The sequence below is a fragment of the Streptomyces mesophilus genome, assembly GCF_040300965.1.
In the GTDB taxonomy this organism is placed as follows: Bacteria; Actinomycetota; Actinomycetes; order Streptomycetales; family Streptomycetaceae; genus Streptomyces; species Streptomyces mesophilus_A.
Map to the genome: position 1 here is coordinate 1 of NZ_JBEPEW010000027.1, position 57,671 is coordinate 57,671.

Below are 57,671 nucleotides of genomic sequence, written 5' to 3' on the forward strand. Positions count from 1 at the left end.
CCGGCGATCCGGCCGCGCTCGCGGCCTTCGACCGCGCGGGCAAGGCGCTCGCGGCGGGCATCGCGGGTACGGCCACGCTCGTCGAGATCGACATCTGCGTGATCGGCGGCGGGGTGGCCGCGGCGGGCGACCTGTTGTTCGGACCGCTGCGACGGCACTTGAAGACCTATGCCGCCCTGTCCTTCGTCGGCCACCTGGAGATCACGGCGGCGGCTCTGGGGACGGAGGCCGGTCTTGTGGGCGCGGCTGCCGCTGCGGGACAGCTGCTGGAGGTGTGAGTCCCCTCTGCGGGCAGCTGCTGGAGGTGTTGAGGCCGCCCCACTGCCGTACGGCGAAGGCGCCGCCCTCACGGCTCAGCCCAGCGCGAGCAGCACTGTGGCCACCAGCGCTCCCCAAAGTCCCACCACCTGACGGCGGTTGACCCGCTCGTGCAGGAGCGCGAGGCCCAGGATCACGGGGATCGCCGGGTACAGCGAGGCGAGCACCACGGCCACCGCGAGCATCTGCTGCTGTGTGGCCAGCAGGTACAGGCTCAGGCCGAGCGCGGCGCCCGCGCCGATCGCGAAGGCCTGGACGCCCTGCACCGCCGGCACGCGGAGCCGGCGTACCGCCGTGGGAAGGAGCACCACGACGGCGACGAGGCGGCCCGCTGCCACGGCCCACAGGCCGCTCGACGCGTCCGCCTGCGCAAGGGCCAGGTACTGCAACGCGACGCCCGCACTCGCGAGCAGTCCGTCCGTGACGCCTCGCCCAGGGGCCGCCTGCCGGGAGCCGCCGGAGACCAGCCACAGGGCGGGCGCCGTGACCGCGATGCCCGCCCAGGCGAGCGGGGTCGGGCGGTCGTGCAGGACCACGACGCCGGCGAGTACGGACAGGACCACCGAGGTCACGGCGCTCACCGGGACCACCACGCTCATGTCGCCCCGGCTCAGCCCGCGGTTGAGGAACCACATGGCGAACGCGCTGCCCACACCGGACAGCGCGCCCCACCCCAGGTCGCCCTGGGACACGGACGGTGCGGGCACCACGAGGGCCGCCGCGACGGCGAACACCAGACCGCCGACCTGGCCGAGGAGCGTGACCGTCGCGAAGGGGACCCGGCGCGACAGGACCCCGCCGGCGTAGTCGACGAGACCGTAGAGGACGGCGGAGGCCAGTGCGAGGAGAGCGCCCATCCGATCAGGTGTGCCCGGCAAGCCGGGGACGAAGCCCGGAGCCGGCGATCAGTTGATCCGGCGCGACCGCCCCTCCCAGTAGGGCTCCCGCAGCTTGAACTTCTGGATCTTTCCCGTGGCCGTACGCGGGATCGTCTCCCGGAACTCCACCGAGGTGGGCGCCTTGTAGCCCGCGATGCGCTCCTTGCAGTGGGCGATCAGCTCGGCCGCCGTGACCGTGGCGCCGTCCTCCAGGACGACCAGGGCCTTGATGGTCTCGCCCCACTTCTGGTGCGGTACGCCGATCACCGCGACCTCGGCGACCGCGGGGTGGCCGAAGAGGGTGTCCTCGACCTCGATCGACGAGACGTTCTCGCCGCCCGTGATGATGACGTCCTTCTTGCGGTCGGAGATGGTCAGATGGCCGTCGCTCTCGTCGATCACCCCGCCGTCCCCCGTGTGGAACCAGCCGCCCTCCAGGGCCGCCTCGGTCTCCTCGGGCTTGTCCCAGTAGCCGTCGAGGACCACGTTCGACCGGGCGAGCACCTCGCCGGAATCGGCGACTTCGAGACGTACACCCAGAGCGGGAAGGCCCGCGCGGGACAGCTTGCGGGCGCGTTCCTCGGCGGGCAGGGCGTCGTCCCCGGGCCGGGTGCGGTTGAAGGTGAGCAGCGGGGAGGTCTCGGTGAGTCCGTAGATCTGGGTGAACTCCCAGCCCAGTTCCTCCTCGACACGCTGGATGGTGCGGCTCGGCGGCGGCGCGCCCGCGCATACGAGCCGCACCTTGTCGCGGCCCGGGATCTCGCCCTGCCAGTCGGCCGCCGCGCCGAGCACCGCGTTCCACACGGCGGGCGCCCCGCACATCAGCGTCACCCCGTGCTGTTCGACCCGGCGCAGGATCTCGGCGCCGTCGACCTTGCGCAGCACGACCTGCTTGGCGCCGAGCCCGGCCATCACGAACGGCATGCCCCAGCCGTTGCAGTGGAACATCGGCAGGGTGTGCAGGTAGACGTCCCGCTCCCAGGCGCGGGTGTGCAGGCCGAAGGTGAGGCCGTTGACCCAGATGTTGCGGTGGGTGAGCTGAACTCCCTTGGGGCGTGCGGTGGTTCCCGAGGTGTAGTTGATGGTGGCGGTCGCGTCCTCGTCGGGCCGCGACCAGGGCCGCGACTCGACGCCGAAGCGCATCAGCTCGCTCTCCGTCTGCTCGCCGAGGACGAATCGGTGCCGTGCCTTCACGGACGACAGCGCGTCGTCGAGCTCCGGGTCGACGAGGACGGCCGACGCACCGCTCTGCCGCACGATGTACTCGGTCTCCTCCGGCTTCAGGCGGAAGTTGACGGGCACGCAGATCCGCCCGCTCATCGGGACCGCGAACAGCAGCTCCAGCATGCGTGCGGAGTTGTGGCTGACGACGGCGATCCGCTCGCCCTCCCCGATCCCGAGCGCGTCGAAGCCCGCCTGCCAGGCGCGCACCCGCTCCCCCAGGCGACCGTAGGTCGACTCCGGTACGACGGGCGCCGGCTGGTCCGGCTCGTCGATCACACCGGGACTGCTCGCGAAGCCCGCCTCCGCCCGGTGGAGAAAGTCCGCGACGGTCATCGGTGTCCGCATGATGTGTCTCCTGTGATCCGGTATCCGGTGCATTCGGCCCATCCCTACGTAGCATCCTGTTCTCAGAGGCCTCGGTAAAACCACCCCTCAGCAGGGTCGGAGCCGGAGCCTCAACGGGGCGAGCACGGAAGGCGGGCAGCAGTGACGGGGTACGAGGGACGGGGAGCCGAGGCGTACGAGCTGCGGTCGGCGCTGGTGCGGCTGCGCCGGGACACCGGGCTTCCGGTGGCGCTCGGCGGACTGGTCCACGACCGGCTCGGATCGCCGCCCGGGCCCTCGCGGCAGCGCGGGCGGCTGCGCATCGACGAGGTGAGCGGCACGGTCTCGGGCGCCCTCAAGGGCGTGGCGGTCAGCACGGGTTCGGGACTCGGCGGCAAGGCCGTCGCGCTGTCCCGGCCCTGCGCGGTGGTCGACTATCAGGAGGCTCGGCACATCAGCCATGAGTACGACGCGCTGGTCGCCGCCGAAGGGCTGCGCTCGGTGCTCGCGGTGCCGGTGATCGTCCGCCGCAAGGTGCGCGGAGTCCTGTACGGGGCGCTGCGCTCGCCGCAGCCGCTCGGCGAGCGGATCCTGACGGCGGCGGTCGCAGCGGCCCGCGATGTGGAACAGGCCCTGGTCGTACGGGACGAGGCCCATGACCTCCTGGTGGCCGCCCGCGAACCCGCCGTCGGGGCGGACGCCTGGGAACGGGTGCGGGAGGCGCACAGTGCGCTGCGTGCGCTGGCGCCCAGGATCGAGGACCCGCGGCTGCGTGCCGAACTCACCGAGGCCTACGGCACGTTGGCGGCCGCGTCGGAACCCGTCGTACGCCCGTCGCCCGAAGTGCGCCTGGCACCGCGCGAGGTGGATGTGCTCGCCTGTGTCGCGCTCGGTGCGACCAACGCGGCGGCGGCCGAGCGCCTGGGGCTCGGGGCGGAGACCGTCAAGGGCTATCTGCGCTCGGCGATGCGCAAGCTGGGGGCGCATTCGCGGTGGGAGGCGGTGGTGGCCGCGCGCCGTGCGGGATTGCTGCCGTGAGGTCCGGGCTCGCGCCGGGGCCGGGGCGCGTCCACTCTGCAAGACCCTCTCGTCAGGCCCTGACATTCGCGTACGCACGTCACCTAGCATCGCGGCGGGGGTGAGGACATGGTGTCCATGGACCGTTTGCTCGCGTTCGCCGCGATGTCGCTGCTTGTGATCGTGATCCCGGGACCGAGCGTGCTGTTCGTGATCGGTCGGGCGCTCGCGCACGGCCGCCGCACCGCCCTCGCGACGGTGCTCGGCAATGTCGTCGGCTCGTATCTCCTCGTCGTCGCGGTCGCGTTGGGCGTCGGCACGCTGGTGGAGCGCTCGGTCACGGTGTTCTTCACGGTGAAGCTCGCGGGCGCCGCGTATCTGATGTACCTGGGGGTGCAGGCGTACCGGCACCGCAAGGACATGAAGGCGTCGGCGATCGGAGCCTCGGCCGACGGCGGTGCACGGCGCGGGGATCTTCGGACCGTGACCGACGGGGTGATCGTGGGGATCACCAACCCCAAGGGGATCGTCTTCTTCGCCGCCGTACTGCCGCAGTTCGTGGACCACTCCGCGGGCGGTCTTCCGGGCCAGATGCTGATCCTCGGGCTCGTGCCGATCTGCATCGGCCTCGTCACCGACACGGCCTGGGGCCTCACCGCCTCCGCCGCCCGCAGCTGGTTCGCCCGCTCCGACCGCCGCCTGTCGATGATCGGCGGCGCGGGCGGTTTCGCGATGATCGGGCTCGGCGTGACGGTGGCGGCGACGGGGCGGGCCGAGTGAGCGCCCGCCTCCGTCAGGCGCCCACCACCTTCCCGTACCGGATGTCGTAGGGCAGCCCCGTCCCCAGCGGCCCTTCGAGCAACCGGACCGCCTCGGCGTCGAGTTCGGCCCGCTGCGCCTTGGTGAGCTTGCCGAAGGTCTCGAAGGTGATCGTCGAGGACTCCTTGTCCTCCACCAGCTTCCATACGCCCGCGAGGAAGCCGTCGACCAGGAAGACACTCCAGGCGAAGTTGCCCAGCCAGGTACGGCCCTTGTACTCGGGCGGTACGACCCGGCTGCGGTCGGCGTGCGAGAGCAGCAGGTTGTCGAACTCGGGGAGCAGCCGGGCCGGCGCGGGGGTGTCCTCGTCCGGGCGGGGCGCGTCCGGGAGGTCGAAGAGCTCGACGCCGTTCTCGTCGCGGAAGGTCAGCAGTCCGGGGCGCAGCCTCTCGAAGACCTCGCGCATACGGGTCAGACCCGCCCAGGTCTGGAAGTCCTTGACGGACGCGGGGCCGAAGGCGGCGAGGTAGCGCAGCACCGTGTCGTCCGGCGGAGCGGGCGCGACGTCGTCCCGGCCCAGCCAGTGCACCAGGGAAGTCAGCGCCACCTGACCGCTGCGCCGCCACAGTCCGCGCGGGGTGACCTGGACCTGGGGCAGCATGCAGCGCGCCGCGACACCCAGCGCCTGCGGATCGGCGTCCGGCCACACCTTGATCAGCTCCTCACGGAGCTGCTTGAGGGTGCGGGGCTCCGACTCGACCAGTTCCTTCGCCCGCACCGCGAGTTCCTCGAGGTCCACACCGACGAGGCCCTGACGGAACTGCCCGAGCTCCCGGGCCCGGGCCGGCTGGACGAGCCCGCGCAGGGCCAGCGCGTCATCGGCGGTGTGCGCGTGGATGGTCGAGCGCATCGTGACGATCCGCACCAGCTCGCGGTCCTGCATCAGCCGGGAGTACACCTCGGGATCGAAGCCTTCGAGGCGTGCGGCCAGTGCGTAATAGGGCGGCTTGACGTTCTGCGCCTGCAGACCGAGCAGATGCGCGACCGCGGCGGCGGGCTTCATGGTGTGCCGCCGCAGCAGCAACTGCCGTTCCAGAGTGGCGCGGTTGAGTGCGCGCGTGGTGAGGACCGGGCCTTGGGCCTTCTTCGCTGCCGTCATGTCCAGCACGTTAGCGAGGGATGCGGACAGCCGCCGTCCTCAATGGCGCACTGCGGAAAATCGGTGGACGAGGCGGCGTGGGCCGAGGTTGGCTTGGTCCGCGAGCAACTCCGTTCGCCCCTTGTCATGGAAGAGGTGTCTTGATGACCCGCCTTGCGCCGAGCGCGCCTCGCGACGCCGCGTAACTGCCCGCAGTTCACGTCACCGTCCACGCTTCTCCGAGGCCGCTCGGCCTGCTCTTGCTGTCATCGCACATTCCTCAGCAAGGAGCATCCGGGTGTCCAGCGATCATCTCGCACACCAGCACCACACCACCGGCGCCTTCGGCGTCGACACCTTCGCCTGCGTACGGTGCGGCCTGACCGTATCGGCGCAGGCTGCCGACGGGACGCGGCGCAACCACTGCCCGTCCTGTCTGCACTCCCGGCATGTCCTCGACCAGGTCGAGGGCGGTCCGTCGGAGTGCGGCTCGCGGATGAGTCCCATCGCCATCGCGGTCCTGCGCACCGGCGACTGGACCCTCGTCCACCGCTGCCTGCGCTGCGGTGAGCTCACGTCGAACCCCGTCTGCGGGGACGACAACCAGCTCATCCTGATGCGGATGGCCGTGCGGCCGCTGGCCGATCCTCCGTTCCCGCTCGAAGCGTTCGGCACGCTCTGAACGCCCGTAGCGATCACCGGAACATCTCGGAGGACCAGCCATGCCACGCCGCACCCGGCGCACCGACCGCACACAGCGCGGCCGGCCGCAGCGCCACAAGGACGTCCTGCACACAGCGGGGCGTCATCGGGCCCATGACTTCCGGTGCGTGGGCTGCCGGCTCGACGTCTCCCTCGTCGCGCCCGGCACCGCACACCGCAACCATTGCCCGAACTGTCTGACCAGCCTCCATGTCGACCACCGCATCCCCGGCGACCGCGCCGCGGACTGCCGGGGACGGATGGAGCCGCTGGGCCTGACCGTACGGACGGACGGCGAATGGATGCTCATCCATCAATGTCTGACGTGCGCCCGGCTCAGCTCGAACCGCATCGCCGGCGACGACAACGCGCTGGCCCTGGTACGTCTGGCTCTCAGACCGCTCCAGGACCGCCGCGTCGCCACCAGCGCACTGCTGTCGATGCCCTGAGCCGGGCCCCGGCCGGGGGCGGATGCCGTCTGTCCGCCTCCGGCCGCTTCTTGTCAGTGCCCGCCCCTGGCATCGGCCGCATGAGAGCTTCGGGAACGTTCACCGTGAAGTCCTTCGTGCCCGCCGATGTGGCCGTGCCGCAGGAGGTGACCACGGCCGTGCCGGTGGGAGTGGCCACGATCGACAAGCACTTCGAGGGCGAGATCAGCGGCCGCTCGACGACCCTGTTCACCGCCGCATACGACCAGGACCGGAGCATCGGCACCTATGTGGCGATGGAGTCCTTCGAAGGCACGGTCGGCGGCCGCTCGGGCACCTTCAACTTCGCCCATGCGGCCACCACTACGGGCGACACCTCCCGCCTCGGCGAGTACTTCGTCATCGTCCCGGCCGGCAGCACCGGGGAGCTGACGGGGATCACCGGCACCGGCGGCATCGCGGTCGACGAGGACGGCACGCACCGGATCTGGTTCGAGTACGAGATCCCGCAGGCCTGATCCTCCGGGTGGGCCCTGGGCGCGCCCTGCGGTGACGCTCGCGTGGCGCGCCCCCGGTCCGCGTCCGAGGATCGGGGGTATGCCCGCCCCGGTCGACCCCCTCCAGCCGGTGAGCGCCCTGCGCCGGCGCTACCGGCTGGCGCGGCGGGCGGCGGGCGAGCTGCCCTGGCGGCGGCTCCTCACCGGGGCGGCGGCGCTGTGCGTGATGTTCGCGCTCGGAGTCGCCATGTACCTGCAGGAGCGGTCCGTACGCACCCGGACCCTGACCGTGGGCGCCGCCGAAGCCCCCGACCGTATCGACGTGGGCGCGACCGTCCACCGCACCGACCCCGATGCGCGCACGCTCGCGGTACGGATCACGGCGGACCCGCGCGGTGCGTACGCGGACGCGGCGGGCGGGCCCCGGACGGATCTCACCCTGATCAGCAATTCGCCGGGTCAGGAGCATCTGACCTTCAAGGCGCACAGCCTCTCGCGCGTGCGCGATCTGACGTTGGCGCTGCGCGAGGGCACCTCCTCCGACTACCCCTTCGACCGCTACCGCACCTCGCTGGTCCTGCGCGCCACCGTGAACGGCGAGCAGGTGCCGCTCACCTTGCGGCTGCGGGACCAGGACCCCGATTTCACGCTGCACTCCCAAGCCGCCCGCTACGCGTTCGACGTGGCCGCGGTCGACAGCCAGGTGCGGCGCTCGCGCAGCACGTTCCTGATGGCGTGGTTCATGGCCGGAGCGTTCTGGGCCATCGGCCTGTCGGTCGTGGTCGCCTGCGGTCTGGTCGTACGGCAGCGGCGCGGCCTGGTGTGGCCGGCGCTCGGCTGGATGGCGGCGAGCCTGTTCGCCCTGGTGGGGCTGAGGGGCGCCGCGCCCGGTTCGCCCCCGAACGGTTCGCTGCTCGACTACGGCGCCTTCTACTGGGCGGAGGCCCTGATCGCGTTCGGTCTGACCCGGCTCGTCTTCCACGGCATCCGTCTGGAGCACCGCAAGGGCGGCCCGATCGACCCCATGCCCGTACCGCGTCCGGCCTGGCTTCGCCATCGCCGGGTACCGCCGGGAACCGCGGCACGCACCCGGGCGGCGGCCCGTGCCAGACGCCGCGCACGACCGTGATCGCACCGGTTACCTGCCAGTAGTCCAGAACGCGCGAAGGATCAACCCCCGCCAGGAGAGGGCAAGGTCACAGCCCTGCCCCCTGCTGCTCCTTTGCTAACGACGGCTAACATCCGAGCATGACGGTCCTGCCTGACGACGGGCTCTCCCTGGCCGCCGAGTTCCCTGATGCGACCCATGAGCAGTGGCAGCGCCTCGTGGAAGGCGTACTGCGCAAGTCGGGCAAGGAAGTCTCGGGTGAAGCCGCCGAGGACGCCCTCTCCACCAAGCTCGAGGACGGGCTCACCACTCGGCCCCTGTACACCTCCGCCGACGCTGCGCCCGGCCTGCCCGGTTTCGCGCCGTACATCCGAGGCGCCCGCCCCGAGGGCAACGCCTCCGGCGGCTGGGACGTACGGCAGCGGCACAGCCACCCCGATCCCGTACGCGCGAACGAAGCCCTGCTCGGTGACCTGGAGAACGGCGTCACCTCGCTGTGGCTGACGGTCGGTGAGGGCGGACTGCCCGTGGACGGGCTCGCGCGGGCGCTCGACGGGGTGTTTCTCGACCTCGCGCCCATCGCGCTCGACTCCGGCGCCCAATTCGCCGGCGCCGCGGCCGAGTTGGTGCGCCTGCACACCGAGCGCGGCACTCCCACGGACGACGTACGGGGCAACCTCGGCGGCGATCCGCTCGGGTACGAGGCGCGCACCGGCCGGACGCAGCAGTTCGCGCCGATCGCCGAGTACGCGATCCGAGCGCAGTTCCCGCACCTGCGGGCCCTCACCGTCGACGCCCTGCCCTACCACGAGGCCGGCGCCTCGGCCGGGCAGGAGCTGGGCGCCTCGATGGCCACCGCGGTGGCGTATCTGCGGGAGCTGACGGAGGCGGGCCTGACCGCCGAACAGGCCGTCGGGCAGCTGGAGTTCCGTTACGCGGCGAGTGCCGACCAGTTCCCGACCATCGCCAAGTTCCGCGCCGCCCGGCGTCTTTGGGCCCGGGTCGCCGAGGTCTGCGGCACCGAGGGTGCGCAGCGGCAGCACGCGGTGACCTCGTCGGTGATGATGAGCCGCCGTGACCCGTGGGTGAACATGCTCCGCACGACGGTCGCGACGCTGGCCGCGGGCGTCGGCGGCGCCGAGTCCGTGACGGTGCTCCCCTTCGACCACGCGCTCGGCCTGCCGGACGCCTTCGCGCGCCGTATCGCCCGCAACACCTCGACCATCCTCCTGGAGGAGTCGCATCTCGCCCGGGTGATCGACCCGGCGGGCGGCTCCTGGTACGTGGAGCAGCTCACCGATCAACTCGCGCACGCGGGCTGGGAGTTCTTCCAGGAGATCGAGCGCGCGGGCGGCCAGGCCGCGGCCCTGCGATCGGGCATGGTCCGGGAACGGATCGCCGAGACCTGGTCCGTACGCAGCCGCAAGCTGGCCACCCGCAAGGAACCCATCACGGGTGTCAGCGAGTTCCCGCACCTGGCCGAGAAGCCCGTCGAGCGCGAGGCGGCGCCCGCCGCACCGGCCGGGGGCCTGCCGCGGGTCAGCCGCGACGAGGCGTACGAGGATCTGCGCGCCCGCTCGGACGCGTATCTGCGGGTCAAGGGCGAGCGTCCGAAGGTCTTTCTCGCGACGCTCGGTCCGGCCGCCGCGCACACCGCACGCGCGACCTTCGCCGCGAACCTCTTCCAGGCGGGCGGCGTCGAGCCGGTCACCGGGGAGTTCGCGTCCTCGGACGCGCGGATCGTCTGTCTGTGCTCCAGCGACGGCGTGTACGAGGAGCAGGCCGCCTCGACCGCGGCGGAACTCAGGGCCGCGGGCGCCGAGTACGTGTTCCTCGCCGGGAAGCCCGCCTCGTACGAAGGTGTCGACTCCTACGTCTTCGCCGGCTGCAACGCCGTGGACGTCCTCACCTCCACCCTCGACCGCCTGGGAGTGTCCTGATGGGAATCCCCGACTTCTCCGGGATCGACCTCGGGAGCCCGGCGCCGCAGTCGTCGACGGACGCGTGGCGCAGGGCTGTCGAGAAGTCGACCGGCAAGGACGACGGCGAGCTGCTCTGGGAGACCCCGGAGGGCATCGCGGTCAAGCCGCTGTACACGGGCGAGGACCTGGAAGGCCTCGACTTCCTCGGTACGCGCCCCGGCATGGCGCCGTATCTGCGCGGCCCGTACCCGACGATGTACGTGAACCAGCCCTGGACGGTCCGGCAGTACGCCGGTTTCTCCACGGCCGAGGAGTCCAACGCCTTCTACCGCCGCAATCTCGCGGCCGGCCAGAAGGGCCTCTCCGTCGCCTTCGACCTGCCCACGCACCGGGGATACGACAGTGATCACCCGCGTGTGACCGGTGATGTCGGCATGGCGGGTGTGGCGATCGACTCGATCCTCGACATGCGTCAGCTCTTCGACGGCATTCCGCTGGACAAGATGACCGTCTCGATGACGATGAACGGCGCGGTGCTTCCGATCCTCGCGCTGTACATCGTGGCGGCCGAGGAGCAGGGCGTACCGCCCGAGAAGCTCGCGGGGACCATTCAGAACGACATCCTCAAAGAGTTCATGGTCCGCAACACCTACATCTATCCGCCGAAGCCGTCGATGCGGATCATCTCCGACATCTTCGCGTACACCTCGCAGCGGATGCCGCGCTACAACTCGATCTCCATCTCGGGCTATCACATCCAAGAGGCGGGCGCGACGGCCGACTTGGAGCTGGCGTACACCCTCGCCGACGGCGTGGAGTACATCCGGGCGGGCCGGGAAGCGGGCCTGGACGTGGACGCGTTCGCCCCTCGTCTGAGCTTCTTCTGGGCGATCGGCATGAACTTCTTCATGGAGGTCGCCAAGCTGCGGGCCGCGCGCCTGCTCTGGGCGAAGCTGGTGAAGCAGTTCGACCCGCAGAACGCCAAGTCCCTCTCCTTGCGCACCCATTCGCAGACGAGTGGCTGGTCGCTGACCGCGCAGGACGTGTTCAACAACGTGACGCGTACGTGCGTGGAGGCGATGGCGGCGACGCAGGGCCACACGCAGTCCCTGCACACGAACGCGCTCGACGAGGCACTCGCGCTGCCCACCGACTTCTCGGCGCGCATCGCCCGCAACACCCAGCTCCTTCTCCAGCAGGAGTCGGGAACGACGCGGACGATCGACCCGTGGGGCGGCAGCGCGTACGTCGAGAAGCTGACGTACGACCTCGCGCGCCGTGCCTGGCAGCACATCCAGGAGGTCGAGGCGGCCGGCGGTATGGCGCAGGCGATCGACGCGGGCATTCCGAAGCTGCGCGTCGAGGAAGCGGCGGCGCGCACCCAGGCCCGTATCGACTCGGGACGCCAGCCCGTCATCGGGGTCAACAAGTACCGCGTCGAGACGGACGAGAAGATCGAGGTGCTCAAGGTCGACAACTCCTCGGTCCGCACCCAGCAGATCGAGAAGCTGCGCCGGCTGCGCGCCGAACGCGACGAGCAGGCCTGCCAGGCCTCTCTGCAGGCGCTCACCCAGGCCGCTGCGGGTACGGGGAACCTTCTGGAGCTGGCCGTGAACGCGGCCCGCGCGAAGGCCACCGTGGGCGAGATCTCCGACGCACTGGAGAAGGTGTACGGGCGGCACGCGGGCCAGATCCGTACGATCTCCGGCGTGTACCGCAACGAAGCAGGGGAGTCGGCGAACGTGGACCGCACGCGGGCGCTCGTCGACGCCTTCGACGAGGCCGAGGGGCGCAGGCCGCGCATCCTGGTCGCCAAGATGGGCCAGGACGGCCATGACCGCGGGCAGAAGGTGATCGCCACCGCGTTCGCCGATCTGGGCTTCGACGTGGATGTCGGCCCGCTGTTCCAGACGCCGGCCGAGGTGGCGCGGCAGGCCGTCGAGGCGGACGTGCACATCGTCGGGGTCTCCTCGCTGGCCGCCGGACACCTCACCCTCGTACCGGCGCTGCGGGAGGCGCTCGCCGAGGAAGGCCGCGAGGACATCATGATCGTGGTGGGTGGAGTCATCCCGCCGCAGGACGTACCGACCCTGCTCGAGATGGGCGCCGCCGCGGTCTTCCCGCCGGGGACGGTCATTCCGGACGCGGCGTACGACCTGGTGGAGCGGCTTTCCGTAGCGCTCGGGCACGAATAGGCCGCCCGGGCACGAGTCAAGAGATCAGGCGGAGGCACGGTCAGTTCATGCCGAGGATCGATCTGGATGCGTACGTCAAGGGTGTGCTCGACGGGAAGCGGGCGTTCGTCGCGCGCGCGATCACGCTCGTCGAGTCCACCCGGCCCCAGCACCGTGCGCTCGCCCAGGAGCTGTTGACCGAGCTCCTTCCGCACAGCGGCAAGGCGCGGCGGATCGGGATCAGCGGGGTGCCCGGGGTCGGCAAGTCGACGTTCATCGACGCGTTCGGGACGATGCTGACGGGACTCGGGCACCGGGTCGCGGTGCTCGCCGTGGACCCCTCGTCGACGCGGACGGGCGGCTCGATCCTCGGCGACAAGACGCGTATGGAACGGCTCTCCGTCGACCCGGCGGCCTTCGTACGCCCCTCGCCTTCGGCCGGAACGCTCGGCGGGGTCGCGAAGGCCACCCGCGAGTCGATGGTCGTGATGGAGGCGGCCGGTTACGACGTCGTGCTCGTCGAGACCGTCGGCGTCGGGCAGTCGGAGACGGCGGTCGCGAACATGGTCGACTCCTTCCTCCTGCTCTCCCTGGCGCGTACCGGTGACCAGTTGCAGGGCATCAAGAAGGGCGTCCTCGAGCTGGCGGACGTCCTCGCCGTCAACAAGGCGGACGGCCCGCACGAGCGCGACGCGAAGGCGGCGGCGCGTGAGCTGGCGGGTGCGCTGCGTCTGATGCACCCGGCCGACGCGGCGTGGACTCCCCCGGTCTTGAGCTGCAGTGCACGTGAGTCGACGGGTCTCGACGCAGTCTGGGACCGCCTCGAACAGCACCGCAAGCTGCTCGAATCGACGGGCCGCCTGGCCGACAAGCGCCGTTCCCAGCAGGTCGACTGGACCTGGACGATGGTCCGCGACGAACTCCTGGGACGACTGCGCTCCCATCCCGCCGTACGGGAACTCGCACCGGACCTCGAACGACAGGTCAGGGAGGGCTCCTTGACACCGACGCTGGCGGCGGAGCACATTCTCGGAGCATTCGAGAACTGAGCCGCAGACGCCCCACCCCGCACCGATGCGACGAACAGCACAGCACCCACCCGGGCCCACCACCTGACCTGCGGGTTACATTGCGCCCGTGACAACGCAGACACCCCCCGGCTGGTACGCCGACCCCCAGGGCACCCCCCAGACCCTCCGCTGGTGGGACGGCCACCAGTGGACCTCCCACACCTCTCCCACCCAGGGACAGGGACAGGTGCCGCCCCAGGCGAGCCCCTACGACCAGCACCAGGTGCAGCGCCAGGTGCAGCAGCAGGCCGGCCTCGCCCCCACGGGCCACAGCGGCGGCGGCACCCTCTTCAGCGAGCCCGTCCTCGTCGTGAACCAGAAGGCCAAGCTGGTCGAGCTCACCAACGAGTACGCGGTCTTCGACCAGCAGGGCAACACCCTCGGCTCGGTCGTCCAGGTCGGCCAGTCCGCGGCCCGCAAGGTGCTGCGTTTCGTCGCCAGCGTCGACCAGTTCATGACGCACAAGCTGGAGATCCGCGACGCGTACGGCCAGCAGGTCATGCGCCTCACGCGCCCGGCCAAGTTCGTGAAGTCGCGGGTGATCGTCGAGGCCGCGAACGGGCAGCCGATCGGCGAGATCATCCAGCAGAACGCCATCGGAAAGATCAACTTCGCGATGGTGGTGAACGGGCAGCAGATCGGCGCCATCAAGGCGGAGAACTGGCGCGCCTGGAACTTCTCGATCGTCGACCACACCGACACCGAGACGGCTCGGATCACCAAGACGTGGGAGGGCCTCGCGAAGACGATGTTCACCACGGCGGACAACTACGTCCTCCAGATCCACCGCCCCCTCCAGGACCCGCTCCTGAGCCTGGTCGTGGCGGCGGCCCTCACGGTGGACACCGCGCTGAAGCAGGACGCCCGCGGGTTCGGCTGAGCATCCCCGGGGCTACGCGTCCAGGACCACATCCGACAAGGGAACGGACTGACAGGTCAGCGCGTCCGAGGCCGGCAGGTCCTCGGACGGTACGACCCGGTGGGCCACGTCTCCCTTGAGGACCGTGCACGCGCAGCTCTCGCACTGGCCGACGCGGCAGCCCGAGGACAGCTTCACACCGGCCCGCTCGCCCGTCTCGAGGAGCGTCCCGGAGCCCGGCGTCCACTCCACCTCGCGCCCGGAGCGGGCGAACCGCACGGTGAAGCGGGCGTCTTCGGGGACGGCGACCTCGCGCCGGGCCGGGCGGAACTTCTCGCTGAAGATCTCGAAGCGCGGCACGCCCCGCTCCCGCAGACCGGCCGTCAGCGTCTCGATCATCGGCTCGGGGCCGCAGAAGTAGAAGCGGGCACGTGCCGAGATCATCGAGGACGGCGCGATGTCGTCCACCCCGATGAAGCCGCGCCGGTCGAAGTCGCGGCCCTCCTTCTCGTACGGGAAGGGGTTCGCGTAGTAGTCGACGACGCGCAACTGCCGTATACGGGACCGCAGTTCGCGCACCCGCTCCCGGAACGGGTGGTCCTCGCCGTGTGCGTTGCCGTAGTGCAGCACCACCTCGGGCACGGTGCCGCCGGTCGCGGCGAGCGTCTCCAGGTAGCTGAGGAACGGGGTGATGCCGATCCCGCCCGCGACCAGGACCACGGGGGTGTCGGTGTGCGTCGGAATGCTGAACACACCGCCGGGCGCGGCGAGTTCGAGCCGGTCGCCGATACGCAGCTCGTCATGGGCGTACGAGGAGAAGGCGCCCTCGGCGATCCGGCGGACGGCGAGGGTGTAGACGGCACGGTCGGCGTCGAGCGCCGGGCCGGTGAGCGAGTAACTGCGGGCGAGGTCGTCCCGCCCCTGCGGGCGTACGGTCAGATGCTGGCCGGGCCGGTAGTCGGGCAGCCGGCCGCCGTCAACCGGGGCAAGCGACAGGGTGCGTACGCCGCGCCCCTCCTGGCCGCAGGCGGTGACGGTGAAGGTACGGCGGCCCGTCCAGGTCTCGTCGCCGGGCAGTGGCCGTACGTCGCAGACCTGGGAGCGCAGCGGTACGGAGCCGCTGAGCGGGTCGGCCGTGGTGTGGTCGACGAGCCGGTTGTAGTTGCTGCCGAGTGCGCTGAGCGGGTCGGCGGCGGGCAGGGCGAGGTCGGTTGCCGCCTGCCACCAGCCGTATTCGCCGACCACGACGGACGGATGGAGTGACGCGTCGAAGCGGGCGCGCAGCCGGATGGAGCCACGGCGGGTGGCGAGTTCGACCCACTGGCCTTCGGCGATCCCGCGGGCAGCGGCCGTGTCGGGGCTGAGGTCCAGACACGGATCGGCGGCGCGGCGGCGCAGGCTGGTGAGGCCGCGCTGCTGGCTGTGCACGAAGTAGCCGTGCTTGGCGTTGGTGAGGACGAGCGGGAACTCCGGGTCGGGAGCGGCGGGTTCGCGGTGCGCGGGCACGGCGGGGTAGCCGTGCCCGCGCAGCCGTTCCGAGTACAGCTCGACGCGGCGGGTCGGGGTGGTGAACCCGTCCCGGGTGTACTTGCGGTACGCGACCGGCCGGGGAATCCGTACCCCGCCGGGCTGTGCGCGCAGGGCCTCGGCGGTCAGGCCGAGGGGTTCGAGCTGCCAGTTCCAGGCGGCTTCGATGTCGCCGTCGAAGAACAGCTCCCCCATGTCCATCCGGCAGGCGAGCGCGAACACGACCTCCGTGTCGGAGCGCGCCTCGCCCTGCGGCTGGACCATCCGGGGCCGCAGCTGCACCTGTTCCTGCGCGCGGTGCCCGATCTCGAAGCCGAAGCGCAGCCCTTCGCGCTCGTAGGCGCTGCTGACCGGGAGAAGGTAGTCGGCGGTCACGGTGGTGGGGTTCTCGAAGAGGTCGAGGTGGACCTGGAAGTCCAGCTGCGCCAGCGCCCGCGCGACCCGTTCGGAGTCGGGCTGGGCGACGACCAGGTTCGATCCGAAGCAGACCAACGCCCGTACGGGATAAGGGTCTTGATCCTCGATGGCCCGGCACAGATCGCCGGCGTTGATATATCCGGAGGCCTGCGGGCCGAGCGGGTGGCGGTCGAGGCCGAGGGCCTTCGCGCGCTGTTCGGGGGGCAGCTGTCCGGCGGCGGGACGGTAGGGCGGCGGGGGCGAGACGTGGTTGCCGCCCTTGGTGTCGTACGAGCCGGTGAGCGCGTAGAGCGTGGCGAGGGCGCGTTCGGTCTGGGTGGCGTTCTCGCTCTGGGCGACGCCCGTCCAGCCGTAGTACGCCACGGACTCGGCCTTGCCGATCTGCTCGGCCAGCTCGCGGATCTCCCGCTCGGGGATCCAGGTCGTACGGGCGACGCGCTCCGGGGTCCACTCGGCGCAGGCGTCCGAGTAGTGCTGGAAGGCGGGGACGCAGGTGACCCCGCCGGTGAGCGTGGGCACGTAGCGGGTGCCGCCCAGCGCGAAACGCTCGGGGCGGCCGGCCGGGTGGCGGGTGTCGTAGGTCTCCGCGGCGCCCGTCTCCTCGTTCCAGACCACATAGCCCTCGGCGCCCTCGAGGAAGTCGGCGGCCCTGAGGAAGGTTCCGTCGTCCTCCCGTACCAGCAAAGGCCCGTTGGTCCAGGCGCGCACGAACTCCTCGTCGTACCAGCCCTGCTGGATGAGCAGATGCGCGAGACCGAGCGCGAGTGCCGTGTCCGTGCCGGGGCGGATGCGCAGCCACTGGTCGGCCTGGAGTGCGCTGGTCGAGCGGCGGGGGTCGATCACCGCGAGCTTCATGCCCTCCGCCTGGGCGGCGGAGACGGCGGCGGACTGCGCGAGCCAGGTCTTGGCCGGGTTGAAGCCCCACAGCAGAGCGAGGTCGGCGTGGGCGTAGTCCGGCGGCGGGAGTGGGGTGCCGAAGGTGAAGGCGTGCGCGAAGTCCTTGTGCCAGTTGCAGATCTCGGCGCTGTAGACGGTGTTCGGGCTGCCGAAGCCGCGGATGAACCGCTCGATCCACTCGGTGGCGTCGGACACCATCGTGCCGCTCGGGGTCGCCACCCCGAAGGCCACCGACTCGGGGCCGGTCTCGGCGGCGAGCGCGGTGAGCCTGGCGGCGATGTCGTCCAGCGCCTCGTCCCAGGTGACAGGCTCCCAGCCGGGGTCGGGGTCGGACTTGGGGTTCGTACGCCGCAGGGGCGTGGTCAGCCGGCGGGTGCTGTGTGCGATCTCCGGGGCGGCACGGCCCTTGGGGCACATCGCGGCGCCCGTCGGATGCTCGGGGTCGGGGCGTACGCCGGTCAGGCGGCCGTCCTCGATGGTGAAGATCGCGCCACAGCGGGACTTGCACAGGGTGCAGTACCCGCGCTTTTCGACGACGCGCTTTTCGACAACGCCCACGACAGACTCCCGGCGGCAGTGAGGGAAGCTACCTCTCCATTGCACACCGTTTGATCGATCATTCGGTCCGGCAGAAGTCCCGTCCGTCTCGGCACCAGGCGTGCGGGTCCGGGACCAAAGTCCCGGACCCGCACCCTTCGGTCAGTTCAGCGGCTCCACCCACACATTCCGGAACCGCACCTTGTTCCCGTGGTCCTGCAACTTGATCGCGCCGGCGGCCGGGGTCTCGGGCAGGCCCGCACCCGTGGGGCCGTCGATCGCGACGTCGTCGTGGACCTTTCGGCCGTTCCAGACCACCGTGATCCGGGCGTCCTCGGTCTTCTTGCCGTCCGCGTCGAAGCGTGCGGCGCGGAAGGTGATGTCGTAGGACTGCCAGGTCTCGGGTGCGGTGGACATGTTGAAGTCGGCGGGCTTCTTCAGATAGATCGCGCCGGCTTCGTTGTTCGCGGGCGTGGTGTCCCCGAACGAGTCGAGGATCTGCACCTCGTACCGCTCCTGGATGTACACCCCGCTGTTGCCCCGGTTCTGACCGGTCACATCGTCCGGCAGCTTCGGGACGCGGAACTCGACGTGCATCTTGAAGTCCTTGAAGGACTCCTTCGTACGGAGATCACCGCAGCAGACCTCCATGGACTTCTCGGCGGTGTGCGGCCACTCGGGACTGCGGCCGTCGGTGTGCTGCCAGGCCGCGGCGATGCTGCCGCCGTCGAAGAGCCGGCGGCGCTCCCCCGGCGCCCGGAGATCGATCGCGTCGAGGTTGACGTGACCGGTGTCGCCCTCGCGTACCGCGTACGTGATGGTGTTGCGGCCCTCGCGGAGGTTCAGCCGCTCGGTCTGCGTGGACCAGCGGTTCCACTCGACCGTGGTGGGCAGCTCGAGCTGCCGCGGATCGCCGCCGTTCACCGAAACGGAGACGGTCTTCGTGCCGGGTGCGGGGTGCGGGCCGTTGGCGTACCGCAGGCCGACGTCGTACGCGCCCGCCTCCTCGACGTTCACCGAGAAGCTCGCCGACGCGCCCTGTTCACCGAAACCGTCCACGAAGCCGCTGCCGGTGTATCCGGCGTGCTCGGTGTCGACCCCGGCGCTGCCGCCGCGCTCGGCGGACTCCGCGTCGTACGTGGTCACCGGGTTGTCAGGGCCCGGCTTGGCGTTGAGCGTGTACCAGGCCTCGGTGGACCACAGCTGCTCTCCCCCGTCGGCGGAGAACGGCCGCGGCGACCGCACATGCACGACCCGGTCGGACCGCAGGCCCGGGATGGTCAGCCGCACCTTGCGCCGGTCGTCCGAAAGGACGGCCTTGCTGACCGGCAGGGACTCCTCGTCGACCTTCGGGCCGCCGTACGCCGGGCTCGGCGCGTACCGCCACTGCTCGACCGCGTAGGCGCCGTCGGTCAGCTTGGCCGCGGTCTCGTCCGACAGCGGCTTGGTGTAGGTGAGTTCGAAGCCGTCGCGGGTGGCGCGCATGGTCTTGATGTCAAAGGCCGTCTTGCCGTTGGGCGTCAGCTTCTGCAGCCCGAACCGCAGCTTGCCGGTCTGCCCCCAGTTGCCGTCGGCCCCGAGACCGCCGGCGTAGAGCGCCCCGTCCGGGCCTTCACTGATGCGCGTGATCCCGGACTCGAGCCCCTGGGTGTGCCGGAAGACCGCGCCCTGGTACTGGCCGTCGACCTTCTCCAGGTCGGCGCGCTGCAGTCCGCCGTAGGTCACGTCACCGAACAGCATCTGTCCGGCGAAGGGGCCCTTCTTCAACTGCAGAGGCGTGGAGGGCGAGTTGGCGATCTCGTTCTGCGGCAGCCAGAGCACCGGCTTGGTGACGGGCTTGTCGTCGAACGGGCCGTCCGGGTTCATGTAGTGGTTGAAGAACCGGTCCTGCTTGATATGCATGAGCTTGGAGGCCGGCAGCCAGCCACCCTGGTTGTCGGTGACGAACAGGTCACCACCCGGACCGCGCCCGATCCCGTTCGGGGTCCTGAGGCCGCCCGCGATGTAACTGACCTTCCCGGTGGCCTTGTTGACCTTGATCGTGGTGCCGCGGTTCGGCGCGGGCTGCGGATCGGTCGTGGCGCCGCCGTAGTTGATCGCCACGGACAGGTTCAGATAGAAGTCGCCCTTGTCGTAGAGCAGCCCGAAGGCGAACTCGTGGAAGTTCCCGCCGTAGGGCCACTCGGCGATCTTCTTGGTCGCGTCGACGACATCGTCACCGTCGGTGTCGGAGAGCTCGGTGAGCTGGTGCTTCTCGGACACGTACAGCTTGCCGTCCACGTACTTGATCCCCATGGGCTCCTTGAGCCCTTCGGCGACCTTCTTGTACGTGACCTTGTCGGGCCCGGTCGTCCCGGCAACGTTGTCGAGCAGGTACACCTCGCCCTTGGTCTCGGTGCTGCCGCCCCAGGTCGTGATCGCGAGCCGGCCGTCGGGCAGCCAGTCCATCGCGGACACCTGCGGCTCGAAGCCCTTCGGGCGCAGATCGGTGAGCTGGTAGCCGGGGTTGACCTCGGTCAGCGGCAGCCCGTCGCCCGGGGTGTCGTACGTCCCCTCGCACTCCTTGCGCCCGGGCGCCGTGACCCGTACGACGCCGGCGTCCGTGCTGAGCACGGAGCCCGGCACGGTGGTGTAGTCGCTCGCGCCCGGCGGCTTCCACTGCAGGGTGACCTGCTGACCGCCGCCCGCGTCGAAGTGGTCGATCCTCAGCGCCGTATAGCCGGCGTTGAGGGTGATCTCGCCGTCCTTGGGCTCGGCTCCGTGCAGCCCGTCATGGTCGATGACCTGCTGGTCGCCGAGGAAGAGCCGGGAGCCGTCGTCACTGATGAGCCGGAAGCCGTAGCTGCCTGCCTCGGGGACGTTGAGATTGCCGAGGATCTGGCTGACGAAGTTGTCGGAGAACCCGAAGCCCTCGGTCGAGGTCCAGTCGGCGGTCGGGATCAGCTTGTCGACGTTCGGCGTCTGGGCGGGTTTGAGATCGCAGATCTTCTCGAGCCGCGCCTGCACGTCGAACACCCGGAGGGTGACGCCGGGTTCCTGCGGGGGCAGATCGGCGAAGGGGCGGGGGTCGTCGCGTTCTTCGGCTTGCGCGGGCGCGGCGAGCACGCCGGCGAGGAGAGCGGTCAGCAGAAGGCCGGTGGTTCTTCGGGCTCTGCGGCGGCTGGTGCGGGATATGCGCGCGGGGCGTGGCTCCACGGTTCCTCCTGCGTGGTTCCGCTGTGGTCAACGCAGACTTCTGTGGCTGGGCGACGCTCAGCGTAGGGATGGTGTCGCCGAGCGTCCATACTTTGTCCACAGAAAGGAGAAACTCGCGCAGCCGCACCCCGCGCCCGATCAACTACCGGGCAGAATCGGCGGGTTGGAAAGCCGCACCAACTCCAGCGCCTGCTCGCGGAACCAGTCGCCCGCCTTCGGGTCGACCATGCCGCGCTCCGGGTCCTCGGGGCCGGGCGTGCCCCGCAGGCACAGGCCGTCCGACTCGCCGGGGATCTTGATCCACAGACGCGCGTCCTGCAGCGGATCGCCCGTCCGCAGCGTCGGTCGCTCACCGAGCCCCCGGTTCGGCGGGTTGCACCAGTCCTGCGGGTCCGTGTACTTGCCGGCCGGCGGCACCCACGGGCCCTGGCCGTTGCGGCTCGAGTCCGTCACGAAGTGCTTCCAGCGGTACGAGGGGGTGCGGACGTTGGCCGCGATCCACTCGTCCGCCTGCTCGCGCGGCCAGGACTGGTGCGGGCACTGGCGGGTGTCCCCACCCTCCCCTGCGTACGCGATACAGGCCGAAACCAGCTTTCCGTACCAGGAGTTGGCCGCGTCGGTGTTGTAGTTGGAGACGTTGGTGAAGAAGCCGGTCGCCTTCGTGATGCCGCCCTTGATGAGGCGGGGCGTGATGGAGTCGGGGCCGTGCCAGCCGGGGTGGCCGGTGTCGAGGTAGACCCGCGTGCCGCGCAGCGGCTCCAACTGGTCGATGGCGTAGTTGACTTCGGCGTACCGGGCGGCTGTCTTCGTGCCCTGTGCGTCGTCCTGGCCGCAGTCGCTCGGAATCAGGGCCAGCGAGTCGGTCTCCAGGATCACGATCGCCTCGCTGCGGCCGATCCCGCGGGCCACGGCGTCCACCCACGCCTTGTACTCGGCGGTGGTGTTGGCCCCGCCGCCGGAGTAGCCGGAGCAGTCACGGCCGGGCACGTTGTAGAGCGAGAACACGACGGTGTCGCCGTCCGCGTCCCGTACGACCTCCCGCGCCTCGCGCTCGACCTCGGCCGGGCTCTGGTCCCCGAACCAGACCGCTTGCGGCGTACGGACCATCGCGAGGATCCCGGCCGCATCGCGGTACTGGCCGGCGCGGACGAGTTCGTACGCCTGGGTGTACGCGTCGGGGTTGGCGGCGGGGGTGTACAGGCGGGGTCTGTGCCGGTCGCCGGCACCGCCGCCGTCGGAGGCGGCGAGTGCGGTGGGTACGGCGAGTGCGGTGGGCGACGGTGCGTCATCGGCGGTCGCCGCGGGTGCGGAGAGTGCGGCGGCCGCGAGGGCAAGTGCCGCCGCTATCAGGGGAATTGCTCTACGTCGCATGGTTCACTCCTGGCTCGCAGGGGACATACGGGAGCGCTCCCACGCGATGGTTGTGCAGGGGCATGGACTCGTCAATGGGTTCGACGGGGGCGGGAACGGAGGTGGCCGTACCGCTTTCGTAGGCTTTGCGGATGGGTGTGTGCATGGAGGTGCTGATCGTCGACTGGGGGCATCTGCGGTCGGTGCCACTGGAGCAGCGGGTACAGCTGGTCGAGACGGCCGCGTTCGGACCGAATGACGTGTACGACTACAACCTCCCGAAGGGGTGGACCTGGCCGGAGTCCGCCGATGACCGATGGTGGGCGCGCTTCGAGTTCCTTGGCAGGACCTCGTACAAGGCGCATTTCTGGTCCGGCGAACGCTGGGACAAGTTGCGCCCCTTCGTCGACCTGCCGCTGCGGGCCACGCTCGATCAGTTCGCAGCCCCGTTGTTCTGGGGTGAATACAACTGGGAGAGCCTCGCTCCGGGCTTCACTCCGACCGTGGAGTCACACGCGGGTAACTGGCCCCCGGAAGCCGAGGTCATGTTGTGGCTGGAGCCACATGAGGTGGCACGCCTGCGTGACTTCTGGACACAGGTGGAGCCGCACGTCGCAACCCTGCGCGAACCGTTCGAGCTCCACCTGGCCGAAGCCACCGGATGGATCAAGGACTTCGACTCCTTCGCCCAACTCGTCACCGAATGGGGCGACGTCGTGAGCCGGGCCGCCGAGCGAGGCTGGGCTGTCATCGGTCTGAGGTGCTGACCGGCACGCAACCCGTCGACCAGGCAGGACCTAGCCCCGGGGCCCGCCGAGTACCGGCAGCGTCATCCGCAGGCACGCGCCGCCCTCGGCCGGCCGCTCCGCCGCCACCGTCCCGCCGTGGGTCTCCACGATCTGCCGTACGATCGCGAGCCCCAGGCCGCTCCCCGGGAGCGAGCGCGCCTGGGGCGAGCGGTAGAACCGGTCGAAGATGTACGGCAGGTCGGCAGCCGGTACGCCGGGTCCCTCGTCGGTCACACTCAAGGTGCCGTCGGAGTCGACCCGCACCCGCAGCCGCCCGCCCGGCGGGCTCCACTTGACCGCGTTGTCCACCAAGTTGCCCGCCGCGCGCTCCAGGGCGTCCGGGTCGCCGTGGACGAGGCAGGGCACGAGGTCGGTATGGATGCGCAGGCCGGGTACCCGCTGCTCGGCCCGTTCGGCGACCCGCAGGGCCAGCAGGTCGAGCCGGGTGTCCTCGGTGGGGGTGTCGATGGATCCGTAACGGGCCAGGTCGATCACGTCGTTGACCAGAACAGTGAGTTCACGGGTCTGTTCACGCGCCGCCGTGACGAGCTCGGGCGCCTGCGGATCGGCGACGCCCTTGCCTTCGCCGAGGAGCTCCAGATTGGTCGTCAGGCTGGTCAGCGGCGTCCGCAGCTCGTGCGAGGCGTCCGCGACCAGCCGCCGCTGCGTCCCCACCGACGCGTCGAGCGCCGACGTCATCGAGGCGAACGCCCGCGCCAGGCGGGCGATCTCGTCACTGCCCCGGGTCTCGATCGGCGCCGCGAGGTCCTGCGTGGCGGTGATGTGCTCCACCGTCTCCGTCAGCTCGCGCACCGGCCGCAGCACCCGTCCCGCCACGAGCCGCGCGACGACTGCCGCGAGCAGGGAGCCGCCCAGCGTGATCGCGAAGAGCAGCAGCTTGAGACGGTCGAGCGGCGCCTGTATCGCGGACACCGGTATGGCGGCCCGCACCAGCGTGCCCTCCGAGCCGGACAAGGGAGCGGTGTAGAGGCGGTAGCGGACGCCGCCGTGGTCGGCGTACCGGAAATACGGTTCGCGGGTGCCGTCGGCGACCTGCTCGTCGGCTGTGGTCACCTCGACGAACCCCGTGCTCGGACCGGCGTACACGGGGGCGATGAGCAACTGCACCCGGGTGGAGCCCACATCCAGCGGACGCCCGTCGAAGAACTCCGGCCTGTCCCCCTTCTCCTCGGACTTCGCCTTGAGGGTGCGCACGATGTCGGGGACCTGCTGCACGGCGGATACGAGGGTGGCGTCGTGCTCCTGGTCCAGTTCGGCGTCGAGGGACGGATAGAGCACCAGCGAGGCGATCACGAGGACGACCAGGACCACCGAACCGCCGGCCAGCGCCACGCGGTTGCGCAGGCTCATGGTTCCTGCCGCAGTACGTACCCGAGGCCGCGCACCGTCCGGACGATCCGCGGCTCGCCGCCGGCCTCCAGCTTGCCGCGCAGATAACTCACGTACACCCAAAGGGCGTTGGAGGAAGGACCGAAGTCGTAGCCCCAGACGGAGTCGAAGATCAGGCTCCTGCTGAGCACCCGCTCGGGATTGCGCAGGAACAGTTCGAGCAGCGCGTACTCGGTACGGGTCAGGTCGAGTCGGCGCGCACCCCGGCGGGCCCGGCAGGCGGCCGTGTCCAGGGTGATGTCGGCGTACGAAAGGACATCGCTCGCCGCGCCGCTGCGGCGAAGGAGCGCGCGCAGCCGGGCCCTGAACTCTTCCAGGGCGAACGGCTTGACCAGATAGTCGTCGGCGCCCGCGTCCAAGCCCGCGACCCGGTCGGAGACCAGGTCGCGGGCGGTGAGCATGAGGATGGGGGTGCCGTCCCCGCGGACGCGCAGACTGCGGCACACCTCCAGACCGTTGGGCTCGGGCATCAGGATGTCGAGCACCAATGCGTCCGGCCGGGACCTGCCCATCTCCTCCAGCGCGCTGCGGCCGTCGGGCGCGACGGACACCTCGTAGCCGTCCCTCGTCAGGGCGTGCGCCAGTGAACGGCGCACCGCTTCGTCGTCGTCGACCACCAGGACTCGCACGCCCACGAGGGTGCCTCAGCCCTTGTAAGTTTTCGGTGAGCCCTCGACGTCCTGTGCCAGGCTCCTCTTGACCTCGATCAGGACCTGCTCGAGCCGCTCCGGCGTCACCTTCAGACCGCGGGCGAGCGCGGCGAACTCCTCGCTGCGCGGGTCGACACCGTCCTGGGTGGCGCTGAGCTTCTCCAGGGTCGCGAAGGCGGCCGCGGCCTGCTCGCGGGACACCCCCAGCTTGTCGACGAGCGCTTGGACGAAGGCTTCGGTGAGTTTGGCGTCGTCCGCCGGCGCCTTGCCGGAACCCGGCTTGCCGGAACCCGGCTTGCCGGGCACCGGCTTGCCGGGCACCGGCTTGCTGTCGGTCCGCTTGCCAGGGTCCTTCTTGCTGGGGCCCCTCTCAGCCGGCCCCTTCTTTCCGTGGCCTTCCTTGCCCGGGCCCCGGTCGACAGGCCCCTTGGCGAACAGTTCGCGGACCAACTGCTCCGCCTTCTTCTGGGAGATGTCCAGACGCGAGGCGAGTGCGGTGGCGAGAGCGAGCCCGGTGGGCTCCGTGCCCTTCTCGCCGAACTCGGCCTTGACGGCGCGCAGCGCGTTCTGGAGCGCCTCCTCGCCGACTCCGTACCGCTCGGCGAGACGGGCGAGCCACTGCCCGTCGTCCCCCTTCTTCTTGTCCGTCTGCGTCACCGCGTCGCGCTTCTTCCCCGCGCCGCCCCCGTCGGCCGCGGCCGCGCCCGTGAGCCCGGCCGCCAGTGCCAGCGCCAACCCGGTGGCGGCCACAGCGGTTCCGTACCTGTTGCGTCGTCGCATGTGTGTCCCTCGGACGGTGAGCCGACCTCTTCGGCCCCGCAACGGCCAGCAGAACACCCGGACTTCCCGGAAACCGTGGGAGATCCTTAGAGAGACCTTAGAACCGCGGGGCCGCCGGTTGAGGCCCGCCGGCCCTTCGCACAGTCCGGCCCTCAGTCACCCGGGACCACCGCGACCGGCCCCTGCGCGTGCTGCAGCACCGCGTTCGTCACCGAGCCCAGGACCAGCGCGTCCGGGCGCAGACGGCGGCGGTGGCGGCCCACCACCGTCAGGGTCGCGGAGCGCGACGCCGTGACCAGGCGGCCGGCCGGGTCGCCCGCCGTGGCGATCTGTCCGACCTGGACCGACGGAGAGCGGGTACGGAACGGCGCCAGGCGTGCGGTCTGCGCCTCCTTGAGGTCGTGGCCGATCCGGGTGTCGGAGGTGTCGGCGAGCTCGCCGACCACGAGGAGCGAGGTCAGCGGCACCAAGTAGGTGGAGACGACCTGGAGTTCGGCGCCACGTCGGTCGGCTTCGGCGAAAGCGAACTCGACGGCGGCGTCGGCGGTTTCGTCGGGGGCCAGGCCCAGAACGATCTGCTCGGGTCCGGACGCTTCGGACCGGTCCGCCGTGCGGTCCGCGTGCGGCACGATCACGACGGGGTTCGGCGCCTGCATGGCCAGCTTGCGGCCCGTGGAGCCGAGCAGCAGGGCGGCGAAACCGCCGAGGCCGCGCGAGCCGACGACCAGGAGCTGCGCCTCGGCCGCCGCCTCGACGAGGGCCGCGGAGGGGGCGCCGCCTTCCAGGACGGAGTACGTGACTGCCGGCTCCGTACCGGACGGCTGAGTACGTACCGAGTCCGCACGGGCGGCGATCAGGTTCTCCACCCGCCACTGCAGCCGGGACGAGCCCGTGCGCGAGGCGATGAACTTCTCCACCTGCTCCCGTACGGGGTCGTCCTCCCACTCGGCCGGGGCCGGGGGCCGGGGCGCGAGGTCAGGCGCGGGCAGGGCCGCGAGGTCCGGCCCCGGCAAGGTCGGGGCCGTGCTCCGTACGCGGACCGCCAGCACCTCCGCTCCCCGTATGCGCGCGGCCTCCATGGCCCACTCCAGGGCGGCGAGGCTGTGGTCCGAACCGTCGACTGCTGCGATCACCGGTGCGTAGCTGCTCATATGGCCAGCGTCCTGCGCGGAAGGCCCTCGCGGCAGGGACGAAAGACCCCTGTCCGAAGCTTGGACCAAGATCCGAACGACAGCCGTGCTCGGCCCGGGATCCGGCGATCCGGCGGCCGCACCGCTGACCGGACCGCGCGGTGCGGGCGGCCGCGCGGTCCGGTCAGCGGTACGGGCGGCCGCTCGGCCGCGCAGCCCGGTCAGCCGCGAGGTGTGGCCGGCCCGGTCAGCCACTCAGCCGCCCAGCCACTCACCCACTCACCCACTCACCCACTCACCCACTCACCCACTCACCCCGGAGGATCGGTCGGCCCACCCGCCCCGACACCCCCAACTCAGCCCGGAATCACCTCAATACGCCCACCATCCGCCAGATACTTCGGCAGATACGGCAGCTCCGTGTCGACCGGGAAATCCTGCCCGTGCGCCAGACTCGCCAGCGCCAGCGGGCCGAGCGCGAGCTGGGCGCGCGGGGCCGTCGAGTCGCCCCAGTAGCGGGCGTGCTCCTTGAGCGCCTCGGCCAGGGCCCTGGCGAACTTCTCGTGGTCGCGGGCGAGGAACCGGTGGAAGAGCGCGACCGGCTGGTATTCGATGGCGTTGACGTACTCCACGGGAGCGCGGGTCACCGCGTCCCCGTGCGACGCGTCGATGGTGGCGAGCAGCTTCTCCACCACGTCGTCCATGGGGCGGTCGTGGTCGAAGTACGTCTGCAGCGTGTCGATCCAGTGCAGCAGATACGTGTCCGCGGTCGCGTCCTGCTTCAGAAGGTCCAGCGGCACCCGGCGCAGCCGCTCGATCCGGCCCCGTTCGCGGCAGATGACGGCGATGTAGAAGGCGTCGAGCCACCCGCGGGCGTCCGCCGGCGGGTTCGACGGGAAGGCGGGCAGCGGGCGCTCCAGGTCCTCGCCCAGCGCGCATGTCTGCGGTTCCGCTCCGGTGAACAGCGCGGAGCCGAGCTGCAGGGAAGTCGCCCAGGCGTCCCAGGTGTCCGCGAGGGCCGCGTCCGGATCGGCCGCGCAGTGCGCGTGGGCCAGCTCGACGAGCTTGGGGAAGACCGCGGCGAGTGTCCCGGGGTTCTCAGGCAGGCCGGCTGTCAACTCACCTGCCGCGCCCAGCAGTTCGGCCGCCGCCGGCACCTGTGCCGCCGCGCGCCCGCGCAGCCGGCCCTCGTCGTCGAGCCGCACCAGGGTCCGCAGCCGGGTGAGCAGTTCCGGCGGCGGCTCGATGGAGAAGGTCTTCGTCTCCTCGTCGATCACGGTGAGGGAGGTGATCCGGCCCTTGTGCCACCAGTAGAGCCGCGGCGAGAGCGAGCCGGGACCGTCCTCGTACGCCCCGAGTCCGTACTTCGCCAGGTCGTTGATCGCCTCGGCCACGGAGCCGTCGGCGAGGGGGTGGTACGCGATCAGATGCCGGGTGGGCACGACGAACAGCGCACCCGCCTTCGGCAGACTGCCGCCGGTCGCCTTGTGGTGCAGCTGGTCCAGGTACAGCGCGCGGCTCGCCACGAACGGCGAGTCCCCGTACACGGATCGGAGCACCGCGCGCCCTTCGAGCGCGATCTCCTCGTGTGTGAAGGGCACCTGCAGCACGTTGTCGTACGCCGCGTCCCACAACACGTCCTCGTCCCCGACGCGTTCCACGTCGCGGTCGGTGAGGATCCGTACGGTGGAGGGCTGGTCGAGGGCGTACGCGAAGACGAGCCCGTCGGCCAGGCGGCGCGTGTACCGCATCGCCGGCAGCAGCTCCGCGGTGAAGGAGTCCTCCGGAAGCAGCCGCGAGTGCACACCGCTCAGGATCTCCTCGCGGCTCTCGCCACCCGTTCCCGCCGACCGCAGGTGCGCGAAGTGCTGCTCGACCAGGGCCGGCCACTGCTCCTCGGGAGCCTGGCGGCACTTCTGCGCGAGATTGCGCAGCCCGTACGTCCCGTCCCGCAGGTGGGGCGCGGCGAGTTCACGCAGCCGCGCGGCCTGCTCCGGGCTGAGCATGGAGAGTTCGGGGTCGGGCACGCCGGGGTTCACATCCTCAATCATCCGTACGACCTTACGAGGCATGGCAGTGGCGAAGGCGATCGGGTCCGGCACTGCGAAGACATCGGGGCCGGTACCGGCACAGCCCGATGGGCCCGGTACCGGTAGACCCGAAAGAGGCCGGTACCGGTAGACCCGAAAGAGCCCGGTACCGGTAGACCCGAAAGAGCCCGGTACCGGTAGACCCGAAAGAGCCCGGTACCGATAAAGCCGAAAGGGCCCGCCGTTGGGGCAGCGGGCCCTTTCGTGGTGCCGAGGTCGGCAGGTGGCCTCGTCAGGCCACCGAGCCGATCCGGCCGGCCGGCTCCGCGGTGCCGTCGTGGTGGATCGGGGTGTGCGCGCCGGTGAGCGAGACCCCGCTGCCGCCGCGTCGCGATGCGACGATCTCGGCGGCGATGGACAGGGCCGTCTCCTCGGGCGTGCGCGCACCGAGGTCGAGGCCGATCGGCGAGCGCAGACGGTTGAGTTCGAGCTCGGTGACGCCCACCTCGCGCAGCCGCTTGTTGCGGTCCTCGTGAGTGCGGCGGGAGCCCATCGCGCCGACATAGGCGACGGGAAGCTTGAGTGCGTGCTGAAGGAGCGGTACGTCGAACTTGGCGTCGTGGGTGAGCACGGCGAGCACCGTACGGCCGTCGACCTCCGTGCGCTCCAGGTACTTGTGCGGCCACTCCACGACGATCTCGTCCGCCTCGGGGAAGCGGGTCTTCGTGGCGAAGATGGGACGCGCGTCGCACACGGTGACGTGGTAGCCGAGGAATTTGCCGACCCGTACCAGGGCGGACGCGAAGTCGATGGCACCGAAGACGATCATGCGCGGGGCCGGGACCGAGGACTCGACGAGCAGCGTGAGCGGCTGACCGCAGTGGGACCCGTCCTCGCCTATGGAGACCGTTCCCGTCTTTCCGCCGTCGAGCATCGCGGAAGCCGAGGCCGCCGCCGTGCGGTCGAGTTCGGGGTGGCCGCCGAGGCCGCCTTCGTACGAGCCGTCGGGACGTACGAGCAGTGCGCGGCCCATGACCTCGGCCGGACCGTCCGTGATCCGCGCGACCGCGGCCGCCTCCCCCGTGGCGGCCGCGGACAGCGCAGCGGCGAACACTCCCCGTCCCGGAGCGTCCGCACGTACTGGGGTGACGAGGATGTCGATGATGCCGCCGCAGGTCAGACCGACCGCGAAGGCGTCCTCGTCGCTGTAGCCGAAGCGTTCGAGCACGGTCTCGCCGTCTGTGCCAGCTTCGAGTGCCTGCATGCAAAGGTCGTACACCGCCCCCTCCACACACCCGCCGGAGACCGAGCCGATGGCCGTGCCCTCGCTGTCGACGGCGAGCGCGGCACCCGGTTGCCGGGGCCCGCTGCCGCTGACCGCCACGACGGTGGCGATCGCGAAGTCGCGTCCCTGCTCGACCCACCGGTTGAGCTCTTCGGCGATGTCCAGCATTTCGGTCTCCTTACGGGTGTGTGGAATCAAGGCGGAACTGCTACTTGAGCCAGCCCTCGATGGCGTGCAGTGAGAAGAACGCCACGAAGATGACGGCAAGGGCCCACATGAGCCAGCCGATCTCCCGCACCTTGCCCTGCACGGCCTTGATGAGGACGTGCGCGATGATGCCCGCCGCGATACCCGCGGTGATCGAGTAGGTGAAGGGCATCAGGACGGTGGTGAGGAACACCGGGATGGACACCGACTGGTCGTTCCAGTCGATGTGCTTGGCGGTGGACATCATCATCGAGCCGATGACGACCAGCGCGGCGGCCGCCACCTGGGTGGGGATGGCCTGGGCGAGCGGGGTGAAGAACAGGCACAGCGCGAAGCCGAGACCCGTGATGACGCTGGCGAAGCCGGTGCGCGCGCCGTCGCCGACGCCCGCGGTGGACTCGACGAACACGGTCTGCCCGGAGGCTCCGGCCACACCGCCGACGATGCCGCCGGCGCCGTCGATGGCCAGGGCCTTGTTGAGGCCCGGCATCTTGCCGTCCTTGTCGGCGAGTCCGGCCTGCTGGCCGATGCCGATGATGGTGCCGATGGCGTCGAAGAAGCCCGCCAGGACCAGGGTGAAGACGATGACGCCGACGGTGATGGCGCTGATGTCCCCGATACCGCTGAAGGAAACCTCACCGAACAGACCGAAGTCCGGCGACGAGACGAGGTGACCGAAGTCGAGCGTCGGGGCGTTGATGCCCCAGTCCGAGACCTTCAGACCGGCGACCTGGTGGACGATCGCCGCGAAGACGCTGCCGCCGACGATGCCGATGAGGATCGCGCCCGGGACCTTGCGGACCAGGAGGGCGAAGATCAGCAGCACGGTGACCGCGAAGCAGACGACCGGCCAGCCGACGAGCTTGTCGTCGAGACCCAGCTGGATGGGCTTGCCGTACATGGCACCGGGCTCGGACGGCATCGAGGTGACGAAGCCGGCCTGGACGAGACCGATGAGGGTGACGAAGAGGCCGATGCCCATGGTGATCGCGTGCTTGATCGCCAACGGGATGGCATTCATGATCATTTCGCGCATACCGGTGATCACCAACAGCACGATGATGCCGCCGTAGATGATGCACATGGCCATCGCGTTGCCCCACGTCATCTGTGGGGCGACCTGGAAGGCCATCACGGCCGAGACGCTGAGTCCTGCCGCGAGAGCGAGCGGGACGTTACCGATGAAGCCCATCACGATGGTGGTGACCGCGGCGGCAAGGGCCGTCGCCGTGATGAGCTGGGCCACGCTGAGTTGGGCACCCGTGACGTCCTTGGCGCCGCTCAGGATGATCGGGTTCAGGAGGATGATGTACGCCATCGCCATGAAAGTGGTGATGCCGCCGCGCACCTCCCGGCCGACGGTCGAACCGCGCTGGGATATCCGGAAGTACCGGTCGAGCCAGTTCCCACCGGAGGGTGGAGGAGTCGAGCCCCGTCCCGAGTCATCGGGTTCCGAGACCTTCGGCTCTGTGTACTGCTGGGTCATGGTGCCTACTCCCAAGGTTCATAGGGGCACCCGCATGCGATCTGCGAGATTTGGGATTGCTCTGGGCTGCACGACCCGGGGGACGGCCCGAGACGAACGGGGGAGTTCTTTCGGCTTACCGCGAGCGGTGCGGGTGCCGGGTGCTGCGGGCGGGAGTGTGTGGCTGCTGCCGGAGGACTTGACCTATGACCTCTCGGCAACTCCGGTGCCCGGAGCGGGGGTTGGGCGACCTGTTGTACGAGTCGGCTTCACCCCTGTGGGAGGGAGAGGGCCGGCGGCGGAAACCGCCGGACCCCTCCGTCCCTTGGCGCGTCACGTACCGGTGATGTGCTCCGGTCGCACCGGCGTCTTGTTGAGCTCCAGACCCGTCGCGTTCCGGATCGCCGCGAGGACGGCCGGAGTCGAGGAGAGGGTCGGGGCCTCGCCGATCCCGCGGACGCCGTACGGCGCCTTCGGGTCGGCCATCTCGATGTAGTCGACCGGGATGGTCGGGGTGTCGAGGATGGTCGGGAGGAGGTAGTCCGTGAAGGAAGGGTTGCGCACCTTCGCGGTCTTGGGGTCGACGATGATCTCTTCCATCACCGCGACGCCCAGGCCCTGGGTGGTGCCACCCTGGATCTGGCCGACGACGGAGAGCGGGTTGAGCGCCTTGCCGACGTCCTGGGCACAGGCCAGTTCGATGACCTTGACCAGGCCGAGCTCGGTGTCCACCTCGACGACCGCGCGGTGCGCGGCGAACGCGTACTGGACGTGGCCGCGGCCCTGTCCGGTGACGCGGTCGAAGGCCTCGGTGGGCTGGTGGCGCCACTCCTCCTCGACCGAGACGACCTCGTCCTCGAGGACGTCCACGATGGAGGCGAGTACCTCACCGGCGTTGGTGACGACCTTGCCGCCCTCGAGGGTGAGCTCCTCGGTCGCCCACGCGGGGTGGTACGAGCCGAACTTGCGCCGGCCGATCTCGAAGACCTGCTCGCGGACGAGCTCGCAGGAGTTCTTGATGGCGCCGCCGGTCATGTACGTCTGGCGTCCCGCGGAGGTCGAACCGGCCGAGCCCACCTGCGTGTCGGCGGGGTGGATGGTGACCTGCTGGACACCGAGTTCGGTACGGGCGATCTGCGCGTGGATGGTCACGCCGCCCTGGCCGACCTCGGCCATCGCGGTGTGCACCACGGCGACGGCCTCGCCGTTGATCACCTGCATGCTGATCTTGGCGGTCGAGTAGTCGTCGAAGCCCTCGGAGAAGCCGACGTTCTTGATGCCGACCGCGTAGCCGATACCGCGCACGACGCCTTCACCGTGCGTGGTGTTGGACAGACCGCCCGGCAGCGCGCGGACGTCCGCGCCCTCGCTGGACTCCCACTGGCGCTCGGGCGGCAGCGGACGGGACTTGACGCGGCGAAGGAGCTCGGCGACCGGGGCGGGGGACTCGACCGGCTGCCCGGTCGGCATGATCGTCCCCTCCTCCATGGCGTTGAGCTGCCGGAACTCCACCGGGTCCATGCCCAGCTTCGCCGCCAGCTTGTCCATCTGCGCCTCGTACGCGAAGCACGCCTGGACCGCGCCGAAGCCGCGCATGGCGCCGCAGGGCGGGTTGTTGGAGTAGAGGCCGATCGCCAGGATGTCGACGTTGTCGATGACGTACGGGCCGACCGAGAGGGACGAGGCGTTGCCGACGACCGATGCCGTGGACGAGGCGTAGGCGCCGCCGTCGAGCACGATCTTGCACTTCATGTGCGTGAGCTTGCCGTCCTTGGTGGCGCCGTGCTCGTAGTAGAGCTTCGCCGGGTGCCGGTGGACGTGGCCGAAGAAGGACTCGGTCCGGTTGTAGACCATCTTGACCGGCTTGCCGGTGCGCAGCGCCAGGACGGAGGCCTGGATCTGCATCGAGATGTCCTCGCGGCCGCCGAACGCGCCGCCGACGCCGGACATCGTCATCCGCACCTTCTCCTCGGGCAGGCCGAGGCAGGGTGCGATCTGCTTGAGGTCCGAGTGCAGCCACTGGGTGGCCACGTACAGGTCGATGCCGCCGTCCTCGGCGGGCACGGCGAGGCCGGACTCCGGGCCGAGGAAGGCCTGGTCCTGCATGCCGAAGGTGTACTCGCCCTTGACGATGAAGTCGGCCTTCTTGGCCGCCTCTTCGACGTTGCCGCGCTGGATGGGCTGGTGGTGCACGATGTTCGGGTGCGGCACGAACGGGGCGTGGTGGTCGTCCCGGTTCTCGTGCACGAGGATCGCGTCGGGAGCGGTCGCCGAGGCCTCATCGGTGATGAGGGGCAGCTCCTTGTACTCGATCACGATCTTCGCGGCGGCGCGGCGCGCGGTCTCCGGGTGGTCGGCGGCCACGAGGGCGACCGGCTCACCGTGGTGACGGACCTTGCCGTACGCCAGGATCGGGGTGTCCTGGAACTCCATGCCGTAGTTCTTCGCGGCCGGCATGTCGTCGGCGGTCAGGACGGCGTAGACGCCGTCCATCTTGAGCGCCTCGGAGGTGTCGATGGACACGATCTCGGCGTGCGCGACGGTGGAGCGCAGGGTCTGGCCCCACAGCATGTCCTCGTGCCACATGTCCGAGGAGTACGCGAACTCGCCGGTGACCTTGAGGGTGCCGTCGGGGCGCAGCGTGGACTCGCCGATGCCGCCCTGGTTGTGCTTCTGGGTGACGTTGGTGGGTACACCCGTGGTGGTGCCAGCCATGATCAGACCGCCTCTTCCTGACGGGCGGCCGCCAGGCGGACCGCGTCCAGGATCTTCTCGTAACCGGTGCAGCGGCAGAGGTTGCCGGAGAGCGCCTCGCGGATGTCGCCGTCGGACGGCGAGGAGTTGCGCTCGAGCAGCTCGTCGGCCGCGACCAGGAGACCGGGGGTGCAGAAACCGCACTGGACGGCGCCGGCGTCGATGAACGCCTGCTGGATCGGGGAGAGGTCGCCACCCTCGCCGGTCTGGCCGTCGGTGCCCTTGGCCTGCCACTGGCGGGCCTGCTGCAGATCGGTGCCGCCGCAGACGGAGCCGCACGCGCCGCCCGGGTGGCTGTCCTCGCGGTGCTTGGCGTAGTCCGCCAGGCCCTCGACGGTGACGACCTCGCGGCCCTCGACCTGGCCGGCCGCGACGAGGCAGGAACAGACCGGCACGCCGTCGAGGCGGACGGTGCAGGAACCGCACTCGCCCTGCTCACAGGCGTTCTTCGAACCCGGAAGCCCCATGCGCTCGCGCAGGACGTACAGAAGGCTCTCGCCCTCCCAGACGTCGTCGGCTTCCTGCTTGCGGCCGTTGACCGTGAAATTGACGCGCATCGTTACGCCGCCCCTTCAAGCGTGCGGCCCTCGCCGCGGTACGACTCCCAGGTCCACATCAGGTTGCGGCGGGCCATGACACCGACCGCGTGGCGGCGGTAGTCCGCCGTGCCGCGCACGTCGTCGATCGGGTTGCACGCGCCCGACGCGAGCGTCGCGAACTGCTTCGCGATGGACGGGGTGATGATCTTGCCGCTGTCCCAGAAGCCGCCCTCTTCGAGCGCCGCGTTCAGGAACTCCTCGGCCGCCTTGGCGCGGACCGGGGTCGGGGCCGCGGAGCCGATGCCGGTGCGGACCGTGCGGGTCGACGGGTGCAGCGCCAGACCGAAGGCGCAGACCGCGATGACCATCGCGTTACGGGTGCCGACCTTGGAGAACTGCTGGGGGCCGTCCGCCTTCGGGATGTGGATGGCCTTGATCAGCTCGTCCTGCTCGAGCGCGTTGCGCTTGACGCCCTTGTAGAACTCGTCGATCGGGATGAGCCGCGAGCCACGGGCCTGCGACTCGACCTCGACATCGGCGCCCGAGGAGAGCAGCGCCGGGTGCGAGTCACCGGCCGGCGAGGCGCAGCCGAGGTTGCCGCCGACGCCGCCGCGGTTGCGGATCTGCGGGGAGGCCACGGTGTGCGAGGCGAGCGCGAGGCCCGGCAGCTCGGTCCGCAGGTTCTCCATGATCTTCGTGTACGGGACGGAGGGGCCGAGGGCGACCTTCTCCTCGCCGACGTGCCACTCGTTCAACTCGGTGATCCGGTTGAGGTCGAGCAGGTACTCAGGGCGACGGTGGTCGAAGTTGATCTCGACCATGACATCGGTGCCACCCGCAATCGGCACAGCTGTGGGGTGCTCAGCCTTCGCGGCGAGCGCCTCCTCCCAGCTGGCGGGGCGAAGGAAGTCCATGGGTACGGCTCTCTTCTACGTCTCGGGTCGTTCTGAGGGTCTTTTCGAGCCAGGGGACCGAAGTCCCTACCCCGACTCGTTCACGTGCTGTTAACGCGGAATAGCGCAAGTACACCGCCGGGACCTTCGTCCCGGTCAGTCACCGAAACCATGAAGGAGTTCGCTGGTCGTCGCTTCCATCTTGTAGATTCGTATGAAGAGCGGGCCCCACCGGCCCCATTGGTTTCCTCGGGAACCGCCTTCACTCGGACGAGCGACAAGATTCAAGCCAGGACAGCGGAGAGGTACGACATGCGGCTGCGCGCCCTTCTGGAGACCGACGTGCTCGGGCTGCGGCTTCTCGGCGGCGAGGACGAGCTGGACCGCACCGTCCGTGGCGTGATGACCACGGATCTGCGTGATCCGAGCCGCTATCTCTCGGGCGGTGAGCTGGTGCTCACCGGCCTGGCGTGGCGGCAGTCCGCCGAGGACTCCGAGCCGTTCGTGCGGATCCTCGCCTCGACCGGTGTCGCGGCGCTCGCGGCCGGCGAGGCCGAGCTCGGCGACATCCCCGACGATCTGGTGGAGGCCTGCGTCCGCCACCGTCTGCCGCTCTTCGCGGTCAACGAGCGGGTGGCCTTCGCGACGATCACCGAATACGTCGTACGGCAGGTCTCGGGCGAGCGCGCAGGCGACCTCGCGGCCGTGGTGGACCGCCACCGCCGCCTGATGACCTCGGGCCCGGCGGGCGGCGGCCCGGACGTGGTGCTCGACCTGCTCGGCACCGACCTCGATCTGCGCGCGTGGGTGCTCTCCCCCGCGGGCCGCCCCATCGCGGGCTCCCGCTCGGCCGGCGAACCGCTGTCCACCGAGGTGTGCACGGCGCTCGCGGCCGAGCATCTGGCCGCCATCCGTACGGGCCGGCGCGGCCCGCACCGTGTGAATGTCCAGGGCTCCACCTACTCGCTCTTCCCCATCCACAGCAGCGGCCGAGGCGCGGCCACCGCCTCCCGTGACGTACGCGAGACGGTCCTGTCCGACTGGCTGCTCGCGGTCGAGGCGGACGCGGGCGACTGGCCCGAGGAGCGGCTCGACCTGCTGCAGGGCGTCACGCAGCTGATCTCCGTGGAACGCGACCGCCGCGATGCCGCCCGTACGGTACGGCGCCGGCTGGCCCAGGAGGTCCTCGAGCTGGTGCAGACGGGCGCCGCGCCCGCCGAGATCGCGGCCCGTCTGCGCGTCGCGGCCCCCGTGCTGCTGCCCGGCCTGGGCGCGGCCCCGCACTGGCAGGTCGTCGTGGCCCGCGTCGAGTGGGACGGCGGCGACATCGAGGGCGGCCCCGTCGCCCAGTCACTGCTCGAGGAGATCCTGGTCGACCCGACCGCCTCGGGGCCCGAGCCCTCGGACCGGATCGCGGTGGCGCACACCGGCGACGAGGCGATCGCCCTCGTACCGCTGCCGGCCGTGACGCCGGACGACGGCCCGGAGCCCAGCCTGATCGCGGACTCGCTGCTCGCCACGGTGCGTGAGCCGCTCGCGGCCGGCCTCTCGGACGACGGCCGCCTCACGCTCGGCGTCTCGGCCTCCGTGCACTCGGCCGACGGTCTGCGCGGCGCCCTGGAGGAGGCCCGGCACGCCCGCCGTGTCGCCGCCGCCCGCCCGGGCCGGGTCTGCGCAGCCGGCCACCAGGAGCTCGCCTCGCACGTCCTGCTCCTGCCCTTCGTGCCGGACGACGTCCGCCGCGCGTTCACCGCGCGCCTCCTCGACCCGCTGCGGGACTACGACCGCCGCCACCGCGCGGAGCTCATCCCGACCCTGGAGGCCTTCCTCGACTGCGACGGCTCCTGGACCCGCTGCGCCTCGCGTCTCCACCTGCACGTCAACACCCTGCGGTACCGCGTCGGGCGCATCGAGCAGCTGACGGGCCGTGATCTGTCGCGCCTGGAGGACAAGTTGGACTTCTTCCTGGCCCTGCGGATGAGCTGAGCGCACAGCACCCGTGAGCCGGGCGCGCGTGATGGGGCGGGTGCGGTGAACGCACCCGCCCCACGCGTATCGTGATCCGCTCAAGATTGTGAATTCCTTCACCTACCCCCTTGGCGCTTCGCCTGAATCCGTGCTGAGATGCCGCCACAGCTCAATGACGCGCTCCTGGGGAGGGGAATTGTGGCGGACACCGCCGTGTCTGGCTCGGATTCCGTATCGAAGTCCACGCGATCCACTGCGCAATCCACCGCTGAGTCCACTGCGAAGTCCACGCAAGCCACCTACCCGAAGGCACCGGCACCACCCGGCACCGCCTCCCCCGACCCCACGCTGAAGCGCTCCGCCCTCCAGAGCGCCGTCTGGCGTCTGCGGTCACGCGGCTGCTGGACCGACGCGGCCGCGCTGCTCACGCCCGACTCCGCCGGCGCCGCGCTGCAGCGCGCCTCCCTCCTGGTCGAGCGCTGCCTGTTCACGGAGCAGGGCTGGCCCGAGGCGGAGGACGCCCTGCGCAATGCCGAGGCTCTCGCCCAAGGCGACGACGAGCGCGGCGCCGCGGCCTGCGAGCGCGGGCAACTCGCTTATGCCTCCACGGTGTTGGGTGTACGCGACCGCGCCGACGAGGCCCGCGCGGCGCTCGGCAGAGCCGCCGCCCTGCTCCACCCGAGCGCCCCCGGCCGCCCCCTTCTGGACTTCCGCCGCGGCCTGATCGCCGAGCACATCGCGGACGCCCCGCAGGCCGCGCTCGCGGCGTACCGCCGGGCGCACGCGGGTGCGGCCGCCCACGACGATCCCCTCCTCCTCTCGTTCACCTGGCGCCATCTCGCGGGCCTCGCCCTGCGCGACGGCGAACTGGCGGAGGCCCGCCACGGTTTCGCGGAGTCCCTTCGCATACGGGAGGAACTGGGCTACCTCGTCGGCACGGCCCCGGCGCTGGTCGCCCTCGCGGAGGCGGAACCGGAACCGACGGCATCCCGCTTGCGCGCGGAGGCAGCCCGCCTCTTCCGCCTCCTGGGAGGCGTCCCGACCTGGCTGGCGGGCCAGTTCCCGGCGGATCCCGGCCACTCCGCCAACCCAACCCAGCCCGGCAATCCCAGCCCGCCCGGCCAACTCAGCCCCTCCGGCGCTTGAGGAGATCCGAACGAAGTCCGGATGCGGGGGTCCGGGGGCGAAGCCCCCGGTTTCGGGAAGGGGCGGGCAGGGGATATCAGCCCGCCGCAGGCGCCCCCACCCGCACCCGACAACACACCCGCAGACGCCACCGACCCCAGCCCGAACGCACGCGAACCCATCCGGCAAGATCACCCCATGAGCACCGACCCGACCCCGCACCTCACCACCCACTTCGGCCTGACCGACCGCACCGCCCTGATCACCGGCGGAAGCTCCGGCATCGGAAGAGCCGTCGCCACCGCCCTGGCGCGGGCGGGAGCAAGGGTCGTCCTGATGGCCCGCGGGGCCGATGCGCTCGAGGAGACGGTCGGCGCCCTGCGCGAAGAGGGCCTGGAGGCAAGCTCCGTCATCGCCGACGTCGGCGACCGCGACGCCCTGCGCGCAGCCGCCGAGGAAGCCGTACGGCCGTACGGCGAACCGGACATCCTCGTCACCTCCGCGGGCATCAACCTCCGTCCCCCGCTGGACGACCTGACGGCCGCCGACTGGGACACGACGATGGCCGTCAACCTCGACGCCCCCTTCCTCCTCGGACAGCGCTTCGGCCCGAAGATGGCCGAGCGCGGCTGGGGCCGGATCATCCACCTCGCCTCCCAGCAGTCCCTGCGCGCCTTCGGCAACAGCGGCGCGTACGGGGTGTCCAAGGCCGCGATCTGCGCACTGACCCGTTCCCAGGCAGAGGCCTGGTCACGTAACGGCGTCTGCGTCAACGCACTTGGCCCCGGCTTCGTCGAAACCCCGCTCACCGAGGCGGTGTTCGCCGACCCGGCCCGCGTCGAAGCACTGGCGGCCCGCACGATGATGGGCCGCAACGGCACACCTGAGGACTTCACGGGCCCGGCCCTGTTCCTCGCGGGTGACGCCGCCCGCTACATGACCGGCCAGACCCTGTTCGTGGACGGCGGCTTCTCGGCGACGTGAGGCCCGCGCGCCCCCCGCACGCCCCGCCCTGACGCCCCGGAGGCCTACGCGGAAGGCGTGACGAGCCTCCGGGCACCACGCCCGCAAGGTTCGGCCGGACCCCCGCACAGGTCATGGGCCATCCAACCGAGGACAACTCAGCCCTTTTGCGACCACCGTAGTCAGGTCCGGATTGTCCTCCTATGCTGCGGGGCCCGGGGCAGCGGCCTTCCGGTCCGGCCCCGTCCGCGAGCAAGGGGGCCGCGCCATGCCGACCAGCAGCCGCAAGAACTCGGAGACGGGCGGGGGAGACCGGAGGCGGCGGTCCGGCGGGGAGGGCGGCGGTTCCGGCCGCGTCATCACCGACGAGGCTTCGTTCGACGCGATGACCTCGGAGCCACGGCAGGTCGCCGCGCTCTACTTCTATCTGCAGATGGATCACGTGGTGTGTGCGGCCCACCGGGTCGCGCTGTCCGCCGTCGAGCAGCCGCAACTGTTCACACGGCTGCGGGAGAAGGGCACGTCCGGCAATCTCGCCCGGCTGCGGGCCCGCTACGGACACGACGAGCGGGTGCCGGACGGCGCCCAGCGTTCGGCCATCTTCCAGGGGGCGTTCCAGGAGACGGCAGCCCAATCGATGCACGCCATGGGCGAGTTCAGTTTCCCCAAGGAGCGCGACGCGCTGCTCGATGCGTCCCGAAGGTACGCGGAGCGTGTGTACGACACCAGTGTCGACCTGCTGCTCGCCGGCGTGCGCGATGCCCATGTGACCATGCTGAGCCTGCTCCAGGGGCTGCACGGCGACACTCTCATCTGGAACGTCGAGGAGAGCCTCGGCAGTATCGCCCGGCAGCTCGCGTACCCCGTACTGCACGACGCCGGCGTCAACGCGGTGTTCGGCATCACCGCTCCCCCGGTATCCGACTGGCCGTTCGTCGAGGACTCCAACGCCGACAAGCTGCTCGAGGAGATCGACCGGCGTATCCCGCTGCCCGCCGCACCTGGCGCCGACCGGCTGCCGCCCACCACCCGGACGTCCAGCGCCAAGCGGCAACTCGCCGCACTGCGTGGCGCCGAGGCGATCATCGCGATTCTGGACTTCCCGCAGAACGGGCCGACGGACCAGCTCGTCGAACTGGCCTCCAGGTGCTTCCTGTGGCACAAAGCGCTGCACAATCTGGGCCCGGCGCAGCCGCGGCCACAGGGACCGGAACTCACCGGGTGACCGGGCGTGGCCGACATAGCCGACACGGGGCCGCAGGAGTCGGAGCGGCTGCCCATCCTGGACTTCCTGGTCGTGCGGCCGCCTCGCGCGGTCGACCCCGGCGTACTGCGCCGCTCGTACATCCGTGACGATCTGATCGTGCTGTTCGACAAGGAGGCAGTGCGCAAGGACGTCGAACTTCAGGTGGCGGACGGCCCGTCGGAGATCGGCAAGCTCGTCTACGGCAAGGTGTGCTGCGAGGGACTGCCGCCCTCGGACAAGGCCATGGAGTCCCTGTTCCAGGTGCTGCTCACCCTGCTCACTCCGCGCGTCGCCGCTTCCTGCCACGAAGGCAGGTCGGAGTACGAGCCGCTCGACATCTCCGAACTCGAGCGGCACGCCCATCTGAAGGTGGGCGACGTCTACTACGTCCTGCCCGACACCATCGAGCAGATCCTCGGCGTACCCGTCGTGGGCCGGCTGCCCGCGGTGCTCACGGTGTTGCGCACGGCGGCGGCCCGTACCGGAAAACTGCCGCCCTCGTTCCCCGCCCAGGTGGAGAGCGCGCTCGGCGGGGCGAACATCGTGCAGACCGTCTACGACGGTCCCGTGCACAGCGGCTGGTTCGGCGAGGCGAAACGAGCCCTGTTCGATGCCCTGTACCTGCTCTACATCCTGCGCCGCTGGTGCCCGCTCGACCTGTCCCCGATCATCGACGGGCTGCGCGCCCTGCACGTCCTGGAGCACATGGCGACCCAACCTCTTGTCACCACGGAGGAGTTGGGCACGCTGCTCGTCGCGAAGCCGGTCGTGCACCCGATGTTCGCGAAGCTCTTCCGCTACTGCGGCACCCCCTTCAACGAGATCAGGCCCGTGGGCGTGGCCGATCTGAAGGTCGTCAAACAGTGGCTGGTCGGCTACCGCGACGGGGAGATCTCCGACATCCACAACGTGATGCTCGGCGAGCTCAAGAAGCGCCACCACCGGGTGCTCAGCAAGACCGAGGACGTGTTCTCCAGCACGTCCGAGGAGGAGAACGAGACGACCACGGACACCGGCTCGACCACGCGCTTCGAGGTCAAGAACGAGTGCGAGCGAGTGGTCAAGGAGCAGCTCGGCGCCAATGCCAACCTCAGTCTGAGCTACGGCCAGGCGCCGAGTGTCGTGGTGAACATCGGCGGCGGCTTCACCTGGAGCAGGTCCGAGGACAGGACCGACAAGGCCGCTCTGAACTTCTCGCAGGACGTGGTGAGCAAGGCGGTCAGCCGGGTGCAGTCCCGCACGGTGCAGCTGCGCTCCATGACGAAGCTGCACGAGGTCGAGGAGCGCAACGAGCACGAGTTCCACAACGAGAAGGGCAAGGGCCACGTCTCCGGGATCTACCGCTGGGTCGACAAGGAGTACCGCGCCCAGGTCTTCAACTACGGCCGCCGGATGATGTTCGAGTTCGTACTTCCCGAGCCCTCCGCGTTCTGGGTCCAGTCGCGGCTGCGGCAGCACGAGGCGGAGCTGCCATGCCCCAGGCCGCCGGACCCTCCCGTCCTCAAGACGGTGCAGCTGCCGTTCACGCCGCCGGACATCAACCCGACGTATTTCGCGGGGCTGCAGCAGAAGTACGGCCTGTCGGGCGAGAGTTACCCGGTCATGGACAAGCGCGTCACGCTGGTGAACGCGGAGACGAACAAGGCGATGTTCTCCCGCGAGGGCATCCCCCGCGACCGGCACCTCATCGTCGACACCTACCAGGCCCGGGTCGAGGGGCTCGACGGGTTCGTGGTGGAGAAGGTCCGCCCGGCAGGGCGGCTCCAGTACCGCGCCGTGGACAAGATCGACGGGCCCGATTCGGGACAGACGGCCTGGTTCGACCGGAACCTCTTCCACGTGACGATGAACGGCTGGGACCTGCTCCGCTACGACGACAGCACCCATCCGACCAGCCACCACCTGCTGGTTCCGCCCCACAACGACGTGGCGCCCGCCGACGGTCCGGTGCCGCCGGCCGTGGGTCCGAAGATCCCGGTCGAGGGGGACCTGCTCACGCTGTCCTTCGCGCATCAGGACTGCACCGACTACCACTTGGCGATCACGCTCATCCTGCGCAGGAGCGACACGGCGCTGGCCGCCTGGCAGCAGAAGATCTACAGCGCCGTGTTCGCCATCGAGCAGAAGCGCGTCGACGCGCTCAACCAGGAGAAGGAGCTCGACTACCGCTCCCGCTCCATCGACTACCGCAACCAGGTCGCGGAACTGAGCGCCGTACCGGTCGCCGAACTGCTGCGCGGCGGCCCCGAGGCGGTGAACCGGGAGACGATCCTCACCGAGCTCAAGCGCCAGTGCCTGGCCATGATCAGCAAGGAGTTCGACGCGGATCACGTGGACGACGTGCTGACCGGCAAGGAGACGATGGGCGGCCGGGACTTCCAGGCCGACACCACCCGGGTCAAGGTCACGGAGGTCAAGGACGAGCCGACGTGCGTCACGTTCTACAACGGGCCGCGCACGGTGACGTACCCGCTGCCCCTGCTCGGGCCCGCCCGGGACAAGGGCAAGCACATCCAGTTCCTGGAGCAGGCCTTCGACTGGCGGCAGATCAGTTACGTCTTCTACCCGTACTTCTGGCGCGTCCCGGAGCGCTGGGTGGAGCTGAGCGGCCGCACCGAGGCCACCGACCCGCACTTCGAGGCGTTCCTGCGCGCGGGCGCGGTCCGTGTGCTCGTACCCGTCTCTCCGCAGTACGACGATTCGGTGGAGCACTTCCTGTGCACCAGGGAGCCGTGGTTCGGCGGGGACTCACCGGTCATCGGGGACTCCCTGTATCTGCCCATCCACGAGGAGCTGCGCAAACAGCAGGACGACCGCTATCACGCGGAGCCCGAGGGCGAGCCGTGGTCCTTCATCGTGCCCACGACCCTGGTCCATCTGCACGCCAGTCAGCACGCGTTGCCCGATCTGGTGGCCGAGCGGGCGAAGGACGCCGACAAGGACAAGGGGAAGCAGCAACAGAAGGACCAGCAGCCGTCCGTACCGAAGCCCGCCCCCAACGGCTGGACCCACCCCGCCGCGGTCAGGCCGTGATGTTCACGTACGCGGAGGTACGGCCCGATCCCCGCGAGCCGCTGACGCGCGGCCTCAACCCGTTCGCGCTGCCGGCCTCGGACGACGACTCGACGCTGGCGGGCCGGCTCAAGCGGCTGTACTCGGAGCGCTTGAGGGCGTACGAGAAGGAGCTCGAGCTCCGGTCCCGGATGGACTCCTCGTACGGGCGGGCGGGCATGTCCCGCTATCCCCGGCTGAGGCTGCTCACCGGTCACCCGGAGACCTATGAACTCGTCTTCGACCGCGAGCTGTTCCGGCAGTTCTTCGATCTGTACACCCTGCACGGCTGGGGTGCGATCGAGTCGGCCGCCGAGCTGCTCCTCGCGAAGATGAGAACGAATGACCCGGTCTGGCAGGAGGCCGGCGCCCTGTTCGACTTCACGAGGAAGGCGCTCCATCTCCTGGTGCGCGAGGCACTCATCGACATCGAGCGGCTGGCGGCCGAACATCTCACCTTGCAGCTCTCCCAGGTCTCCGTCGAACTCACCACCGCCTGGAAGAGGTTCGACTTCCACCAGGTCAAGGTCCTGGTCTCGATGGGCCGCGCCGGCGCGGCAGAGGTCGACAAGTGGGCGCTCCGCGACCGGAAGTTCGCGGCCGCCCTGTTCGCGTCGATGAAGGAGGCGTACGGCGCCCGCAAGGCCTGCGACCAGCTCGCAGCCGGGCAGGACGAGACCGACGGGGTGGCGTCCTCCATGGGCGCCCTCTACCGACGGATGCGGGCCGTGATCCAGCTCAACGCCCCGCTCGCGCTGCTCGCCTTGGAGGGCATGACCGAGAAGACCACTCAGCAGGATCTGGAGCACGACCTCGGCACGCTCCTCAAGGAACTCTTCGACCGGGCGGACCGGCTCGGCCTCGGAATCGACGCCGCGAAGGGCCTGGTGCCTTGGCTGCTGCCCTCCGGCCGCGCGTACGGACCGGACATTCTGCCGGTTTCGGTCGCCGATGTGGAAAACACCGTCCTGGACCGCCGGCGGCCGGAGGCCCTGTGCGTCGAGAGGGCGCTCGACCGCGTCGACGACACTCCCGAGGGCGCCCGCTGGTTCCCCCTGGTCTGCGATTCCGTGCTCGATACGCTCGTGGAGAGCGGCACGCTCCGCCGCGACAGCTTCGCCTACGTGGTACGCCATCACTACATGGCGGAACTCGGCCCGCAGTTGGCCGAACGGTACGCGTCCTCCGAGGGCTGGAAGAAGTTCTGGTCCGGATTCAGCCAGGCCGCGGCCGGCCTCTCGCTGATCCTGCTCGCGACCCCGGCCGCCGAGATCAGCCCGCTGGTGCGCGGCATCGCCGTCGCAGGCGACCTGATCCTGCTCGCCTACACGATCCACTCGACGGTGACCCAGCTCGCCCTCCTCAACGAGACGCTGTCGACCACGCTGATGGCACCGGACGCGCTGGCCCTGCCCGCGCTCGCCAGACTCGGTGAACTACGGGCCTACCGGCGGGATTTCCTCGACAACATCGAGGAGAGCCTGCTGCTGGCCGTGCTCCAGCTGGGCGTGGGACGCTGGGCCGAGGTGAAGCCGCTGCTGCTCGCGTACGGGTACTACGGCGATCTGCGCACGCTGCTGGGTGTCTGAGGAGGCCTCCGGATGGCCAAGCAGTACAACCTCGCGTACGCACTGAACCCGGCCATGCAACAGACCACCAAGCTGCTCAACGCCGCCGGCCTGCCCATGCACGGGATGAGCAAGGCACCGGGGGACTCCTTCGCCGCCGTACTGCGGGATCTGCGTCTGCTCATGGGCGCACCGCCGAGCACGCTGCGCACCCAGCAGCTGCTCGCCCTCACGCCGGCGCTCGCCGCCGCCAGCAAGGCGATGCACATCGACCCCGGGCTGCTCAGGCTCAAGACCCACGACGCGGTCGCGCACTGGTTTCTGCGGCTGACCGAGCGAGTGGACTACGCGGCGTACACCAAATCCGAACTCGCCCTGAAGAAGGTCGGGTTACGCGGCGTGTTCGGCGGCGAGGGCTTCGAGCTCCTGGTGAACGGACACGGGCCGCTCAACCGGAAACTGGACGCCCGTGCCGAGATCGAACGGGCCGCCATGAACGCACTCGTGCGGAGCAAGGCGCCCGGACTGGTCGATGCACGCGGGCGCAGGATCGAAGGGCTCGCCGGGAGCTTCGACGAGGTGACCCAGGGCTACGACGTCTGGATCCACACACCGGGCGGCCGGAAGGTCAAGTTCGTGGACACGGTCCGGCTCTCGCTCTTCAGACCGTCCGCGAGGATCGAAGTCGAGACCCTGTATCTGGGTCTCCTGGCAGGCGCGGAGATCAAACTGCCGGGTGCGGCCAAGTCGGTGGGCAAGCAGATCTCCCGGATCCGGGACCGGTTCCGCAGGATCCTGGCCCTGGAGCTCACCGTGCCGGGCAGGTTCGAGTCGGCGATCTTCCTGCCGCAGCAGATCGTGTTCAACGGCTCCGCCACGAAGTTCTCGGCGATCGCTCCAGGTGAGATCGACGATGTCATCACGCGTACGACCACGACACGCACCGGAGCGGACCTGGAGTTCGACCAGTACCTCATGGACCTGGACGTACGCGAGCTGACGCGCGCCATCGACCTGCTCTTCAGCATCTGAGGAGCAGGCGGGCGCCGCGCAGCTACTGCGCCCCGTTGAAGTGCTCCCGCACCAGCGAGCTCACCACCGTGAGGTCCTGCGCCACGAGCGCGTCCAGGAGTGCCGTGTGCTCCGCCGCGTCGGCGATCAGGTCCGCGCGGCGGACGTGCACCGGCCCGGTGGCGAGCGGCCACTGGGAGCGGCGGTGCAGATCGTCGGCGACCATGACCAGCTGCTGGTTGCCGGACAGGGTGAGGATCGCGCCGTGGAAGGCGCGGTCGGCGTCGACATAGGCGGCGATGTCCCCGCGCGCCGCCGCCGTCACGGTCGCCTCGGCGAGCGGCCGCAGCGCGGCCCACTGGCCGGCCGGCACGGTGCGCGCGAGGCGCAGCATCACCGGGACCTCCAACAGCGAGCGGATCTCGATCAGTTCGGCCAGCTCGCGGGCGCTGCGCTCGGCGACGCGGAAGCCGCGGTTGGGCACCACCTCGACGGCGCCCTCGTGGGCCAGCTGCTGCATGGCCTCGCGTACGGGAGTGGCGGACACCCCGAAGCGGGCCGCGAGCACCGGCGCCGAGTACACCTCGCCCGGCTCGAGCTCGCCGCCGACGAGAGCGGCACGCAGGGCTTCGAGGATCTGACCCCGTACGGAATGACGCTGGACGGGGATCGGCGCCGCCGGCTCGCTGTGCGTGTGCTCACCACGGACCTGCTCACCACGGACCTGCTCACCCCGAACCTGCTCGCCGCCGCCTTGCGCGCCACGGGCCGGCTCGCCACGGGTCTGCTCGCGGGTCATCTGGGCGGGGATGCGCGCGGCGGCCGGGTACGCCGGCTCGGCGACGCCTCGTGTGCGCGCCTGCTCCACGTGGGCCACCTCCCCCGCCATCCTGTCCTCCGGGCCGCTCGGCCCACGTAAGAAGATAGGCATTCGGTGCGCCCCTGTCGAAAAGCCCTGCACCTCGGCCCGCGGGCGTCACTGACCCGCGCGGGCCACCCGCAGTTCAAACATCGAATCCTCAGGGTAAGGTAAGGCTTACCTGCTAACGATCGCGATTCGGTGGTCCCCGCATGTCCCTTGATGCCGCCCTGCCAGGCGCCGTACGCCCACCCGTCGCCCACCACCGCCCTACTCGAATCCCTTCGGGATACACCCCTGAATTCAACCCTTCGGCTGTCGCGGATGCGTACGCGCGCCTGACCGAGGTGTTCGGGGGACTCGTGGTGCACGAACTCGGCGACGGCGAGCAGGCCCCGCAGGGCGGTGGCTGGGTCGCAGCCGCCCGGCTCGCGGAAGGCGGGGCCGCTCTCGACGCCTTTCTTGCCTGGGACGACGCACAGGTGCTCCGGGACTACGGGCAGCAGGCCCGCCCGGACGTCATCGCCAGCTTCGGCCTGCATCGCTACGCCTGGCCGGTCTGTCTGCTGATCACCGTCCCGTGGTTCCTCAGACGCCGGGTGCCGCGGTTGCCCGTGGCGAACGTCACCTTCCAGCGCACGCTCGGAAAGATGGCCGTACGGATCGAGGAGTTCGCCTGCCTGCCGGGTGATCCACTGGCCGCTTCGCCGGGTGCACGGGTCGTGCCCGACGAGGCGGCGCTGATGGCGGAGGTCCGTGCGGCGGTCGCCGAGCACCTGGGTCCGGTGCTCGAAGGTTTCGGACCGCGGATGCGACGCGGGCCGCGCGCGCTGTGGGGCATGGCGACCGACGAGATCGTCGAGGGCCTCTGGTACATCGCGCATCTCCTCGGCGAGGAGCGTCGCGCGATGGCCGAGCTGGAGGAGCTGCTCCCCGGCACGACGAAGCCGTACGTGGGGACGCCCGCGTTCCGTGAGCTCACCGGACCGAACGGCGAGTCGCTGCCCACGCGGGACCGTGCGAGCTGCTGCCTCTTCTACACGCTGCGCCCCGACGACACCTGCGTGACGTGCCCGCGGACCTGCGATGCCGAACGGATCGTCAAGCTGAGCGCAAGCAACTCCCGCTGAACCACCCGATGGAGTGGGACTACTCGAACGCAACTCGCCCGGACAGCACGGCAGTTCGACCAGAAACCACCCATCCGTAGCCCCTTGGACCCCCTTGGCGTTCTCTTGCCCGGAAACGCCCCTGAGCCCCTCCGCTTCTGCGCCAGGATGTCGCCGAAACGCCGTCAGTGCAGACGCAAGGGACCCAGATGAGAATGACCGACATATCGCTGGACTGGCTGCTTCCCGGCGGGGTGCTGCTGCTCGGCATGCTGGTCGCGGTTGCGGTGCTCACGCGCGGCAAGCGGGCCGGCGCGAAGGCCGCCGCGGCGGAGCAGGACTCCTGGGAGCGCAGCGAGGAGCGGCGCCGGCGCAAGGAGGCCATCTACGGATCGGCCTCGTACCTTCTCCTCTTCTGCTGTGCCGCCGTCGCGGCCGCACTCTCCTTTCACGGCCTGGTCGGCTTCGGCCGGCAGAACCTCAACCTGTCCGGCGGCTGGGAGTACTTGGTCCCCTTCGGCCTCGACGGCGCGGCGATGTTCTGCTCGGTCCTCGCGGTACGCGAGGCCAGCCACGGCGACGCGGCGCTCGGTTCGCGCCTGCTCGTGTGGACCTTCGCGGGCGCCGCTGCCTGGTTCAACTGGGTGCACGCGCCAAGGGGGTTGGGTCACGCGGGCGCGCCGCAGTTCTTCGCGGGGATGTCGCTGAGCGCGGCGGTGCTCTTCGACCGTGCGCTCAAGCAGACCCGCCGGGCCGCGCTGCGCGAGCAGGGGCTGGTGCCGCGTCCGCTGCCGCAGATCCGTATCGTGCGCTGGCTGCGTGCGCCGCGGGAGACCTTCGGCGCTTGGTCGCTGATGCTGCTCGAAGGCGTACGGACCCTGGACGAGGCGGTCGAAGAGGTGCGCGAGGACCGCAAGGACAAGGAGCAGAACCGGCTGCGCAGGCGCGAGCACGACCGGATGGAGCGCGCCCGCCTCAAGGCCGTGAGCCGGGGCCATGCCATCAACGGCGGCCGCCGCACGGGCAATCGGCTCGAGGTCGAGGCGGTCGCGCCGGGCGCCGGCAGTCCGCAGTCCGTCGGGGAGCCTGCCATAGCGAGTGCGGAGCAACTGCCCGTACGCACCCGGCCCTCCCTGCAGGCCGTGACCGCCACTGACGGTCCGGTCCCCGTCGACCTCACCGCGGAGGACGACACCCAGACGCTTCCACGACTGGACTCCCTCGAGCAGAAGCTCAAGGATCTGGAGCAGCAATTCGGCTGAGCGTCACAACAGTCGGGGGCGCCCCTCGGGGCGCCCCCACTTCGTGCGGCGGTCCGGTCCCGCGTCGGATCAGGCCGGGCCGCTGTCGAGTTCGAACCACACCACCTTTCCCGATCCGTACGGGCGGACACCCCAGGCGTCCGCCAGGGACTGGACGAGCAGCAGACCCCTGCCGTTGGTGCGCGTACCGTCGTCGGCGTGCGGTACCCGCGCCCTGGGCCTGCGGTCCGTGTAGTCCCGCACTTCGACCCGTAGCCGCTCGGGCTCCACGGTCGCGGTGAGGACCGCGTCGTACTCCGTGTGCACCAGTGCGTTGGTGACTATCTCGCTGGTCAGCAGCTCCGCCACGTCCGAGCGTCCGGGCTTGCCCCACTGTGCGAGCAACTCCCGTAACGCGCGGCGCACTTCGGGGACCGCCCGTAGATCGGAGCGTCCGAGTCTGCACCTGAGTGATGCCTTCTCCCCCTGCGCCGTGGCACTGCCGGCCGACCGCTGCCTTGCCTGCCCTGTCATGACCCCGCCCCGTGCGCCGATGGCTGCTCCCCTTCTGCGTCCTTGCTCGTACTCGCTCACGTACTTCCGGCTGCCCTGCTCGCTCGAACAGGTTCACGGGATGCATTCCCGTCCATCCCGGGCACCACGCATGTCGATTCCTCAACTAAGCGCAGGGCGCGGCGTATCGGGACCTTCGGGCGGGAAGCGGGGAACATCAGGAGCAGCGCGTGTGAGCCGACCGGCAATCGAACAGGAGCCGTGATGCACGACGACCGAAAGCTGGTGCAAGGGCGTCTGGAACGTGCCCTGCGCCAGTTCATCCGCCCCGCCCAGTACGGGGAGCGGGTGCCTCTCTCCCTCTCCGTATGGCATGCGCCGGGCGAGCCGGTGCCGGTGGGCGAGGCCTTGGAGGCCGCCTATGTCCCCTTTGCGACAGGGACCGCATGGGGCAGCCCCTGGTCCACCAGCTGGTTCCGCCTGGAGGGCGCCGTACCTGCGCAGTGGGCGGGCCGGCATGTGGAGGTGGTCGTCGACCCGGGGTTCAGCGGGGACGGCCCAGGGTTCCAGGCCGAGGGGATGCTGTACGACGCGAACGGGGTACCGCTCAAGGGGATTCACCCGCGGAACCGGCATCTGACCGTCGCGGAGCGTGCCGAGGGCGGCGAGGGGGTGCATCTGCTGTTCGAGGCGGCGGCGAACCCGGCCGTCCTGCGTGACTTCACGCCCACGCACCTGGGCGACATCCTGACCGCAGGGGATCGGCCCATCTACAGATTCGCGTCTGCCGACCTCGCCGTACTGAACGTGGACGTATGGCAGTTGGTCCTGGACATCGAGGTGCTCTCGGAGCTGATGCGGGAGCTGCCGGCCGACCGGCCGCGGCACCACGAGATCCTGCGCGCCCTGGAGGACATGCTGGACGCGCTCGATCTGCATGACGTACCGGGCACGGCCGCGGCCGCGCGGACCGCACTGTCCGGCGAGCTCGCCAAGCCCGCCGCCGCCAGCGCGCACCGCGTCTCGGCGACCGGCCACGCGCATATCGACTCGGCCTGGCTGTGGCCGCTGCGCGAGACGGTGCGCAAAGCGTCGCGCACCTTCGCCAATGTCACCGCGCTCGCCCGCGACTATCCCGAGTTGGTCTTCTCCTGCTCGCAGGCGCAGCAGTACGCCTGGGTCAAGGAGCACCAGCCGCACATCTGGGAGCGCATCAAGAAGGCAGTCGCGGACGGCAATTGGGCACCCGTCGGCTCGATGTGGGTGGAGTCGGACGCGAACATGCCGGGCGGTGAGGCACTCGCCCGGCAGATCGTGCACGGCAAGCGGTTCTTCCAGGAGGAGCTGGGGGTCGAGACCGAGGAGATCTGGCTGCCGGACTCCTTCGGCTACACCGCGGCCTTCCCGCAGTTGGCGAAGCTCGCGGGCGTGCGCTGGTTCCTCACGCAGAAGCTGTCGTGGAACCAGACGAACAAGATGCCGCACCACACGTTCTGGTGGGAGGGCATCGACGGCACCCGGGTCTTCACGCACTTCCCGCCGGTGGACACGTACAACTCGCAGTTCCTCGGCAGCGAACTGGCGCACGCGGAGAAGAACTTCGCCGACAAGGGCCGAGCCTCACGCTCCCTCGTCCCGTTCGGCTGGGGCGACGGCGGCGGCGGTCCCACCCGCGAGATGCTGGAGCGGGCCCGGCGGCTGCGCTCCCTGGAGGGCTCTCCGCGGGTCGAGATCGAGAAGCCTTCGGTGTTCTTCCAGGCAGCGGAGGAGGAGTACGCCGAGGCCGCCCCGGTCTGGTCGGGTGAGCTGTATCTGGAGTTCCACCGGGCCACGTACACCACGCAGGCCAAGACGAAGCAGGGCAACCGCCGCAGCGAACACCGGCTGCGGGAGACCGAGTTGTGGTGCACGGCGGCAGCGCTGCGATCGAGTGAGTACGTCTACCCGTACGACGCGCTCGACCGCCTCTGGAAGACGGTCCTGCTCCACCAGTTCCACGACATCCTGCCGGGCTCGTCGATCGCCTGGGTGCACCGCGAGGCACGGGAGACGTACGGACAGGTCCTCGCCGAACTCGACGCGCTCACGTCCGACGCGGTACGCCACCTCGGCGACCCGGCCGGACCGTCCGTGCTCAACTCCTCGCCGTACGCCCGGAGCGAGGTCGTCGATGCGCCGGACGGTCCGGTGCACGTCAACGTCCAGGGGCTCGCCACCAAGAGCCTCGCCGTGGCCGCCGCGCACACCCGGGACTCGGCGCTCACCGCACAGGAGTCGGACGAGGGCATCCTGCTCGCGAACGAACATCTGGCCGTGACCGTCGGCACCGACGGACTCCTCACGTCCGTACGGGACCTGGACGCCGACCGCGAGGTCCTCGCGCCCGGCACCCGCGGCAACCTGCTCCAGCTGCACCCCGACCACCCCAACGAGTACGACGCCTGGGACATCGACAAGCACTACCGGCGCAAGCACACCGACCTCACGGCCGCCGAGTCCGTGGAGCTGGTGGAGGCGAACGCGCTGCGGGCCGTGGTCCGCGTGGTGCGGGCCTTCGGCGCCTCGCGTATCACCCAGGAGATCCGTCTCACGACCGGCAGCCGTCGGCTCGACATCGTCACCGACGTCGACTGGCAGGAGTCCGAGAAGGTGCTCAAGGCGGCCTTCCCGCTGGACGTACAGGCCGAAAGGTCGGCGGCGGAGATCCAGTTCGGGCACGTCCACCGTCCCACCCATGCCAACACCGGCTGGGACGCCGCCCGTTTCGAGATCTGCGCGCACCGCTGGCTGCGGGTGGCGGAGGAGGGCTACGGCATCGCGCTGCTCAACGACTCGACGTACGGCCACGACGTCACCCGCACCCCGCACGAGGAGGGCCTGGGGACCACGGTCCGCCTCACGCTCCTGAGGGCCCCGCACTCCCCCGACCCCGAGACGGATCTGGGCACGCACCGGTTCACGTACGCACTGCTCGTGAACGCCTCGACCGGGGACGCGGTGGCCGAGGGCCTCGCGCTCAATCTGCCGCTGCGGGTGGCGGACGCGCCGGCGGTGGCACCGCTGATCACGGTGGACGACCCGGCGGTCGCCATCGAGGCGGTGAAGCTCGCCGAGGACCGCAGCGGCGATGTCGTCGTACGGCTCTACGAGTCGCGCGGCGGCCGGGCCAGGGCCCGCCTGACGGCGTCGTTCCCGGTGGCGCGGGCGGAGGTGACGGACCTGCTCGAACGGCCGGTGGGCCCGGCCGAGACGGACGCCACGGGGCTCACGCTGTCCCTGCGCCCGTTCCAGATCGTGACGCTGCGGCTGCGGCCCGCCTGAGCGTGGCTGCCGGGCGTCGGGGTGCGGGCGGGGTTCGACGACGGGCCTGAGCCCGGACGCCCCTGTGCCCGGTCCCGCGTGGAGCGGGACCGGGCACAGGAAGGGGTGACGCGCGGGCTGGTTAGAGGATGCCCAGGTCCAGGTCGAGACCCAGGTCCAGGTCCAGGATCGCGTCCAGGTCGATGCCCAGGTCCAGGTCGAGGCCCAGGGCGACGTCGAGACCGAGCGCGGCGACCAGGTCGACGTCGACGACGGAGCCGACCGCGAGGTCGAGAACCACGTCGAGGTCGGCGTCGACCACGGTGTCCGCGTCGACCTCGACGCACGCGCCGATCCGGGCGCCGAGGTCCGCCAGGACCGAGGCGTTGAGCGCGATGCCGTCCGTCGCCAGGGACAGCGTGGCCTTGCTGGTGCTCTCGTGCAGCTCGGCGTGCACCTCGTCCGCCTTGATGACCGAACCGAGCCGGACGACCGTGCCGACGCCGACCTTGGCGCCGACCTTGGCCGTGATCAGACCGGTGCGGATGTCGACCGCCACGTCGGAGACGACGATCTTCTTGCCGCCCTTGCGCAGCTCGACACCGCCCTGGAGCAGGACCTTGCCGCCGACGATCTTCTTGTTCTTGTGCGTCAGGACGCTGTTCTTGCCGACCTTGAGCTTCACCTCGCCGTCGACGACGGCGGCACCCTTGAGGCCTACGGCCACGATGCCGTGGGCTTCGAGGTCGAGAAGGTCCTCCAGGTCGAGGGAGAGACCCGCGCCGACGAGCACGGTGTTGGGCCCAGGCGCGACGACCGAGGCGGCCGGAGCGCGGTCGGGGGTGGCGGCCATGGCGGCCGGGGCGGCGATGCCGGAGATGAGGAGGGCTGCGACGGCGACAGCGGAGACACGGCGGTAGGCGGTCATGAGTGGCAGGGGCCTTTCTGTGGAGAAAGTGTGACGATCACTCAATGACACTTTCCGCGCCGATCGCCGGACTCCGCCGCCCTGCCCCCTAGTCCACTCGTACGGCCCACCGACACGCCCCACATGATCTCGACACGCCGCCGGGCCGCGCCCTCATCTATCAAGGCCTGGGCACATTGCGCAGGTTGGAACGGGCCATCTGGAGCATCCGGCCCACCCCTCCATCCAGAACGATCTTGCTGGCGGAGAGCGCGAAGCCCGTCACCATGTCGGCGCTGATCTTCGGCGGGATGGAGAGCGCGTTGGGGTCGGTGACCACGTCGACGAGCGCGGGGCCCTTGTGCTTGAAGGCGTCCTTGAGCGCGCCCGCGAGCTGCTTCGGCTTCTCCACCCGCACGCCGTACGCGCCGCAGGCACGGGCGACGGCGGCGAAGTCGGGGTTCTTGTTGCCGGTGCCGAACGAGGGCAGGCCGGCCACGAGCATCTCCAACTCGACCATGCCGAGCGAGGAGTTGTTGAAGAGGACGACCTTCACCGGCAGGTCGTACTGGACGAGGGTGAGGAAGTCGCCCATCAGCATGGAGAATCCGCCGTCGCCGGACATCGAGACGACCTGGCGGTTGCGGTCGGTGAACTGCGCGCCGATCGCGTGCGGCAGCGCGTTGGCCATCGAGCCGTGCGAGAACGAACCGATGATGCGGCGGCGGCCGTTGGGGCTGAGATAGCGGGCGGCCCAGACGTTGCACATACCGGTGTCGACGGTGAACACGGCGTCGTCGTCGGCCAGTTCGTCGAGGACCGACGCCACGTACTCGGGGTGGATCGGGACGTGCTTCTCGACCTTGCGGGTGTACGCCTTGACCACGCCTTCGAGTGCGTCGGCGTGCTTCTTGAGCATCTTGTCGAGGAACTTGCGGTCGTTCTTCGGCCGCACCCTCGGCGTCAGACAGCGCAGGGTCTCCTTCACATCGCCCCAGACGGCGAGGTCGAGGCGGGAGCGGCGGCCGAGGTGTTCGGGGCGGATGTCGACCTGGACGATCTTCACGTCGTCCGGCAGGAAGGCGTTGTACGGGAAGTCGGTGCCGAGCAGGATCAGGAGATCGCACTCGTGGGTGGCCTCGTAGGCGGCGCCGTAGCCGAGCAGACCGCTCATGCCGACGTCGTACGGGTTGTCGTACTGGATCCACTCCTTGCCGCGCAGCGCGTGTCCGACCGGGGACTTGACCTTCTCGGCGAACTCCATGACCTCGGCGTGCGCGCCGGCCGTGCCGCTGCCGCAGAACAGCGTGACCTTCTCGGCCTCGTCGACCATCTTGACCAGCTTCTCCAGGTCCGAGTCGCCGGGGCGGATGGAGGGGCGCGAGGTGACGAGAGAGGTCTCGGCGGCCTTCTCGGGGGCCTGTTCGTCGGCCACGTCGCCGGGCAGCGTGACCACGCTGACGCCCTGCTGCCCGACGGCGTGCTGGATCGCGGTCTGCAGCAGCCGGGGCATCTGCTTCGGGTTGGAGATCATTTCGCTGTAGTGGCTGCACTCGCGGAACAGCTGGTCGGGGTGGGTCTCCTGGAAGTACCCGAGCCCGATCTCGTGCGAGGGGATGTGCGAGGCGAGGGCGAGCACCGGGGCCATCGAGCGGTGGGCGTCGTAGAGGCCGTTGATGAGGTGCAGATTGCCCGGGCCACAGGACCCGGCGCAGGCGGCGAGATTGCCGGTGACCTGCGCTTCGGCGGCGGCCGCGAAGGCGGCGGTCTCCTCGTGGCGGACCTGGATCCACTCGATGGCGGCGTTGCGTCGGATCGCGTCGACGACCGGGTTCAGGCTGTCGCCGACGACTCCGTACATCCTGCGGACGCCTGCGCGCGTGAGGATGTCGACGAACTGCTCGGCGACGTTCTGCTTGGCCATGGGGTCTGCACTCCTCGTACTCGTATGCGGCGATACGTACGGCGGTGATCGCTGCAGCCCATGATCCGTGCATGGGGGCGTTATGTCGCCCGGTGTACCGGTCCTCATGCCTCCCAGACGGCGGCGGCCGTGCGGTCGTCCGCGTACCCCTTCACGCGGAGCTGGATGTCGGCGAGGAAGTCGGCGAGGCCCGGCGGCTCGGCCTCGCCCCAGCGCTCCTTCAGGACGCCCGCGAGGGCGGCCTCGCCCCGCAGCGGCTCGGCGAGGCCGCCGCTGCACAGGAGCAGGGCGTCGCCCGGGCGGGCGACCGAGGCGCGGAAGCGGAAGGGTTCGCGGGGCGGGCCCTGCGGTTCGTCGTACGGGCTCGGCAGCGTGGTGATCCCGAGGTCCATGGTCAGCCGGTCGCCCTCGGGGGTCTCGGAGGGAACGGAGCCGAAACCGACCACGGGCTCGCCCGCGGTGTCGGCGACCTTGGGCTCGATGTCCTGCCATTCGCCGTTCCTCAGGCGGAACAGTCCGCCGCCGCCGACGCCGAAGAACACGCGGGTGCGGCATTCGGGGTCGGCGGGCAGCAGCAGACAGCGCAGCGAGGTGGCCGCGTACTCCTCGGGTTC

43 protein-coding genes (1 of these 43 running past the window's edge) are annotated in these 57,671 nt (G+C 70.3%); 22 read left to right on the forward strand and 21 right to left on the reverse strand.

The window, feature by feature from the left end; all coding sequences use genetic code 11:
• Positions 1–278, forward strand: a 278-nt coding sequence (locus ABT367_RS12855; RefSeq protein WP_352252505.1) for an ROK family protein, incomplete at its 5' end; no start/stop codon positions are given.
• A 75-nt stretch (positions 279–353) separates the two neighbouring features.
• Here ABT367_RS12855 and ABT367_RS12860 read toward each other — a convergent pair.
• Positions 354–1,175, reverse strand: coding sequence for an EamA family transporter (locus tag ABT367_RS12860; protein WP_352252507.1), 822 nt, complete (start codon positions 1,173–1,175; stop codon positions 354–356).
• A gap of 48 nt (positions 1,176–1,223) precedes the next feature.
• On the reverse strand, positions 1,224–2,765 hold the full coding sequence (locus tag ABT367_RS12865; protein ID WP_352252509.1) for an AMP-binding protein: 1,542 nt from the start codon (positions 2,763–2,765) through the stop codon (positions 1,224–1,226).
• 141 nt (positions 2,766–2,906) lie between these two features.
• Between ABT367_RS12865 and ABT367_RS12870 the strand changes: the two genes are divergently transcribed.
• Together ABT367_RS12870 and ABT367_RS12875 are read left to right on the forward strand one after the other, a co-directional pair.
• Positions 2,907–3,782: a helix-turn-helix transcriptional regulator gene (locus ABT367_RS12870; RefSeq protein ID WP_352252511.1), complete on the forward strand. Its 876-nt coding sequence runs from the start codon at positions 2,907–2,909 to the stop codon at positions 3,780–3,782.
• A gap of 108 nt (positions 3,783–3,890) precedes the next feature.
• Positions 3,891–4,541, forward strand: coding sequence for a LysE family translocator (locus ABT367_RS12875; protein ID WP_352252513.1), 651 nt, complete (start codon positions 3,891–3,893; stop codon positions 4,539–4,541).
• A gap of 13 nt (positions 4,542–4,554) precedes the next feature.
• On the opposite strand, the gene ABT367_RS12880 is transcribed toward ABT367_RS12875, so the two are convergent.
• Positions 4,555–5,679, reverse strand: a complete 1,125-nt coding sequence (locus ABT367_RS12880; protein ID WP_352252515.1) for a winged helix DNA-binding domain-containing protein — start codon at positions 5,677–5,679, stop codon at positions 4,555–4,557.
• Positions 5,680–5,956: 277 nt separating this feature from the next.
• On the opposite strand from ABT367_RS12880, the gene ABT367_RS12885 reads away from it, so the two are divergent.
• From ABT367_RS12885 to ABT367_RS12920, 8 genes are all read left to right on the forward strand, one after another.
• Entirely contained in the window at positions 5,957–6,340 is a 384-nt protein-coding gene (locus tag ABT367_RS12885; protein ID WP_352252517.1) for an RNHCP domain-containing protein, read from the forward strand.
• Between the two features lie 40 nt (positions 6,341–6,380).
• On the forward strand, positions 6,381–6,809 hold the full coding sequence (locus tag ABT367_RS12890; protein WP_165335857.1) for an RNHCP domain-containing protein: 429 nt from the start codon (positions 6,381–6,383) through the stop codon (positions 6,807–6,809).
• 80 nt (positions 6,810–6,889) lie between these two features.
• Positions 6,890–7,306 (forward strand): DUF3224 domain-containing protein, encoded by a 417-nt coding sequence (locus ABT367_RS12895; RefSeq protein ID WP_352252519.1) that lies wholly within the window; start codon positions 6,890–6,892, stop codon positions 7,304–7,306.
• 79 nt (positions 7,307–7,385) lie between these two features.
• Positions 7,386–8,414: a DUF4436 family protein gene (locus ABT367_RS12900; RefSeq protein WP_352252521.1), complete on the forward strand. Its 1,029-nt coding sequence runs from the start codon at positions 7,386–7,388 to the stop codon at positions 8,412–8,414.
• Positions 8,415–8,533: 119 nt separating this feature from the next.
• Positions 8,534–10,333, forward strand: a complete 1,800-nt coding sequence (locus tag ABT367_RS12905; protein WP_352252522.1) for a methylmalonyl-CoA mutase family protein — start codon at positions 8,534–8,536, stop codon at positions 10,331–10,333.
• On the forward strand, positions 10,333–12,510 hold the full coding sequence (scpA, locus tag ABT367_RS12910; protein WP_352252524.1) for a methylmalonyl-CoA mutase: 2,178 nt from the start codon (positions 10,333–10,335) through the stop codon (positions 12,508–12,510). Before ABT367_RS12905 ends, scpA begins: the two co-directional genes overlap by 1 nt.
• 47 nt (positions 12,511–12,557) lie before the next feature.
• Positions 12,558–13,538, forward strand: a complete 981-nt coding sequence (gene meaB, locus ABT367_RS12915; RefSeq protein ID WP_352252526.1) for a methylmalonyl Co-A mutase-associated GTPase MeaB — start codon at positions 12,558–12,560, stop codon at positions 13,536–13,538.
• Positions 13,539–13,626: 88 nt separating this feature from the next.
• Positions 13,627–14,439, forward strand: a complete 813-nt coding sequence (locus tag ABT367_RS12920; protein ID WP_352252528.1) for a phospholipid scramblase-related protein — start codon at positions 13,627–13,629, stop codon at positions 14,437–14,439.
• A gap of 12 nt (positions 14,440–14,451) precedes the next feature.
• Here the strand turns inward: ABT367_RS12920 and ABT367_RS12925 are convergent, their stop codons facing one another.
• The 3 genes from ABT367_RS12925 to ABT367_RS12935 form a co-directional block, all read right to left on the reverse strand.
• Positions 14,452–17,817 carry a molybdopterin-dependent oxidoreductase gene (locus tag ABT367_RS12925; RefSeq protein WP_352252530.1) on the reverse strand — a complete coding sequence of 1,122 codons (3,366 nt, stop codon included), beginning with the start codon at positions 17,815–17,817 and terminating at the stop codon, positions 14,452–14,454.
• 141 nt (positions 17,818–17,958) lie between these two features.
• Positions 17,959–20,991 (reverse strand): family 16 glycoside hydrolase, encoded by a 3,033-nt coding sequence (locus ABT367_RS12930; RefSeq protein ID WP_352252532.1) that lies wholly within the window; start codon positions 20,989–20,991, stop codon positions 17,959–17,961.
• 138 nt (positions 20,992–21,129) lie between these two features.
• Positions 21,130–22,362 carry a glycoside hydrolase family 6 protein gene (locus tag ABT367_RS12935; protein ID WP_352252534.1) on the reverse strand — a complete coding sequence of 411 codons (1,233 nt, stop codon included), beginning with the start codon at positions 22,360–22,362 and terminating at the stop codon, positions 21,130–21,132.
• A gap of 131 nt (positions 22,363–22,493) precedes the next feature.
• Here ABT367_RS12935 and ABT367_RS12940 point away from each other — a divergent pair, with 131 nt between their 5' ends.
• A complete protein-coding gene (locus tag ABT367_RS12940; RefSeq protein WP_352252536.1) occupies positions 22,494–23,108 on the forward strand; it encodes a hypothetical protein in 615 nt (204 codons plus the stop codon).
• 30 nt (positions 23,109–23,138) lie between these two features.
• Here ABT367_RS12940 and ABT367_RS12945 read toward each other — a convergent pair whose 3' ends face one another.
• The 10 genes from ABT367_RS12945 to ABT367_RS12990 all read right to left on the reverse strand — a co-directional run bounded on the left by ABT367_RS12945 (position 23,139) and on the right by ABT367_RS12990 (position 36,293).
• The gene (locus tag ABT367_RS12945; RefSeq protein ID WP_434975456.1) at positions 23,139–24,080 is read right to left on the reverse strand and encodes a sensor histidine kinase; all 942 of its coding nucleotides are present in this window, start codon (positions 24,078–24,080) and stop codon (positions 23,139–23,141) included.
• 416 nt (positions 24,081–24,496) lie between these two features.
• Positions 24,497–25,168, reverse strand: coding sequence for a response regulator transcription factor (locus ABT367_RS12950; protein WP_352252540.1), 672 nt, complete (start codon positions 25,166–25,168; stop codon positions 24,497–24,499).
• 15 nt (positions 25,169–25,183) lie between these two features.
• Entirely contained in the window at positions 25,184–25,969 is a 786-nt protein-coding gene (locus ABT367_RS12955; protein WP_352252542.1) for a hypothetical protein, read from the reverse strand.
• A gap of 152 nt (positions 25,970–26,121) precedes the next feature.
• Entirely contained in the window at positions 26,122–27,120 is a 999-nt protein-coding gene (locus tag ABT367_RS12960) for a universal stress protein (RefSeq protein WP_352252544.1), read from the reverse strand.
• 335 nt (positions 27,121–27,455) lie between these two features.
• Positions 27,456–29,150 (reverse strand): immunity 49 family protein, encoded by a 1,695-nt coding sequence (locus ABT367_RS12965; RefSeq protein ID WP_352252546.1) that lies wholly within the window; start codon positions 29,148–29,150, stop codon positions 27,456–27,458.
• A gap of 271 nt (positions 29,151–29,421) precedes the next feature.
• Entirely contained in the window at positions 29,422–30,582 is a 1,161-nt protein-coding gene (locus ABT367_RS12970) for an XdhC family protein (protein WP_352252548.1), read from the reverse strand.
• A gap of 40 nt (positions 30,583–30,622) precedes the next feature.
• Positions 30,623–32,107 (reverse strand): NCS2 family permease, encoded by a 1,485-nt coding sequence (locus tag ABT367_RS12975; protein ID WP_352252550.1) that lies wholly within the window; start codon positions 32,105–32,107, stop codon positions 30,623–30,625.
• Between the two features lie 312 nt (positions 32,108–32,419).
• Positions 32,420–34,801 (reverse strand): xanthine dehydrogenase family protein molybdopterin-binding subunit, encoded by a 2,382-nt coding sequence (locus ABT367_RS12980; protein ID WP_352252552.1) that lies wholly within the window; start codon positions 34,799–34,801, stop codon positions 32,420–32,422.
• Positions 34,802–34,803: 2 nt separating this feature from the next.
• Positions 34,804–35,397 (reverse strand): (2Fe-2S)-binding protein, encoded by a 594-nt coding sequence (locus tag ABT367_RS12985; RefSeq protein ID WP_352252554.1) that lies wholly within the window; start codon positions 35,395–35,397, stop codon positions 34,804–34,806.
• 2 nt (positions 35,398–35,399) lie between these two features.
• Positions 35,400–36,293, reverse strand: a complete 894-nt coding sequence (locus tag ABT367_RS12990) for an FAD binding domain-containing protein (protein WP_352252556.1) — start codon at positions 36,291–36,293, stop codon at positions 35,400–35,402.
• Between the two features lie 291 nt (positions 36,294–36,584).
• On the opposite strand from ABT367_RS12990, the gene ABT367_RS12995 reads away from it, so the two are divergent.
• The 7 genes from ABT367_RS12995 to ABT367_RS13025 all read left to right on the forward strand — a co-directional run bounded on the left by ABT367_RS12995 (position 36,585) and on the right by ABT367_RS13025 (position 47,225).
• Positions 36,585–38,258, forward strand: coding sequence for a PucR family transcriptional regulator (locus ABT367_RS12995; RefSeq protein ID WP_352252558.1), 1,674 nt, complete (start codon positions 36,585–36,587; stop codon positions 38,256–38,258).
• A gap of 195 nt (positions 38,259–38,453) precedes the next feature.
• Positions 38,454–39,386 (forward strand): hypothetical protein, encoded by a 933-nt coding sequence (locus ABT367_RS13000; protein WP_352252560.1) that lies wholly within the window; start codon positions 38,454–38,456, stop codon positions 39,384–39,386.
• Between the two features lie 177 nt (positions 39,387–39,563).
• Positions 39,564–40,349 carry an SDR family NAD(P)-dependent oxidoreductase gene (locus ABT367_RS13005; RefSeq protein ID WP_352252562.1) on the forward strand — a complete coding sequence of 262 codons (786 nt, stop codon included), beginning with the start codon at positions 39,564–39,566 and terminating at the stop codon, positions 40,347–40,349.
• A 247-nt stretch (positions 40,350–40,596) separates the two neighbouring features.
• Positions 40,597–41,553 carry a hypothetical protein gene (locus ABT367_RS13010; protein WP_352252565.1) on the forward strand — a complete coding sequence of 319 codons (957 nt, stop codon included), beginning with the start codon at positions 40,597–40,599 and terminating at the stop codon, positions 41,551–41,553.
• A gap of 6 nt (positions 41,554–41,559) precedes the next feature.
• Positions 41,560–44,607 (forward strand): hypothetical protein, encoded by a 3,048-nt coding sequence (locus ABT367_RS13015; protein WP_352252567.1) that lies wholly within the window; start codon positions 41,560–41,562, stop codon positions 44,605–44,607.
• Complete coding sequence (locus tag ABT367_RS13020) at positions 44,604–46,214, forward strand: hypothetical protein (protein ID WP_352252569.1); 1,611 nt, start codon at positions 44,604–44,606, stop codon at positions 46,212–46,214. Before ABT367_RS13015 ends, ABT367_RS13020 begins: the two co-directional genes overlap by 4 nt.
• Before the next feature lie 12 nt (positions 46,215–46,226).
• Positions 46,227–47,225 carry a hypothetical protein gene (locus ABT367_RS13025; protein ID WP_352252572.1) on the forward strand — a complete coding sequence of 333 codons (999 nt, stop codon included), beginning with the start codon at positions 46,227–46,229 and terminating at the stop codon, positions 47,223–47,225.
• Between the two features lie 22 nt (positions 47,226–47,247).
• On the opposite strand, the gene ABT367_RS13030 is transcribed toward ABT367_RS13025, so the two are convergent.
• A complete protein-coding gene (locus ABT367_RS13030) occupies positions 47,248–48,072 on the reverse strand; it encodes a GntR family transcriptional regulator (RefSeq protein WP_434975457.1) in 825 nt (274 codons plus the stop codon).
• A 203-nt stretch (positions 48,073–48,275) separates the two neighbouring features.
• Between ABT367_RS13030 and ABT367_RS13035 the strand changes: the two genes are divergently transcribed.
• Together ABT367_RS13035 and ABT367_RS13040 are read left to right on the forward strand one after the other, a co-directional pair.
• Positions 48,276–49,193, forward strand: coding sequence for a (2Fe-2S)-binding protein (locus tag ABT367_RS13035; protein ID WP_352252574.1), 918 nt, complete (start codon positions 48,276–48,278; stop codon positions 49,191–49,193).
• Positions 49,194–49,381: 188 nt separating this feature from the next.
• A complete protein-coding gene (locus ABT367_RS13040; protein ID WP_165336155.1) occupies positions 49,382–50,434 on the forward strand; it encodes a DUF2637 domain-containing protein in 1,053 nt (350 codons plus the stop codon).
• A gap of 69 nt (positions 50,435–50,503) precedes the next feature.
• Here ABT367_RS13040 and ABT367_RS13045 read toward each other — a convergent pair whose 3' ends face one another.
• On the reverse strand, positions 50,504–50,947 hold the full coding sequence (locus ABT367_RS13045) for an ATP-binding protein (RefSeq protein WP_352252576.1): 444 nt from the start codon (positions 50,945–50,947) through the stop codon (positions 50,504–50,506).
• Between the two features lie 243 nt (positions 50,948–51,190).
• On the opposite strand from ABT367_RS13045, the gene ABT367_RS13050 reads away from it, so the two are divergent.
• Complete coding sequence (locus tag ABT367_RS13050) at positions 51,191–54,247, forward strand: alpha-mannosidase (protein ID WP_352252579.1); 3,057 nt, start codon at positions 51,191–51,193, stop codon at positions 54,245–54,247.
• A gap of 121 nt (positions 54,248–54,368) precedes the next feature.
• On the opposite strand, the gene ABT367_RS13055 is transcribed toward ABT367_RS13050, so the two are convergent.
• The 3 genes from ABT367_RS13055 to ABT367_RS13065 form a co-directional block, all read right to left on the reverse strand.
• On the reverse strand, positions 54,369–55,154 hold the full coding sequence (locus ABT367_RS13055; RefSeq protein ID WP_352252581.1) for a hypothetical protein: 786 nt from the start codon (positions 55,152–55,154) through the stop codon (positions 54,369–54,371).
• A 160-nt stretch (positions 55,155–55,314) separates the two neighbouring features.
• A complete protein-coding gene (locus ABT367_RS13060; protein ID WP_352252583.1) occupies positions 55,315–57,057 on the reverse strand; it encodes a pyruvate dehydrogenase in 1,743 nt (580 codons plus the stop codon).
• A 104-nt stretch (positions 57,058–57,161) separates the two neighbouring features.
• Positions 57,162–57,671: the final stretch of a protein phosphatase 2C domain-containing protein gene (locus tag ABT367_RS13065; protein ID WP_352252585.1), read on the reverse strand. The gene runs 528 nt beyond the window's last position; 510 of the gene's 1,038 nt are visible here — the last part of the coding sequence; its start codon lies off the right edge, out of view; it ends in the stop codon at positions 57,162–57,164.

What these genes read in the sequence shown, in the direction of transcription:
- ABT367_RS12860 (WP_352252507.1), bottom strand. Translation starts at nt 1,175, where the DNA reads ATGGGCGCTCTCCTCGCACTGGCCTCCGCCGTCCTCTACGGTCTCGTC.
- ABT367_RS12865 (WP_352252509.1), bottom strand. Translation starts at nt 2,765, where the DNA reads ATGCGGACACCGATGACCGTCGCGGACTTTCTCCACCGGGCGGAGGCG.
- ABT367_RS12875 (WP_352252513.1), top strand. Translation starts at nt 3,891, where the DNA reads ATGGTGTCCATGGACCGTTTGCTCGCGTTCGCCGCGATGTCGCTGCTT.
- ABT367_RS12880 (WP_352252515.1), bottom strand. Translation starts at nt 5,679, where the DNA reads ATGACGGCAGCGAAGAAGGCCCAAGGCCCGGTCCTCACCACGCGCGCA.
- ABT367_RS12890 (WP_165335857.1), top strand. Translation starts at nt 6,381, where the DNA reads ATGCCACGCCGCACCCGGCGCACCGACCGCACACAGCGCGGCCGGCCG.
- ABT367_RS12895 (WP_352252519.1), top strand. Translation starts at nt 6,890, where the DNA reads ATGAGAGCTTCGGGAACGTTCACCGTGAAGTCCTTCGTGCCCGCCGAT.
- ABT367_RS12900 (WP_352252521.1), top strand. Translation starts at nt 7,386, where the DNA reads ATGCCCGCCCCGGTCGACCCCCTCCAGCCGGTGAGCGCCCTGCGCCGG.
- ABT367_RS12905 (WP_352252522.1), top strand. Translation starts at nt 8,534, where the DNA reads ATGACGGTCCTGCCTGACGACGGGCTCTCCCTGGCCGCCGAGTTCCCT.
- scpA (WP_352252524.1), top strand. Translation starts at nt 10,333, where the DNA reads ATGGGAATCCCCGACTTCTCCGGGATCGACCTCGGGAGCCCGGCGCCG.
- meaB (WP_352252526.1), top strand. Translation starts at nt 12,558, where the DNA reads ATGCCGAGGATCGATCTGGATGCGTACGTCAAGGGTGTGCTCGACGGG.
- ABT367_RS12935 (WP_352252534.1), bottom strand. Translation starts at nt 22,362, where the DNA reads ATGCGACGTAGAGCAATTCCCCTGATAGCGGCGGCACTTGCCCTCGCG.
- ABT367_RS12940 (WP_352252536.1), top strand. Translation starts at nt 22,494, where the DNA reads ATGGGTGTGTGCATGGAGGTGCTGATCGTCGACTGGGGGCATCTGCGG.
- ABT367_RS12955 (WP_352252542.1), bottom strand. Translation starts at nt 25,969, where the DNA reads ATGCGACGACGCAACAGGTACGGAACCGCTGTGGCCGCCACCGGGTTG.
- ABT367_RS12960 (WP_352252544.1), bottom strand. Translation starts at nt 27,120, where the DNA reads ATGAGCAGCTACGCACCGGTGATCGCAGCAGTCGACGGTTCGGACCAC.
- ABT367_RS12965 (WP_352252546.1), bottom strand. Translation starts at nt 29,150, where the DNA reads ATGATTGAGGATGTGAACCCCGGCGTGCCCGACCCCGAACTCTCCATG.
- ABT367_RS12970 (WP_352252548.1), bottom strand. Translation starts at nt 30,582, where the DNA reads ATGCTGGACATCGCCGAAGAGCTCAACCGGTGGGTCGAGCAGGGACGC.
- ABT367_RS12975 (WP_352252550.1), bottom strand. Translation starts at nt 32,107, where the DNA reads ATGACCCAGCAGTACACAGAGCCGAAGGTCTCGGAACCCGATGACTCG.
- ABT367_RS12980 (WP_352252552.1), bottom strand. Translation starts at nt 34,801, where the DNA reads ATGGCTGGCACCACCACGGGTGTACCCACCAACGTCACCCAGAAGCAC.
- ABT367_RS12985 (WP_352252554.1), bottom strand. Translation starts at nt 35,397, where the DNA reads ATGCGCGTCAATTTCACGGTCAACGGCCGCAAGCAGGAAGCCGACGAC.
- ABT367_RS12990 (WP_352252556.1), bottom strand. Translation starts at nt 36,293, where the DNA reads ATGGACTTCCTTCGCCCCGCCAGCTGGGAGGAGGCGCTCGCCGCGAAG.
- ABT367_RS12995 (WP_352252558.1), top strand. Translation starts at nt 36,585, where the DNA reads ATGCGGCTGCGCGCCCTTCTGGAGACCGACGTGCTCGGGCTGCGGCTT.
- ABT367_RS13005 (WP_352252562.1), top strand. Translation starts at nt 39,564, where the DNA reads ATGAGCACCGACCCGACCCCGCACCTCACCACCCACTTCGGCCTGACC.
- ABT367_RS13010 (WP_352252565.1), top strand. Translation starts at nt 40,597, where the DNA reads ATGCCGACCAGCAGCCGCAAGAACTCGGAGACGGGCGGGGGAGACCGG.
- ABT367_RS13025 (WP_352252572.1), top strand. Translation starts at nt 46,227, where the DNA reads ATGGCCAAGCAGTACAACCTCGCGTACGCACTGAACCCGGCCATGCAA.
- ABT367_RS13035 (WP_352252574.1), top strand. Translation starts at nt 48,276, where the DNA reads ATGTCCCTTGATGCCGCCCTGCCAGGCGCCGTACGCCCACCCGTCGCC.
- ABT367_RS13040 (WP_165336155.1), top strand. Translation starts at nt 49,382, where the DNA reads ATGAGAATGACCGACATATCGCTGGACTGGCTGCTTCCCGGCGGGGTG.
- ABT367_RS13045 (WP_352252576.1), bottom strand. Translation starts at nt 50,947, where the DNA reads ATGACAGGGCAGGCAAGGCAGCGGTCGGCCGGCAGTGCCACGGCGCAG.
- ABT367_RS13050 (WP_352252579.1), top strand. Translation starts at nt 51,191, where the DNA reads ATGCACGACGACCGAAAGCTGGTGCAAGGGCGTCTGGAACGTGCCCTG.
- ABT367_RS13055 (WP_352252581.1), bottom strand. Translation starts at nt 55,154, where the DNA reads ATGACCGCCTACCGCCGTGTCTCCGCTGTCGCCGTCGCAGCCCTCCTC.
- ABT367_RS13060 (WP_352252583.1), bottom strand. Translation starts at nt 57,057, where the DNA reads ATGGCCAAGCAGAACGTCGCCGAGCAGTTCGTCGACATCCTCACGCGC.